Origin of the sequence: Glycomyces buryatensis, assembly GCF_004912275.1 — a bacterium.
GTDB classification, from domain to species: Bacteria; Actinomycetota; Actinomycetes; order Mycobacteriales; family Micromonosporaceae; genus Glycomyces; species Glycomyces buryatensis.
This window is the reverse complement of sequence record NZ_STGY01000046.1, coordinates 1-55596: the sequence shown is the minus strand read 5'-3', so window position 1 is coordinate 55596 and position 55596 is coordinate 1. Positions and strand designations below refer to the sequence as shown.

Here is a 55596-nt window from a genome sequence, read left to right as displayed (position 1 = left end):
ACTTCTGCGTCTGGTCGGGCGACCCGCTCGACATATACTCCAAGGTGGACACCGCGTACATCGACGGTGAGGTCGTCGGTTCCTAAGCGGCGCAGGTGAAACGGGGCGGGCCGGGAATCTCGCGACTCCCGGCCCTATCTCCTGTATCCTATAGGATTTTAGGCGGCCCGTCCGACCTCAGGGCGGGGCATGCGGGCCGGCGCGGCCAGGTGGCGGCCGATCAGACTGCGGCGGGCGGAGGTGACGCCCCCGGTGAGCTTCGACAGCCTCGAGGGACGGTCCTCGACGACCGGCGCATCGGGCAGGGCCGAGCGTGCTTCGATGTTGCTGAGCTGGAGTGCCATGATCGCAAGCGGTTCCATGACGGACTTCCTTCCGGGCGGTGGTGCGTGAGAGCGGGCCGCGCCGGTGCGGCGTGAGGCCGGTTCCCCGTGCCTCGCCGCCTACTGTGCAGGCCTCGTGTGCCGAACTCATTACACCGAGGGAAACCGCCGAGCACCGGCGGTAAAAACCCCGGTGCCGCAGGTGAAGCCGCTCACAAGCGCCACTGCGGACTCGGACCGTCCTAGGACTTCGGACCGATCACGGCCGTGGCAGGCTGCCCGCATGAGACTGGACGAGTACCGCATCGCCATCACCGGCGCCGGCCGCGACTTCGGACGCAGCCTGGCGATCGAGTTGGCCGCGCAAGGGGCCGAGGTGTTCCTCGCCGCCCGCAGCCTCGCAGCCGCCGGGCGGGTCGCGGCGGAGATCGCCGAACGCGGCGGCCGGGCCCACGCCTTCACCTGCGACCTGCTCGACCCGTCCTCGATCGCGGCCTTCGCGGAGGCGGTCTCGGCCCGCACCGAACGCATCGACGTTCTGGTCAACAATGGCGCGCCCTACCTCCAGGCCCCGGATTTCGAGTCGGCCGACGACGAGTGGATCTCGGGCGTCATCGGCGCCGGGGCGACCGGAACGGTGCTGACGACCAAGCACTTCCTGCCGCTGCTGTCGGCCTCCGAGAAGCCCGACATCGTGACGATGGTGTCGGCCTGCGGCGAGGCCGGGCACCACCGCTCGGAGGCCCACGAGGCCTTCTACGCCGCCAAGAGCGCCCAGGCGGGCTTCACCGAGATCCTGTCGAAGCGGCTGCGCCCCAAGGGCATCCGGGTGATCTCGCTCTACCCGCCCGACTTCGAGAACCCCGACCGGCTCTCGGACGCTTGGGAAACGGCCCCGCGAGGCTCCGGCGACGCGCTGACGTCCCGATCACTGATCGACTGCATCGCCTTCGCCATCGGCCAGCCCAGGGACTGCTACATCAAGTCGTTCCACTTCGAGCAGGTCTGAGCTCACGACGACAGGTACGACGCCGCATCCCGGGGTTCTCGCACGGCCGGCCGTGCGAGAACCTCGAGATGACGTCTTCAAGCGACTACTTCGGGCGGCCGCCGAGGGCCATTCGCAGGCCGCCTCGGATCGTCGCGATCTTCGGACGGCCGCTGAGGAACAGGATCGTCAGTTCGATCGCGATGACGATGGCCGGGGCCGAGACGGCGCACCGGCCGCGCTCGGGCCCGCATGCTTCGCGCTGATCCATGGTTATCCGGTGTCCTAGGCGTGGTCGGATTCGTGGTCGTTCGCCATTGGTCTCGTTCCTCTCGAATTTCGGTTGGTCAGGCCTTGGCCGGCCGGGGTGCGCTCTGGCGCACCGGGTCCGGAGAGGGCGAGTCTTCCCGTGCCCGGCTCTTGAAGGAACGCAGGCGCAGGCTGTTGCCGACGACGAAGACGCTTGAGAACGCCATCGCCGCGCCGGCGAGCATCGGGTTCAGCAGCCCCAGGGCGGCCAGCGGGATCGCGGCCGTGTTGTAGGCGAAGGCCCAGAACAGGTTCGTCTTGATGGTGCCGAGTGTCCTGCGGGACAGGCGGATCGCGTCGGCCGCGCTCCGCAGGTCGCCTCGCACCAGCGTGATGTCGGCGGCCTCGATCGCGACATCCGTGCCGGTGCCCATCGCCAGGCCGAGGTCGGCCTTAGCGAGCGCGGCGGCGTCGTTGACGCCGTCGCCGACCATCGCCACGGTCTTGCCCTCGGCCTGGAGCCTCGCGACGGTCTCGACCTTGTCGCTCGGCATGACCTCGGCGAAGACCTCCTCGATGCCGACGTCGGCGGCGATCCGCTCGGCCACGGCCCGGTTGTCTCCGGTGAGGAGCACCGGGGTCAGGCCCAGGGCCTTGAACTGGGCGATCGCCTCAATGCTGGTGGGCCCCACGGTGTCCGCGACGACCAGGACCCCGCGGGTCTCGCCGTCCCAGGCCACCGCGACGGCGGTCTTGCCCTCGCGCTCGGCCTCGGCCTTCGCCTCGGCCAGCGCGGCGGAGAGGGACAGCTCCCAGTCGGCGAGCAGCGACTCCCGCCCGACCAGGACGGCGTGGCCGTCCACGACGCCTTGCACGCCCTTGCCCTCCGCGTTCGCGAAGTCGTGCACCTCGGGCAGGTCGCCGACCTCGGCGGCGGCCCCCTTCGCGATGGCCTGTGCGATCGGGTGCTCCGAGGCGTCCTCCAGCGCACCGGCCAGGCGCAGCAGTTCGGCGCGGTCGGTGCCGTCCTCTGTGAGGGCGTCGACCAGGGCCATCTTGCCGGTGGTGACGGTGCCGGTCTTGTCGAGCACGATCGTGTCCACTCGACGGGTGGACTCCAGGATCTCGGGGCCCTTGATGAGCACGCCCATCTGCGCGCCACGACCGGTTCCGACCAGCAGCGCGGTGGGTGTGGCGAGTCCCAGGGCGCACGGGCAGGCGATGATGAGGACCGCGACGGCGGCCGTGAAGGCGGCGCTGGCTCCGAAGCCCGCGCCGAGCCAGAACCCCAAGGTGCCCACGGCGATCGCGATGACGATCGGCACGAAGATCCCGGAGACCTGGTCGGCCAGGCGCTGGACCTCGGCCTTGCCGGATTGGGCCTCCTCCACCAGCTTGGCCATCTGCGCCAGCTGCGTGCCTTCGCCGATCCTGGTGGCGCGCACGACCAGTCGACCGCCGACGTTGACCGTGGCGCCGGTGACCGCGTCGCCCTCGCCGACCTCGACCGGGACCGATTCGCCGGTGAGCATCGAGGCGTCCACGGCGGACGAACCGGAGACGATGAGACCGTCGGTCGCGATCTTCTCCCCGGGTCGGACCACGAACTCCTCGCCGACGGCGAGGTCGCCGATCGGGACGCGGACCTCCTTGCCCGCCCGCAGGACCGCGACTTCCTTGGCGCCCATGTCGAGCAGCGCGCGTAGGGCCGCTCCGGCCCGGCGCTTGGAGCGCTTCTCGAAGTAGCGTCCCGCGAGGATGAACATGGTCACGCCCGCGGCGACTTCGAGGTAGAGGTTCGAGGCGCCGTCGCTCGGGGCCACGGTCAGCTCGAAGGCGTGGGTCATGCCGGGCGTCCCGGCGGTGCCGAACAGCAGCGCGTACAGCGACCACAGGACGGCCGAGGCGGTTCCCACCGATATCAGGGTGTCCATCGTGGCCGCGCCGTGGCGCAGGTTCGTCCACGCGGCCTTGTGGAACGGCCAGGCCGCCCACGTCACGACGGGTGCGGCGAGGGTCAGGGAGATCCACTGCCAGTATTCGAACTGGAGGGCGGGGACCATCGCCATCGCGATGACCGGGACCGACAGGGCCACCGCCCCGATCAGGCGCTGGCGCAGCGAGGTCAGCTCGGCGTCCGGCCGCTCGTCCTGATCGGCGTCGGGTGCTTCGGCGGCGGGGCTCGGCAGCGCGGCGGTGTAGCCGGTCTGCTCGACCACGCCGATGAGGGTGGCCACGTCGGTGCCGTCGGGGGCGTCGATCTGCGCCTTCTCGGTGGCGTAGTTGACCGTGGCGGTGACGCCGTCGAGCTTGTTGAGCTTCTTTTCGATGCGCATGGCGCAGGAGGCGCAGGTCATGCCGCCGATCTCGAGCTCGATGCGGTCGAGGGGCGCGCTCTGCCGGATCGCGGGTGTCGCCATTGCCTTCCTTCTTCCTGTCGGGGTGGGTGGATCAGTGGCCGTGGCCGTGGCCGTCGGATTCGTGGCCGCCGTCGGTCTCGTCTGCGCTCTCCTCCGTGTCCTCGTCCTGGTTCTCGGGGGCGGTCTCGGGGGCCGCTGCGGCCGTGTCGACGACGAATGCGGCGGTGCGGACCTGCCCGTCGACCTGGAAGTCCAGGTAGAGCAGGTAGCGGCCCTCGGTGGGTGCCTCGGCCGCGAAGACGATCTCGGGACCGGACTCCTGGCCGGCGGAGGGTTCGTCGCCTTCGGGATGGACGTGCAGGTACGCCAGGTCGCCTTCGCGGAGTGCCACGAGGTGGCCGAAGGCGCCGAGGTAGGGCTCGATCTCGGTGACCGGTTCCCCGTCGCGGGTGACCGCGAAGGTCAGCGTCGAGGTGGAACCGGCACTGAGGTCGCCGTCGAGCGCGACTTCGAAGCCGTCGACCTCGGCGGTGGGCGAGGGCTCCGCCGCCTGGACGGCGAAGTCACCGGAGACGTCGACGGTGCTCGTCAGCGTGACGTCCAGGTCCTCGTCCGCGGCCGGGGCGAAGTCGGCGTAGACCCGGTAGGTCCCGGCCGCCTCCCACGTCCACGGCAGCGACCAGGTGCCGTCCTCGTCCCTGACCGGGTGGACGTGGCGGAACTCGGCGCCGTCGGTGCGCACCACGATGAGGTGGAGTTCCTTGTCGTGGGAGACGGCGTATTCGGTGAGCGGTTCCCCGCCGGGAGCGTTGATCTCGAACTCGAGTTCCCCGTCTGTGCCGACTTCGTCCGGCGCGGTGAGCTCGACGAGCTGGTAGCCGTCCTGCTCGGCGACGAGTCCCCGGATCGAGTCCGCCGCGTGGGCGGTGTCGGTTCCTCCGTGGTCCATCTCTTCATCCTCTGTGGATTCGTTCCAGGCTTCGACGGCGCTCTCGGGCACCGTGAGATTCGCGGCGGCAAACGCGCCGGCGAAGGCCAGCGCCAGTCCGCCGCCGTAGAGCCCGAGCCGGGCGGGCGTCTTCATGCGATCCGCTCCGCCTCGTAGCCGGCCTCGTCGACCGCCGCCAGGACCGCGGAGTCGTCCACCGTCTCATCGGCGGTGACGACGAGGCGGCCGGTCGCGGCACTGACGTCGATCTGCTTGATGGGGCCGATCTTGCCGACCTCTTCGCGGACCGAGGTCTCGCAGTGTCCGCAGCTCATGCCGGTGACCTGATACTCCTGAGTAGACATGACGACTTCCTCCGTTCGGTTCCGATACCCCCATCGGGTATTGGCATGCTCATATTTATACCCCACAGGGGTATGCCCGTCAAGGCCGGTCCCGCAGCGGATTCAGGAGCGGGCCATGAAGACCGGGAAGAGCATCGTGATCGCCGGGCCCGGCGCGGCCGTCCGATCCGGTTCAGATGGCGAGCGCCACCGCATCGACCGCTGAGACGCCAGCGAATGCGGGTGCGAGGGGCCGGCGGTGCGAGCCGGGCGGTCTACCCGTGGTCTGGCAGGTTCACCGCAGCGGCAGCGTCCATGTCGTCGCGGACGGTTCGGGCCTCGTCGCGGAGGCGTCGGTCGGCCTGGGAATCGCCCTCGGCGGAGGCGCATTCGGCGAGGAGGTGCAGTGACACGGCCTCGCCGCTGCGGTACCCCGTCTCCCGGTGGATCAGCAGGGCCCGGCCCGCCCGTTCCGCGGCACCGAGCCGGCCCGCCTCCAGGTCGATCTCGGCGAGCAGGTTGAGCGCCCGGCCTTCCAGGAACCGGTAGCCGGCCCGCCGGGTGGTCCGGAGCGCCGCCTTCGCCGCGTCCTCAGCGCGGGCGGCGTCGCCGCCGCGCAGCAGGGCCGTCGCCCGGCCCACCATTCCCTCGACCCGGTGGAACACGGTGGCGTCGTGCTCGGTCATGGCGAGCACGCGATCGTAGAGGGCGATCGCCTCCTCGTGATCGCCCGCCTGGTCGCGGGCCGCCGCCAGCGTGACCATGTCGGCCGCTCGGTTGCGGTGGTCGGCGTCGTCCGTTCGCTCGACCCCGCGCTTCGCGTGCGCCAGGGCCTCGCCGGTCCGGCCCGAGGCCAGCAGGAATCTCGCGGTCACCCCAGGCAGGTCCCCGGACTTGTCGATGCTGACGCTGGCGCGCTCCAGCTCGACCGCCTGGTTCAGGTGGGCGGCGGCGATGTCGAGGCGCCCGCGGTGGACCTGGATTTCGACCAGGTGCGTCAGCACGACCACGCGGACCGGATCATTGCCCGCCTCCGTCGCGAGTTTCAGCGCCTGTTCGAGGTAGTCGATGCCCGTGTCGAGTTCGCCCATGAGGGAGTGGAAGAGCCCCAGCCAGTGCAGGTTCGTGGATTCGGCGCGCCGCTCGCCGATCGCCCGGTACGCGTGCAGCGCGGCGTAGGCGTGCTCCAGTCCCTCGCGCATCCGGCCCTGGTGGTAGCAGGCGATCGCCAGGTTGCCCTCGGCCGAGGCCGCGCCGGCGGGCCAGTCGGCCCGGCGCGCGAAGCCGGCGGCGTCGCGCAGGTGGTCGATGGCCTCCTCGAGCCGGTTGCAGCGCATCAGCGCGCAGCCCAGTGCGATCGAGGCCGAGGCCAGGCCGAGCGGATCGCCGGAGTCGGTCGCTGCGGCCAGGGCGGCCCTGGTCATGCGCGCGCCGTCGTCGCCGAGCATGTGGAGCCACACGTACCCGCGCAGCGCGTCGGCCAGGAGCCAGGTGAACCGCGGCCGTCCGTGCGTGGCGGCGTGCTCGTTGGCCGCGATGAGGTTCTCCCACTCGGCCTCCAGCCAGAGCGCGGCCTCCGCGGCCGTCGGTTCGAACCGCTCGCCCGCTCCTTCCGGGAGGGGGAGGCCGACCATCGCGGGGTAGAGCGCCGAGCGGCAGCCGTCGGCTCCGCGCAGGTACCAGTCGAGCAGCCGGTCCAGGGCGGCGTCGCGATCGGGTTGCGGCGCTTCGGCTTCGAGGAGTTCGGCGGCGTAGAGGCGGATGAGGTCGTGGAAGCGGTGGCGGCCGGGGCGGCCGAACTCGATCAGGTGCGCCTCCACCAGGGAGCGGAGCGCCCGTCCGGCCTCCGCTGCGGTGCCGCCGTGGAGGCGGACGACGGCGGCGGCGGTGAAGTCGGGTCCCGGGACGACGGCCAGCAGCCGGAACAGTCTGGCCGCGTCGGGCTCGAGGGAGCGGTAGGACCAGGAGAAGACCGCCCGCAGGTCCACCGACGCCTCGTCGACCGCGAGGGCATCGAGCCGGGAGGTCGCCAGTTCGCCGGCGATGGCGCGCAGGGGCAGGTCGGGCCGCGTCGCCGCCTTGGCGCCGGTGATCGCGAGGGCCAGCGGCAGGCCGACGCAGGCGGCGAGGATCCGCTCCACCGGCTCGGGTTCGGCCGCGAGCCGCTGCGGCCCGAGCCGCCGTTCGAGCAGCGCGACCGCCTCGTCCCGGTCGAAGCCGCCGATCTCGATGATCTCGGCCCCGTGCGAGGCGGCGAGGGCGACGAGTCGGCGGCGGCTGATCACCACCGTATGAACCTGGGCGCCGTCCGGCAGCAGCGGCCGCACCTGCGCGGCATCGCGGACATTGTCGAGGATCAGCAGCCGCCGCTCGCGGCCGATGAGGGTGCGGTAGAGGCCGAGCTGGGCCGCGGTGTCGGCGGGAATCCGCTTCGGTTCCACTCCCAGCGAGCCGAGCAGCTGCCGGACGGCCTCGGCCGGCTCCATCGCGGCCGCGCCCGGGGCGAAACCGTGCAGGTCCACATAGAGCCTGCCGCCGGGAAACCGGTCGGCGGACCGGTGCCCCCAGTGGAGGGCCAGCACCGTCTTGCCGACCCCGCCCGCACCGGTCAGGACGACGAGCGGGCTCGAGGCCGAATCGGCCGATTCGTCCAGCTTCGACAGCCAGTTGCCCCTGCCGGTGAACCCGGCCGTGCTGGAGGGGAGCGTCACCGGTGCGATGGCCCGAGGCGCCTCCACAACCTGGTCCGGCGCCCCGGTCAGCAGTGCCAGACCGGCCTCGTCCAGTTCCAGCGCCTCGATCAGCAGCCGCAACGTCCGCGCCTGCGGCCGTACCTTTCCCGCCTCGATATCGCGAATGGTGCGCGTCCCGACACCTGACTTGGAGGCGAGTTCTTCCTGCGACATCATCGCCCGCAACCGAAGTGGCCGGAGGTTGATGCGGGAGTCGAACACTCGGTCGGGCATGGCGCAATGATAGGTCGACCCGACGAGCGGAACGGACCGACGACGGAGGCCCGGCACCGCAGCGCCTGCCGGTGCGGACCTGGTGTTCGTATGGTGGGTCGCGTGGGACTCGAACCCACAACCTACGGATTAAAAGTCCGCAGCTCTGCCAATTGAGCTAGCGACCCGCCCGGAAGCATACCGTCCCTGTACCCCACCCGCCCAAAAGGGGCCACAGCATGCGGCGATCATGACACCCCGGTCCGACGGGAATCCCGGCCGGATTCGCGCGAGCGCCGAGAATTCACCCGAAGGGGTGGGGCGGTGGTGGGCAAGACCACCGCACGTCGAGGAATCCGGGCGCCGAAATCGCCGCGGACGGAAGCCGCCTGGAGCGGTGGCCGTCAGAAACAGTGGCCGTCGGGCCGTTGCCGGCTCGAGGACGTTATGACCGGGCCCCGTCAGTAGCCGGAGGTGGTGGGGCTTCCGGCTTTCGGGGCCCGGTCTTGGACGGCGCGGCGGTGGTTTGCGGAGGTGGCCACCGCCGCGCCTTTTCGATTCGCGTCGCACGTGGCCCCACGGTGGGATGGGACCCGCTCCCGCTGCATCGAACACACGTACTATAAACCATCAGCGCGCCGCTGTGAACCCCGGCTTCCGAGCAGGTAGACTCGCCTGCTGTGCTCATATTGCTGCCTCCGTCAGAAGGGAAGGCCGTCCAAGGCGACGGGCCTCCCCTCGACCTCGGGCGACTCTCCTCCCCGGCGCTGAACCCCGTCCGGGAACTCCTCGTCGACCGTCTCGTCAAGCTCTGCGCCGACGAGGACACCGCGGCGGAAACGCTGAAACTCACCGCGCGCCAACGGGACTGGGTCGAGCTCGACCGCCAGCTGCGGACCGCGCCGACGCTGGCGGCATGGGAGCTGTACACCGGGGTGCTCTACGACCGGCTCGGCCTGGGCGACCTGCCCGACGGCGAGCAGGTCCTCATCGCCTCGCCGCTGTGGGGCCTGCTGCGCCCCTCCGACCGCGTCCCGCCGTACCGCATCCCCATGTCCGCGCAGCTTCCCGGCGTCGAGCGGCTGCCGAAGCTGTGGCGCCCGGCCGTGACCGAAGTCCTGTCCTCCCGTGACGACCTCGTCATCGACCTGCGCTCGGGTGCCTACACCCAGGTGTGGGGCCCGAAGAACCGCGGCGTCTCCGTCCGCGTGTTCAAAGAGGACGCCGACGGCAAGCGCAGCGTCGTCACCCACATGGCCAAGGCGACCCGCGGCGATATCGCCCGCGCACTGCTGTCGGGCGGCATCCAGCCGCAGACCCCGGCCGACCTGAACGACTTCCTCGCCTCGCAGGGCTGGAAGGTCGAGCTCACCGAGCCGGCCACGCGGTCCAAGCCGTGGCTGCTCGACGTCATCAACTCCTAAGCGGCACAGAGCAAAGCGAACGGCCCGGGTGCGGTGCACCCGGGCCGTTCGCGTCCGATCAGTGATTGCTGTTGTACCCGGCGGACTTCGCACGCTCGAAGGAGCGGCGAACCTCCTCCTCGGCCTCGGCCCGGCCGGTCCAAGTGGCGCCCTCAACGCTCTTGCCCGGCTCCAGGTCCTTGTAGACCGTGAAGAAGTGCTGGATTTCCAGGCGGTCGAACTCGGGGACGTCCGCAATGTCCTTGAAGCGGTCCTTGCGGGGGTCTTCGGCGGGGACGCAGAGGACCTTGTCGTCCACGCCCTTCTCGTCGCGCATACGGAACATGCCGATCGCCCTCGCACGGATCACACAGCCGGGGAATGTGGGTTCCACCAGCACCAATGCGTCCAGCGGGTCGCCGTCCTGGCCCAGCGTGTCGTCGATGAAACCGTAGTCGGCCGGGTAGACCGTCGCGGTGAACAGAGTCCGATCCAGGCGGATCCGTCCGGTCTCGTGGTCGATTTCGTACTTGTTGGCGCTCCCTTTCGGGATCTCAACGGTCACGTCGAACTCCATCGGCCGACCCTCCTCCAGGCTCAAATGCAGTGCTATTGATGGCCTAGTCTCTGTGCATGGCCCTGAGCGACAACGCCGACCCCAAAGCCGCGAGTACTGCGCCACATGCCCGGCCCGTCGCGAAGGCCCCGAAACGGGCCACCTCACGCACAGCATGGATCATCGCCGTCGTCGCCACGGTAGCCGTAATCTCGCTCCTGACGTGGCAGATCACCACGCTGACCGGCCCGCAGCGCGGCTCCTTCACCGCCGCCGAGGCCGCCCCGCCCGCCGCGCCGGCATCGGTCCTGACCTCCTACGACACCGAGGCGCCGCTCCCCGACCTCGATGCGGTCCTGCCCGATCTGCTCGCCGACCCGCGCTTCGGCGACAACATGTCGGCCGTCATCGCCGACGCCGCGACCGGCGATGTCGTCTACGAGCAGAACGCCGCCACGCCCCTGACCCCGGCCTCCTCCATGAAGCTGGTGACCGCGGTCGCCGCCTTCCAGACCCTCGGTGCGGGCTACCGGATCGAGACGTCCGTGGTCGAGGGACCGGACGAGGACACGGTCGTGCTGGTCGCCGGCGGCGACGTCGCCATGACCGTCGACGGCGAGGGCTACTACGGCGAGGGCGCGAGCCTGACCGAACTGGCTGACGCGGTCCTGGAAGCGCGCGGCGGCGACGCCCCGAGCACCGTCATCCTCGACGCGAGTCTCTTCTCCGACAGCGTCAACGCCGCCGACGTGCCCATGGCCGACCTGGCCATCTACACCGCCCCGGCGGCCCCGATCATGATCGACGGCGGCCGGATCGACAACACCCAGCACTACACGCAGCACCACGCCGACCCGGCCATAGAGGCCGCGAAGACGTTCGCCGGCCTGCTCGGCGCCGACAAGACGGTGACCGGGACCGCCCCTGAGGGCGCCTCCGAACTCGCGACCGTCCACTCCGAGCCGCTGGCGAACCTGGTGGACTCGTTGATCCTCACCTCCGACAATGAACTCGCCGACGCGGTGGCGTTCCAGACCGCGCTGGCCGTCGAAGGCGAGATGACGTGGGCGGCGATCGGCACCGCGCACCTGGCGATGCTGGAGGAGCTGGGCGTGGACACGACCGGGCTGGTCCTCAATGACGGCTCCGGCATGTCCCCGTCGAACCGCTTGACCGCAGGCGCGTTCACCGAGATGCTGGTCGCGGCGGCGCAGGCGCAGGCGAGCACCGTGTTCGAGTCGCTGCCGGTGGCCGGCTACTCCGGGTCGCTCGCCGACCGCTTCGCCACCGCCGAGGACGGGATGGGCGCGGTCCGGGGCAAGACCGGGACGCTGCCGAGCAACCGGGTCGCCTCCCTGACCGGTTCGCTGACGACCGAGGACGGCCGCCTGCTCATGTACTCGCTCATCAGCAACGGCTGGTCGAACCTGGACGATGTCGAGAACGCCATGGACGAGGTGACCGCGGTCATCGCCCAGTGCGGCTGCTGAGTCCGGAATTTCCATCGGTCGACCGATAGAAAGGCCCCGGTCGCGCAAGCGGCCGGGGCCTTCTCAATGCACTCGACCGGCTATCGCCAGGTCTCGTTGAGCTTCAGGCATCCCGATTCCGGCACGGTGGCCGTCCGGTTGGAGCCCGACTCCCAGGTGATGGACCCGCCTGATCTGACGATCACGTACTTGTACTCGAAGCTGGTCCCGGCCGGGACTGACACGGTGCCGGTCCAGGTCGGATACGAGACGCCCGACAGGTGGCCGGCGGCGATCGGCGTCCAGTTCCCGAGCTCGGCGATCGAACCGACGAGGTAGACCTCGTCGCCGCCCGAGGTGCCGGTGACGCTGGTGGCGACCTCGACGCAGTCGGAGGTCGTCCCGCCGCCGTCGCCGCCGCCCGAGGTGTTCCCGGTGTAGATCGCCAGCGCGGCCTTGGCCCCGACGGTCGCGGTGAAGGACCCGCCCGAGACGGTCACGGTGTCGCCGGAGATGACGTCGACGTAGTCGCCGTCGGCCAGGCCGGTGGTGAAGGTCCGGGTGATGGAGCCGGAGGTGGCGTTCATGACGAAGTGTCCGGCGCTGCCGCGGCCGAAGGCGAGGGCGTCGCCGCTCTGCCAGACGTTCTTCAGTGCGGCGTCGCCGACGGCGGCGCGGAATCCGGCCATGCCCTCCATGTACGGCGAGCGGTGGAGGCAGGTGAAGGCGTCCGAGCCGCAGTTGACGTCCGCGACGGTGCCGTCCGAGTTGAGCGGCGGGGCCTCATGGGAGGAGGAGAACTCGTAGCCGGTGTAGGAGGCGGGGGTGCCGTAGGTGTGGGCGAGCATGAACGCTTCGGCTAGGAGGTAGTCCTGGCCGTAGGCGTAGGTCATGGTGTTGCCGCCGCGCTCGGTGTCGTGGTTGGTGACGAAGACGCCGCCTTCGCTGACGTAGCCCCAGTCGGTGCCGATGTCGGTGAGGTACTGGGCTTCGGAGCCGCCGTTGATGTGGTTCTTGAGCTGGTAGGAGTAGTCGAAGACCTGGACGTCGCCGATGCCGGTGTATTCGTTCTCGGTGATCGGTTCGCCGGAGGCGCCGATGACCTCTTGGACGATGTAGGGGTCGCCGTCGACGCGGTCGATGATCTGGCCGAGTTCGGTGGCGGCGATGTGCTTGGCGGCGTCGATGCGGAATCCGGCGACGCCGAGGCTCGTCAGGTCGTTGAGGTAACCGGCGATCTGGCCCTGGACGTAGTCCGAGCCGGTGTCGAGGTCGTTGAGGCCCACCAGGTGGCATTCCTGGACCTCAGTGCGGTCGGTGTAGTTCGAGATCTCGCAGTAGTTGTCGCCGGTGTTGTGGAAGTCGGCCTCGCTGTATCCGGCGTCGGGGTAATTGAACTGGGTGTATTCGCTGCCTGCCGAGCCGGTGCGGGCCTGCGAGGAGGATCCGGCGGCCATGTGGTTGATGACGGCGTCGACGACTACGCCGATGCCGTTGGCGTTGCAGGTGGAGACCATGGCGGCGAACTCGGCGCGGGTGCCGAGGCGGGAGTCGAGCTTGTAGCTGACGGGCTGGTAGTGGATGTACCAGGCGTCTTCTTCTCCGGCGGTGGTGTCGGAGCCGAGGATGTGCTCCTGGGGTGGGGAGGTCTGGACGTAGGTGTAGCCGGAGCCTGCGAGGTCGCCGGCGCATTCGGCGGCGATTGAGTTCCAGTTCCACTCGAACATGTTGAGGATGGAGTCGCCGCCGTCGAGGGCCGCCGCGGCGGCGGTTTCGGCGTCGGAGCTCTCGGCGGCGCCCGCGGTGGGCAGGGCGGTGAAGGCGAGTGCGGACGCGGTGAGGACCGCGAGTCCGGCGGCCCAGGCGAGGGCCCGCCGGCGGGGTTTGAGCTGAGGCATCTTTGCTCCCTTTGAAATTCCTGCCTGCAAATCTGCAAAATATTGCGGACTGGAAAAGAACGTAACATCCACCCGCACTCATTTTCAAGATCTTGAATGCCTGAATTTGTCCGACTCCGCCTGATTTCCCGGCGAAACGCCGAACGCACCGGCCTCGGCGGGCCGGACCGGCTCTGCACCAGCCCATATCGCCCCGAGGGTCCGACCTTGCGCGCAGATGGTGGCGAGCCGCGTGCGCTGCGGATAGGCTTGGGCGATGGCGCCGCCCGTAGCGAATCAAATGCTGCCGTCCGTCGACTGGCGGACGGCCGCCTCGTGCTCGCGCGCGTTCACCGGCGGCGGCCCCAGGCTCAGTCGCGCCGGCGCGATCGACGTCGTCGCCGATCTGCATCTCCACGCGCGCACCGCGATCGACCTCGTCACCGACTACACCGGACTCACCCCCGCCGTCCAGGCCCGCGTCGAAGTGGTCGACCGCGCCCGCTGGAGCGACATCAATATCGCCGGATTCCGCCGCCTCCTGTCCGACCTCGGCGCCGTCCAACCCGAGACCGAGTCCGCCAGCGCCGCCGCGAAGGTCACCGGCGTCCAGGCCGGGGCGGTCCTGGCGTTCCTGTCCTCCCGCGTCCTCGGCCAGTTCGAGACCTTCTCCACCGACCACGGGCGGCTGCTGTTCGTCGCCCCCAACGTCGTCGAGGTCGAACGGCGCCTTCGGCTTCCGACCCGCGAGTTCCGGCTCTGGATCGCCGTCCACGAGGCCGCGCACCTGACGCAGTTCACCGCCGTCCCCTGGATGTCCGGCCACTTCCACGGCCTCATCCGCACCTTCTTCGACGCCGCCGAACCCGAGCAGTCCTCCACCGCGCAGTTCGGCCGGGCCGTGCGGCGCGCCGTCGCCGCCTCCTCGAACGATCCCGCGGGCTCTCCCGAAGGCGAGCTCCCCGGCGTCGACATCCTGGCCGCCGTCACCAGTCCGCAGCAGCGCGAGGCCATCTCGAAGATCCAGGCGCTCATGACCCTCCTGGAGGGACACGCCGAATCCGTCATGGACGGCGTCGGCCGCACCTCGATCGACCACGTCGGTCTCCTGCGCCGCCGCTTCGACCGGCGCCGCGCCAACCCCAGCCCGATCCAGCGCTTCCTGCGCCAACTGCTCGGCCTCGATGCCAAGCTCCGGCAGTACGCGGCCGGACGGCGCTTCGTCGACCAGGTCGTCGCCGCCCACGGCGTGAGCGGCTTCAACCGAGTCTGGGAAGACCCGTCCCACCTTCCCACCGAGGCCGAGATCGACCACCCCGAGCGCTGGAGCGCCCGAGTCTTGCATGAGCCCAGCCCGCATGAGCCCAGCTTGGAAGGGCGCGGGCCGGAAGTGCACAAGCTCGGCGGCACCGGTGCCTAAACTGCCCGGCTCGGTGGCGCGCCTGCGCGCCGCCGTCACCGGCGCTCTCGCTGATCTCCCCCGCGGCTCGCTCGTCCTCGTCGCCTGCTCGGGCGGGCCCGACTCCCTCGCCCTGGCCGACACGCTCGAGTTCTGCGCCCCCCGCATGGGGTTGAAGGCCGGCTTGGTCACCGTCGACCACGGGCTCCAGGAGGGATCGGCCGAACGCGCCGCCGAGGTGACCGCCTGGGCCGAGGAGGCCGGACTGGTCCCCGCCGAGGCCGTCACCGTCACCGTCGCCGGCTCCGGCGGCCCCGAAGCCGCCGCCCGCGAGGCCCGCTACGCCGCGCTCGACCGGGCCGCCGAACAGTACGGAGCGGCCGCGGTCCTATTGGGGCACACCAGGGACGACCAGGCCGAGACCGTCCTGCTGGCCCTCACCCGCGGCGCGGGCCCCCGCGGCATCGCCGGCATGCGGCCGGTGCGCGGCCGGTACCGGCGGCCGCTGCTGGACGTCTCCCGGGACGACGCGCACGCCGCCTGCGCCGAGCGCGGCCTCAAACCCTGGGCCGATCCGCACAATTCGGACCCCCGCTTCCGCCGCTCCGCGCTCCGGCAGGCGATGGGGGTGCTCACCGAGACCCTCGGCGGCGACATCGTGGCGAACCTGGCCCGCACCGCCTCGCTCGTCGGCGCCGACACCGACCACCTCGACGCGATCGCGGATGCGGCGCTGGCCGACTGCGCCGAGGGGCCCGCACTGTCCATCGCAGCGCTCGAGGCGCTGTCAGAACCGGTCCGCAGGAGGGTGCTGCGGGCGTGGATTTTTCAGCTGGGAGTGAACGGCGCCGATTTGAACCACCATCATGTGGAGGCGCTCGACGCGCTCGTCGTCGCCTGGCACGGACAGGGCCCGACGTCCCTGCCCGGCGGCGTGAAGGTATGCAGAAAGGACGGCCGGCTCAGCGCCGACCGTCCGGGGTAATAGGCGCGTCAGCGCTGGTAGACCTGGGGTTTGAGCACGCCGATGAATGGCAGCTCCCGGTAGCGCTCCGCGTAGTCCAGGCCGTAGCCGACCACGAACTCGTTGGGGATGTCGAAGCCGAGGTACTTGATCGGGATGTCGACGCGCTGCACGCCGGGCTTGCGCAGCATCGAGACCACCGACACCGACTCCGGATTCAGCCCGTCGAGGTACTTGAGCAGCCACGACAGGGTCAGACCCGAGTCGATGATGTCCTCGACCACGACAATGTGCTTCCCGGAGACGTCCGAGTCGATGTCCTTGAGAATCCGCACCGTCCCAGAGGAACTGGTGGCGTTCCCGTATGAGGACAGCGCCATGAACTCCATCTTCACCGGGACGCTCAGCGCCCGGGCGAAGTCGGCCATGAACATGACCGCACCCTTGAATACGCCGACGAGCAGCAGCTCATCGGTGTCGGCGAAATCGCTCGACACCCGGTCGGCCAATTCGGCGACCTTCGAGCGGAGCTCGTCCTCGGTGATGATGGTCCGCTCGATCTGATCGGCGTACCACGAATCGGGATCGAACACCGCGGCCTGCGCTGCTGCGGAAGGCACTGATGCTGGGCTGGCTAGCTCCGACGTCATGTAACAAGGGTGCCACCTGCCCCGGGCCGCCGTCGGCTTGGGTGGGCGAAGTCAACCCGCCCGTGGTAGTAATTACGGATCACAGCGGGGCGAATCGGGGGCGGAAACCGAGTCCCACCAATGCCTGTGACCTCAGTGCGCACAGGCCCTCTGAGGGGACGTCGCAGGCTCGCACCGTGTACTTTCGAGTAGTTGACCGGACTCGGTCAAAGACGCGACATCGCGACGAACGCAGGAGGAAACGAGTGGTCGACGCCGGGAAGCCCACACCTGAGCGGAAGCGGTTTTTCCGGAGGCCGTTGATCTGGATCTTGCTCATCGCACTGATCGCGGTCATCATCGGGGCCTTCTTCTCGGGCGGCTCCGACTACACGGAGTCCACCACCTCCGAGGTGCTCGACGAGATCAGCGCCGGGAACGTCGAGAAGGCCAACGTCCTCGACAAGGAACAGCTGATCCAGCTCGACCTGACCAACGGCGACCAGGTCGAGGCGTACGTCCCGGCCGACATGGTCGGCACCGTCGGCGCCAGCCTCGAAGAGGGCAACATCCCCTTCAACACCGAGGTCAATGAGACCTCCGTGTTCGTCTCCTTCCTGCTGAGCATGCTGCCGATCGTCCTCATCGTGCTGCTCTTGCTGTTCTTCATGTCACAGATGCAGGGCGGCGGCTCCCGCGTCCTGAACTTCGGCAAGTCCAAGGCCAAGATGGTCTCCAAGGACACCCCGAAGACCACCTTCGACGACGTCGCCGGCTCCGACGAGGCCGTCGAAGAACTCAAGGAGATCAAGGACTTCCTCGAAGACCCCAAGAAGTACCAGGAGCTCGGCGCCAAGATCCCCAAGGGCGTCCTCCTGTTCGGCCCTCCCGGCACCGGTAAGACCCTGCTCGCCCGCGCCGTCGCCGGCGAGGCCGGCGTGCCGTTCTACTCCATCTCCGGCTCCGACTTCGTCGAGATGTTCGTCGGCGTCGGCGCCAGCCGCGTCCGCGACCTGTTCACCCAGGCCAAGGAGAACGCCCCCGCCATCGTCTTCGTCGACGAGATCGACGCCGTCGGCCGCCACCGCGGCGCCGGCATGGGCGGCGGCCACGACGAGCGCGAGCAGACCCTCAACCAGCTCCTGGTCGAGATGGACGGCTTCGACACCCGCGGCGGCGTCATCCTCATCGCCGCGACCAACCGCCCCGACATCCTCGACCCGGCCCTGCTGCGCCCCGGCCGCTTCGACCGCCAGATCCCCGTCGACGCCCCCGACAAGGAAGGGCGCCAGGCGATCCTGTCCGTGCACGCCAAGGGCAAGCCGTTCGTCCCCGACGTCGAGTTCGAGACGATCGCCCGCCGCACCCCCGGCTTCTCCGGCGCCGACCTCGAGAACGTCATCAACGAGGCCGCGCTGCTGACCGCCCGGCACAACGAGAAGGCCATCTCGAACTACGCCCTCGAAGAGGCCATCGACCGCGTCATCGCCGGCCCCGAACGCAAGGGCCGCGTCATGGGCGACGAAGAGAAGAAGATGACCGCCTACCACGAGTCCGGACACGCGCTGGTCGCCCACGCGCTGCCGCACGCCGCGCCGGTCCACAAGCTCACGATCCTCCCGCGCGGGCGCTCGCTCGGCCACACGCTGGTGCTGCCGGTCGAGGACAAGTACTCCCAGACGCGCTCGGAGATGATCGACACCCTCGCCTACGCGCTCGGCGGGCGCGCGGCCGAGGAACTGGTCTACCACGACCCGACCACGGGCGCCTCCAACGACATCGAGAAGGCCACCAAGGTGGCCCGCGCGATGGTCACCGAATACGGCATGTCCGCCAAGCTCGGCGCCGTCAAGTACGGCTCGGCCGACTCGGAGCCGTTCCTGGGCAAGGAGTACGGGCACGCCCGCGACTACTCCGACGAGATCGCCTCCAACATCGACGCCGAGGTGCGCGCGCTCATCGAGACCGCCCACGACGAGGCCTACACGATTCTCACCGAGTACCGCGACGTGCTCGACCAGATGGTCGTGGAGCTGCTCGAGAAGGAGACGCTCGACACCGAGGACCTGGCGCGGATCGCCACGCGCGTCGTCAAGCGCCCGCCCATGGCGCCGTTCAACGGCACCTCGAGCCGCCAGCTCGGCCAGCCGCCGGTCCCCACCGCCAACGGCTCCAAGCCGGCCGGCGAGGTCGAGACTGACCCCGAGCCGGGCGCGCTCCGGCTCGAGGAGCCGAGCTAGTTTCCGCAGTACACGTTTTTAACGGCCTCGCCGGTTTCGACCGGCGGGGCCGTTCCCGTACATACGGTGATCAATCCCACTGAGAAGCAGAGGAATTCCCAGGAACGGGCGCTTGATCCCGATTAGGTGTCGGGACGGGCTCGTAAGCTTGGGCAATGGCAGAACTCGACAACCTGGCCGCACGACTCATCGACGGCCGCATCAACGGCAGCCCCGTCGAGGACTCGGTGGACCTGCCCCGGATCGAGGCCGCGGTGCGCGAGATCCTGGAGGCCATCGGGGAGGACCCCGACCGGCCCGGGCTCATCGAGACACCGCGCCGCGTCGCGCGCGCCTACGCCGAGCTCTTCGCCGGACTGCGCGTCGACCCCTCGCACGTGCTGAAGACCTCCTTCGACGAGGACCACAACGAGCTGATCCTGGTACGCGAGATCGAGGTCCAGTCCTTCTGCGAGCATCACCTGCTGCCGTTCACCGGCATCGCCCACGTCGGCTACATCCCGGGCATCTCGGGGCAGGTCGCCGGGCTCTCGAAGCTGGCGCGCCTGGTCGAGGTGTACTCGCGGCGCCCGCAGGTGCAGGAGCGGCTCACCAGCCAGATCGCCGACCAGCTGGACCAGTCGCTGGAGGCGCGGGGCGTGATCGTGGTGGTCGAATGCGAGCACATGTGCATGTCGATGCGCGGCATCCGCAAACAGGGCGCGAAGACGGTGACGTCGGCGGTGCGGGGCATCCTCCAGTCCGACGCCCGCACCCGCGCCGAGGCGATGTCGCTGCTGCGCGGCACGACCGGCTGAGCGACGCGACGGGCTGAACGACACTACCGGCTCAGCGACACGACCGGTTCAAAGGACATACGAAAGCGAAGGCCTGATGCCTGCGCATCGGGCCTTCGCTCTTCGGGTTGCTGCGAGTCCCAGTTCGATCCAAGTCCGGGCCTCCACGAGCGAGGTGCTAGAGGACCTGGCCGGTGGCGGACTGGATGTTGCCTTCGGTACCACCGGTGGTGCCCTGCTCGGTCTGGACGTTGTCCAGGAAGCCGTCGCCGTCGGTGTCGGTCATCACGGTGTCGGAGTAGCCGTCGGCGTCCGAGTCGATGCTGACCTCGTCGACGTAGCCGTTGCCGTCGGTGTCGGAGATGATGGTGTCGGCGTAGCCGTCGCCGGTGGTGTCGGAGGCGACCGTGTCGATGAGGCCATCGGCGTCGGTGTCGGCCGAGACCTGGTCGATGAAGCCGTCGCCGTCGGTGTCGGACTCGACGGTGTCGATCATGCCGTCGCCGTCGGTGTCGTAGACCGCGGACTCGAAGTTGCCGTCGCCGTCGAGGTCGACCGCGATCTCGTCGGAGATGCCGTCGCCGTCGACGTCCGTCGCGATCGCGTCGGCCTCGCCGTCGTAGTCCGAGTCGACGTAGGTCACGCCGTCGGCCTCGATGGTGTTGTCCTCGATGCCGTCGCCGTCCATGTCGAAGGTCTCGGTGACCTCGGTGTAGGACCCGTCAGCGGAGTAGTCCTCCGTGACGGCCTCTTCCTCGGTGTACTCGTCGGTCGTGACGTCTTCTTCGACCGCAGTCTCGTCGTACTCGCTCATTGTTCTTCCGTCCTCGTTCGTGAGAAGTGTTCCGGCCTTGTGAGTAGAACTTTATGGCAGGCGCTGGGACCGTAAATCCCCAGAGTGTGCCAACGCCTGGGCTTTCTTCTGTTCACTTCGGCCCCTCGATGTCCGGTATTAGCCGCATATGAACGAAGGCCGGATGCCATGGCATCCGGCCTTCCATAGGTTGTGCGCGATTCGGAACGGGGAGTGCCCGTCGCCTGAGGGGAGACGGTTCTAGGCGGTGGTCCCGGACGACTCGACGGGGGCTTCGCTGTCGATGACGCCGTCGTCGTCGGAGTCGACGTAGGCGGTGTCCATGACGCCGTCGCCGTCGGTGTCGGCCTCGGCGGTGTCGAAGGTGCCGTCGCCATCGGTGTCGGCGGCGGTCACATCGACGACGCCGTCGCCGTCGGTGTCGGCCTCGATCGTGTCGATGTGGGTGTCGCCGTCGGCGTCGAACGCGGACGACTCGAAGGTGCCGTCACCGTCGATGTCGAAGGAGGCCTCGTCGACGTAGCCGTCGGTGTTGGTGTCGGTGCCGATCGTGTCGATGACGCCGTCGCCGTCGGTGTCGGCCTCGACGGTCTCGGCGTAGTTGTCACCGTCGGTGTCGTAGGTGAACGTGTCGTCGACGCCGTCGCCGTCCATGTCGAAGGACTCGGCAGCCTCGGTGTCCGCTGCGTAGCTCTCGTCCTCAGCGGCGAAGTCGTCTTCGACGGCGGGGTCTTCGGCGGTCGGGTCTTCGTAAGCGTCCATTGTGCTTCCTACCTCGTTCGTGAGCAGTGTTCGGTGCTTGAATTGGAAACTCTAGATCAGGTGCCGGGGCGGTGAGTCCCCAGAGTGTGCCAACCGCCTATCCTTTCTTCAGTTGATTTCCCACAGGAACCCAGGCCGTTTACGGTCTGGAGGATCCGGGGCGATTGCCTCCTCTCTGCCCCATCCAGCGAAACTGGGTGAACTTGGCGCCGGTCGGCTATCGGTTCGCGAGCATGGCTTCGATCGCGTTTCACCTTGCGTGTGAGTCGCGCCCGAAAAGTGTCGTACCGGTGGTCTAATGTCGCTGGTGTGAAGCAAGTCGTGGTGGTAAAGCTGGTCCCGGACGCAGGGGAGCGTGCGGCCCTGCTCGAGACGCTGCGGATATGCAATACGGAGGCGAACCGGATCGCTGCTGTCGCGTTCGCCCACCGCGATAAGGACACCGGGCAGGTGGAGCGGGAGTACGCACTGCGTGGCCGGGTCTACGCTGAGGCCAAGGCTACCGGGATCGGGTCGCAACTAGCCCAGCACGCGGTCAAGAAAGTCCGCGACGCCTACAGTGTCGTGTACGCCCAGGTGAAGGTAGGACTGCTACGCGGTAACCAGGCTGTGAAGGCACTCGGGAAACCGGTCGTGTTCGATCCAGGTTCGGCGCAATCGTTCGACGACCGGTGCCTGTCCTGGGACCTGGAAGCGCGGACGGTGTCGATCCGCACGGTCGCGGGTCGGCGCAAGAGGATCGCCTTCGCCTGCTCAAAACGGGACCTCGAAGCCCTGCGCGCGCACCGCAAGGGGGAGTCGGATCTGTTCGAGCGTGATGGCGAGCTGTTCCTGGCCGCGACGGTCGACATTCCCGAGGCCGAGCAGTTCGAGCCGGTCGACTTCATCGGCGTGGATCGGGGCATCGTCAACCTCGCCACGACCTCGGACGGTGTGAACTATCAGGGGAAGGGCCTGGAGCGGTATCGCAGGCGTCAGGCGCGGATCCGGGCCGAATTGCAGGCCAAGGCGACGAAGGCCGCGAAGAAGAAGCTGAAGCAGCAGGCGAGGAAAGAAGCACGCCATGCTGCCCACGTGAATCACAAGATAGCGAAAGAGATCGTGTCGGCGGCCGAACGCACCGACCGCGGGATCGCCCTGGAAGACCTTGAGGGCATCCGCGAGCGGGTACGGCTCACCCGGTCCCAGCGCGGCAGGATCTCGAACTGGCCGTTCTACCAACTGGCGCAGTACATCGCCTACAAGGCGAAGCGGGCCGGAGTGCCGGTCGTCGTGGTCGACGCCCGGCATACGAGCCAGAAGTGCCCGCTGTGCCATCACACCGAACGGGCCAACCGAAGAAACCGAGATGATTTTGAATGTCGTGGGTGCGGTCTCGCTGGACCGGCCGATGTCATAGCCTCCGTCAACGTGCGTGCACGTGGGCGGATGGCTTGGGCTGTTAGTCAAGGATCCCGAGCAGCCGCCTAGCGGCTACGATTTACCCGCCACGTCGCAGCCGGCGACGGAGGATGAGGTACAAGCCTCCCGGCTTCAGCCGGAGGCCACTTGACTCCCGCACGCCCTCCAAGGTGAGCGGGTATGTCTGAATATGCGGGAGTGTGCTGTGGGCCTTGCCGACGACGCCTTCGAGGTGCCAGATCCCCCGCCGGTGCTGGTGCCGGTCCCGGCCAAACGGGTGCTCGATATCCACTCGGCGCGGGTGGTGTGCGGGGTGCCCGGCGTGGGCTGGCGATTCGATCTGCGAGCGGACGACCCGATCACGCGGGACGGCATGATGCTGGTGCCCTTGATAACCGAGGCGGACTACTACCGCGCGGTCGACGGGGACGGCGACGCGTTCGCTTCACTGGTGCCGGCCGACGACGTGTGGGTGCAGCAGCGGGAGCCGAACCCCGACCCGATCATCCCGCCGCCGGGCTACCTGATCGACCGGTTGACGGACCCGGACAAGCCGCCGATCCGCGGGCCGGTCCCGGCCTCGGACTCGCCGGTGCTGATCGGGCGGCGGGTCTGGTACTGGACGAACGAGGGGTATCGAGACGACTTCCGTTGCGTCTCAGAGCCGTTCGAGATCGATGGGGACTTCTGCGTGCGAGTGGTGGAGGAAGCGGCCTGGTACCGCTGGTCCAGGACGGGACACCTCCCGAAGCCGCACGACGCCTTCATTCATCACCTGTGGACTCAGTGACAAGTTGGGGCATCAGCCTTCAAATCGGACCGGTGGGGTCCCCCCCACTATCAACTATGGCGCCAGGGTGTGACAGTCGGAGGGGCCGGCCGCATTTGCGGCGATTGCCGACAAATCGCCGTTGGGCAGTCCCCCGATTCAATCGTGGCCCGCGGGTATGACAGTGCTTCCGGGTGTGACGGTCAGCTTTGCCAGAGCCTCGTCATCATGGCCTCGACGGCGATCCTGGGGCGGACGTTTCGCTCGATCGCCGTGCGGCACTCCAGGATCGCGTCGATCCTTCGCAGCAGGGATTCGGCGCTGAGCTTCGTCGCGGCCGCTCTGGCCGTGTCGGCCATGTCCGGGTGGATCGGCTCGACCCTCGCGCTGAAGCCCACCGCCAGCGCGTCGCGGTAGAACGCCGCCAGGTCGACCAGCGCCCGGTCCAGTGAGTCCCGTTGGGCCCTGGTGTCGCGGGTCTTCTGGCGCTTCTCCAGCTCCTTCAGCGCGGCGGCCGAGCCCCTCGCCGCCTTGGTGGCGCCCTTTCCGGTGCCGCCCTTGCCGAGTGCGGTCTCCAGTGCTTCCTTCTCGGCGGCCGACCGGTCCGTGTAGGTCCCGGAGGCTTCGGCCTCGGCGGCCTCGATGAGTTCGACGGCGGCGGCGAAGCACGCCCCGAGTCCGGTGAGGCGCCTGGGGATCTGGAGGACGTCGTGGCGTTTGGCGCGGGCCTCGGCGTCGGTGGCGAGGCGGCGGGCGCGGCCCACGTGACCCTGCGCGGCGGCGGCGTAGAGCTCGGCTTCACGCCGTGGGAGTCCGTCGCGGCGCACCAGCAGGTCGGCGATGGCGGCGACCGGTGGCTGGCGCAGCACCAGGACGCGGCAGCGGGAGCGGATCGTCACGGAGATCTCGGCGGGGTTGGTCGAGGGCGCGCACAGCAGGAACGCGGTCCGCGCCGGCGGTTCCTCGACGGCTTTGAGGAGCGCGTTCGCGGCGGCCTCGGTGAGCCGGTCGGCGTCTTCGATGATGAGGATCTGCCAGCGCCCGGAGGTGGGGGTGCGTCCGGCTTCGAGGATGAGGGACCTGACCTGGTCGACGCCGAGGGAGAGTCCTTCGGGGATGACGCGGGTGATGTCGGGGTGGGTGCCGCCCAGGACGGTGCGGCAGGCATGGCATTCGCCGCAGCCGCCGGTGTCGCATTGGAGGGCGGCGGCGAAGGCGACGGCGGCGGTGGAGCGGCCGGATCCCGGCGGGCCGGTGAAGAGCCACGCGTGGGTCATGCCGCGTCCGATCGCGGCTGCGGCGAGGACGCGCTGGGTTTCGTCTTGGCCGACGAGCTCGTCGAAGACGCCGGCCTCCGCCTGGACGCTCATGGCCTTCCGGCCTCTTCGGCGACGTTGTTCCACTGGCTGTTGTCGGTGTCGAGGCCGGGCCAGGCGGTTTCGGTGCGGGTGGCCTCGGTGCGGATGTCGAGGCGCTCGGCGACGGCTTCGCGGACGGTGTGGGCGATCTCGTCGACGGTGGGGCCGGCCGGAATGACCAGGTAGCGCTTGGGTTCGGCCTCGGCGAGGTCGAGGAAGGTCTGGCGGACCTTCTGGTGGAATTCGAGCTGTTCCTGTTCGAGCCGGTCGCCTTCGCCGCCGGCCTTGGCGCGGTGCAGTCCGTCCTCGGGCTCGACGTCGAGCAGGACGGTCAGGTCGGGTTTGAGTCCGCCGGTGGCCCAGGCGGAGACCCACGCGATCTCGCCCTTGCCGAGGCTGCGCCCGGATCCCTGGTAGGCGATGGAGGAGTCGATGTAGCGGTCGGTGACGACGACGGCGCCGCGTTCGAGGGCGGGCCGGATGATCTTGTCGACGTGCTGGGCCCGGTCGGCGGCGTAGAGCAGGGCTTCGGCGCGCGGGTCGGGGGCGGAGTCGCCGCCGGTGTCGAGCAGGAGCGTGCGGATGCGCATGCCGATGTCGGTGGCGCCGGGTTCGCGGGTGAGGACGGCCTCGTAGCCGCGGAGTTTGAGCCAGGCGGCGAGCTTGACGGCCTGGGTGGACTTGCCGGCGCCTTCGCCGCCTTCGAAGGCGACGAAGTAGCCCTTGGAGTCGGTGGGGACGGCGGCCGAGAGCGGCCGTCCGCGCAGGGAGGACCAGAGGTCGGCGAGGACGGGGACGCCGGGCTTGTCGTCCATGTTGCGGAAGGCGGTGATGCCGAGCCAGACGACGAGGGCGGCGGCGGCGAACAGCAGGATGCGGCTCATGGAGATGTTGATGACGGCGACGCCGAGGTCGAGCTGGCGGGCGGCCTGCCAGCCGACGAGCGGGGCGGCGATGGTCATCGAGACCATGAGGATGACGCGCGCCGAGACGGCGATGAAGCCGAAGATGCGGCCGCGGATCTCGTCGCCGACCTCCTTCTGCAGCAGCGTGATCCCGGCGAGGAAGGCCATGCCGGCGCCGAGGCCGATGATGACCGCGCCGAGCAGGGCGACCCACAGCCACGGGGCGACCGCGTCGAGGGCGAGGCCGGCGCCCGCCAGGACGATGCTCATGCCGAACCAGCGCAGCCGGGAGAGTTCGCCGATGAGGCGGGGCCCGGCGGCGATGCCGGCGCCGAGTCCGAGGAAGAGGAACACCGCGAGGATGTAGAAGGCCGCGTCGCCGGCGCCGAGGGTGCCGGCGTAGACGGTGCCGGATCCGATGAGGATGCCCGCGCCGCTGAAGGCGCCGAGCATGCCGTAGATGAGGCCCTTGACCCGCTCGGTGGTGCGCACGTAGCGCCAGCCTTCGAGGAATTCGGACCAGACGCTGGCGCCCTTGACGCGCGGGGCGCCGGAGCGGCCGGAGATCTCGGGGATGAAGAAGTAGACGGTGATGGCCAGGGTGAGGAACATGGCCGCGTCGATGTAGAGGGCGATGACCATGGGCTGGGCCCAGATGCCGACGTCGGACCAGATGGCGGAGCCGCGTTCGAGGGCGGCGAGGATGCCGAAGGCCAGGGGCGGGGCGATGCCGTAGGTGGTGGCGAGGCTGAGCTGGTTGGCGGTCTCGTACTTCTCGGGCGGCAGCAGGTTGGGGACCGCCGCCTCCTTCGTCGGGGTCCAGACCAGGACGGTGATCTCGATGCAGATCTGGGCGATGGCCAGCCAGGTGACGGTCAGCGGGACCGAGCCGGTCGCGATGTAGACGGTGGGGACCGAGGCGATGAGCGCGAAGCGGACGAGGTCGCACACGGCCATGGTCTTGCGGCGGTCGAACCGGTCGGCGAAGACGCCGGCGATGGGCCCGAACACCAGCGACGGGAACAGCCGCAGGATGATGGTGCCGGAGAACGCGAAGCCCTTGGCGGCCATGTCGTCGAACAGGGACTGGGCGAAGCCGGCGGTGGCGAACAGGGAGAGCCAGTCGCCGAAGGAGGCCAGGCCGAGGACGGCCCACAGCCGCCTGAACGGGCGGATCCGCAGGACTGCCTGGAGATCGGCCGTCGGGTTCGCCATGCTGCTCCTCAAGAGTCCAAGGGCGTTCCGGTGCGACTGCGGGTCAGTCGCTGCGCCGCTGGGATTGTTCACGACCGCACCGGGTCGACACTCATTGAAGAGTAGTCGGCCCGGTGCGGCCGTGCGGCCCGGTGCGGGCGGTTGTGAGTCGCTACGAAACCCGGCGGGCGAGGTAGTCGCAGACCACTCGTTTCGCCTCTTCGATGGCGGAGGCGTCGCCTTCGCTGTCGCGGCGGAAGGCCAGGCGAACCAGGGCCTGCCCGGTCTCGACGGCGACGGTGACGGTCTTGCGCAGCTCGTCGTCTCCGGCGTGGCCGAAGCGCTGTTCGAGACCGCCGATGATCTGCGCGGCGATCACGTCGCCGCCGGTGGTGACGGTGTCGGCTTGACCCGGGTCGATGGCGTCGGCCAGGTGGAGGACGCGGAATCCGGGTGCGGTGCGATACATGTGGACGTACTCGGTGATGGCGCTCTCGACGCCGGCACGCCAGTGTTCGGGCGGCTCGGCGTCGAAACGGGCGCCGAGACGTTCGAAGTACAGGTCGATGTACCGCTGGCTGAGTGCCTCGGCAAGTGAGCGCTTATCGCCGAAGAACTGGTAGACGCTGCCGATGGCGACGTCGGCGCGTTGGGCGATGGCGGTGGTGGACAGGCGGTCGTATCCGACTTCCTCGATCAGGTCGGCGGCGGCGTCGAGCATCCGGCGGACGCGTGCGGCAGAGCGCTCCTGAACGGGCAGGCGACGCAGCGAGTGCTGCGCGCCGAACTTGGACACCGGTGACATCGTTGGCTGCCTCGCGGCGGGCACGGTGGCCGTGCTCATAGTGTTGTCTCCCCCCTCGTGATGACAAGTCACCCCATCATGGACGACTTGCCCGGATTCGAGGGACATTCCGGGCCGTGTCGCGAAGGATTTTCCGGCTTGTCCCCAGAGTCACCCGAACGCGGTACCTCCCTGCGGGTCCTGCCGATCGCGTCACTTCGCCCCCGTAGTTCCTTGTCGGTTATCGGCTTGACACGGGAGTATTGCGAGTGTTTTGCGTGTTGTGACAGGGGCGTGCCGTGCAGGCGGCCGCATTTGTCGCAGGACCGAGGAGAGGACGAGCATTTGAACAGCAGGCGGACCCCCGTGTTCCGGGCCCGATGTCGGGAACAGGCCATCCGACGCGTCGCGATGGTCTCGGTCCACACCTCACCGCTCGCCCAGCCCGGTACCGGTGACGCCGGCGGCATGAACGTGTACGTCCTCAACACCGCCCGCGAACTCGCGCGCGCCGGTGTCGAAGTCGAGATATTCACCCGCGCCACCAGTTCCGACGAGGCCCCCACCGTCGAGGCGGAACCGGGCGTCCTGGTCCACCACGTCCCCGCCGGCCCCTTCGAGGGACTGTCCAAGAACGATCTGCCGACTCAGCTGTGCGCCTTCACCGGCGGGCTCCTGCGCGCCGAGGCCCACCGCCGGCCCGGCCACTACGACCTCATCCACGCCCACTACTGGCTCTCCGGCCAGGCCGGCTGGGTCGCCGCCGAACGGTGGGGCGTGCCGCTGGTGCAGACCTTCCACACCCTCGCGAAGGTCAAGAACGCCGGGCTCGCCGAGGGCGACTCGCCCGAGCCGTACACCCGCGTCATCGGCGAGGAGCAGGTCGTCTCCGAGGCCGACCTCCTCATCGCCAACACCGCCGCCGAGGCCGCCGAACTGCAGGGCCACTACGGGGCCCCGGAGGGCCGCATCGCCGTCGTCCACCCGGGCGTCGATCTGGGCGTGTTCCGGCCCGGAGACCGAACGGCCGCAAGGGAGGCGCTGAACCTGCCGCAGGGCGCGCTGGTCGTGGCGTTCGTCGGCCGCATCCAGCCGGCCAAGGCCCCCGACGTGCTGCTGCGCGGCCTCGCCCGGCTGCGGGAACAGGACCCCGAACTGTCCGAGAAGATCGTCCCGGTCTTCGTGGGCGGGCCCTCCAACACCGACCCGTACTGGCTGCCGCGCCTGGCCTGGGAACTGGGCCTGGGCGACACGGTCCAATGGCGCAGCCCCCGCTCGGGCGAGGCGCTCGCGCAGGTCTACCGCGCCGCCGACGTCGTCGCCGTCCCCAGCCACAACGAGTCCTTCGGCCTGGTCGCGCTCGAGGCCCAGGCCACGGGCACCCCGGTCGTCGCCGCGAAGGTCGGCGGCCTCCCCACCGCCGTCGCCGAGGGCCGCTCGGGACTCCTGGTCGACTCCCACTCGGCCGACGACTGGGCCGACGCCCTGCGAAAGATCCTGGGGGACACGAGCCTCAGAGCCGACCTCGCGGGCAACGCCCGCACCCACGCGGCCCTGTTCTCCTGGAGGGAAACCGCCACGGGCATCCGCTCCTCCTACCGAAGAGCCGCCGAATCCCACGCGACCGGCCGCCTCCAAAGCGCCTGCTGAATAGGCTGGGACCGTGATCGCGAACCTCACCACCGCCCTCGACGAACTCGGCCTCGAATACCGGGCCGACGGACCCAGGGCGGTGAACCTCGCCCTGCCCGGCCGCCGCAAGCTCGCGACCCCGTGCAGTCTCATCTGGGAAGACCACGCCCTCCGGGTCGAGGCCTTCGTCTCCCGCCGCCCCGAAGAGAACACGGAGGCGGTGTGGGCGGAGTTGCTGCGCCGCAACGGCAAGCTCTACGCCATCGCCTTCACCATCGACGAGTCCGGCGACATCCACCTGGTCGGGCGGCTCCCCCACGCCTCCGTCAACCCCACCGAACTCGACCGCGTCCTCGGCTCGGTCCTCGAAGCCGCCGACGACACCTTCAATGTCATCCTCGAACTCGGCTTCGCCACGTCCATCAAGGAGGAATGGCGCTGGCGCCTCGCCCGGGGCGAGTCCACCCGGAACCTCGAAGCCTTCGAACACCTCAAACCCGAGGACTGACGAGCCGGGGACGCCCGGCGCCGGTCAGTCGACGGTGCGGCGTCCCAGGGCGTGGATCAGGCCGGCCAGCCCGAGATACACCAGGGCGGCGAGGCCGTAGTTGATCAGGGCCTGGATCCTCGCATTGTCGGCGGAGAACATGTCGTGGAACAGCCACGCGAACCAGTCCGCAATGTTGCCGACAAAGGTCACCAGCGGGTTCGACTGGTTGGCGTTCAGCAGGATCAAGACCAGGAACAGGGCGATGATCGCCGCGATGACCATGCAGATGCCCGCCAGGATCTGCACGGCCAGCGGGTAGTAGCGGGTGCGGTGCAGAACCATGGTCGTCTCCTCAGGTCGTATACGGCGAATCGATCGGACCGCCGCTCACTCGATCGCGGCCGATCGTCCATTGTCTGCGGTTTGAGGTATACCCACCGACGCGGCGGCTAACCGCGTGAGACCGTCTGAGACCGTGCCAATCGGACGGACCCGGGATTTCGGGCAGGAAGGTACTGCGGCCGTTCATGACCGGAACGCCTTGGGCCCAACCGCGATGCGGTTGGGCCCAAGGCGTTCGAAAGCGAATCTACTCGCTGAAGAGCCGTTCCACGTCGTCGGTCACGGCAGCCCCTCTGAGCCAGATCAACAGCTGGGACTGGTCCTGGCAACCGGTAATCTTCCGTCGCAACCGGTCAGACACTTCGAAGCCACGCGACGAGAGCACCTCCAGAATCGCGCGCGCTTCACCTTGTGCTTTGCCTTTAGCGATGAGTTCCTGTGCGTACGGGTGCTCGTAACGGATGTCTTCGATCTTCATGAGGTCACTCCAGATCTCGTAGGAATCAGTCCCGAACAACCCGACCCCGACAATGTCAGCATACAGTTTGGCCAGGTCTTCGGGAACGGTGTTGATCTCGCGCCAGAGCTGTTCCAGGTCCCCTCTGCTCGCCTTCTCACGGAGCGCGAACAGGAGCATGAACCCCATGTCATCGCCCGGTTCGAGTTCTTCGAGGCAGATGACGATCGGCCGCATGACGCAGCGCCCGAACCCGAACTCAATCGGCTTGCGGGCCCACGCGGCGGTCTTGGCCGACACGGTGACCACGATCAGGACGGCCGGGCAGTCGTGTTCGAGCTCCATCGCGGCGACGAAGTACGGCCAGTCTCGCTTCTTCCTTCGTTCCGTCGCGTGCTGCATCTCGAACACCGCGGCGAGCTGCGGGGACTCGTCGCGGTAGAACACCTGGACCCCGTCGGATAGCCGCTCGATCGGAACGAGGAGATTCGCCGCCTCGCCGGAATGCCGGACGGCGTCGTGAGCGGGCACTTCCTCCCCGGTCGCCTGCGCGATCAGGTTCGACAGTAGGCCGGGGACCTTCTTGGACAGTTCGATGATGGCTTCGTGCCGTTTACCGGGGGGCATGGCGGTCTCTACCTTTCAGCGGGAACGGGAAGAGCGCTTCGTCGCTGAAGTGCTGTGCCAGGTCTTCAGCGTTGGCGGCTTGTCCGAGCCAGTCGTCAGCTTGGCGCTCGCTCTCGGTGGTGAGAATCCTCGTTCGCACCCGATCGGAGGGTTCGAAGCCCTTCACCGTGAGGACCCGCAGCACACAGCGCGCCATGCTACGAAGCTTGTCCGCCTCGTAGACCTTGAAACGCGTCCAGCGAAGGTCCTGTGTATCCCGAACGTATCCGGCGGATTCGGTGAGCCTTCGCCATTCGGTCAGGTCTCCCCGTTTCCCGATATCGACCAGTCCGGCGAACTGCTGGGCCTGCTCGAACGGCAGGGACGCAAGGCCTTCTGCCGCGCGCTCCAAGTCGGTGGTGCTCGCGCGATCCGACAGCGCGAATAGCAGGCCGAGTCCGACGTCGTCGCCTGATTCGATCTCGCCGAGACAGACGGCGACCGGTCGCATGGCCACACCGCCGACTCCCCAGTCGATGGGCTGTCGCGCCCATTCCGCGAGGTCTGGCGATTCGGCGATCGCGACCATGATCGTCGGACAGCCGTAGGACGCGCGGACCCAGGGCACCAGGTACGGCCAGAACCAGGTCCGGTGGTCCTCAAGCCGGTCGTGCACCATCCGGAGTATCACCGCGAGGACCGGTTCTCCTTCCTTGCGGAGCAGCAGGAGTGAGTCCACCCCCCGGGTGTAGAAGGTGTACTCCCAGATCTCCTCTACCTGGACCTCGTCGTGTTCGGGCAGTTGCTGCCCGGTCGCCTGCTCGATGAGGGCCTGCGGCAGGCCCGGAACTTGCTCGATCAGTTCGATCGCGGGATCGCATCGCGTGCGGATGCCCATTCGAACTTCCCTTCTGTTGACGGCCGCCTCGTTGCGGCCGGGTCTCGGCGGGGTCAGGAGGTGGTGGTGCAGGTCCGGGAGGACAGGGTGACGCGGTGGACGGCCCGCAGGAAAGCAGCCTTGATGCGGCCTATGCGCGACGCCGCGCGAGGCGCGTTGTGGGCTGCGGCGAGGGGTTCGGAGTCGGCCAGGAAAGCGGCCCAGGCGTCTTCGCGGAGCTTCGAGAATGGGTCGACCGGATACGGGCGGGGCCGGGAGCGGGGCGGACGGGGCGGCGCTGCCGCTGCGGGCGGTGCGGGGAGCGGGTCCGGGAACTCGTTCCGACGGTGGCGGCCGGTACGCAGGTCCGGGCAGTAGCCGTCGGACCGGCGCCAAGGCCAGGGACCGGGGTCGAAGGCGTCGTAGGGGCCGGTGCGGAAGACGTGGCGGGAACGGTTCCCCGGAAAGGGTGTCGAGCGGTTTTCGGGCAGCATCGGCTGCGGTACCGTCATGGAGGACACGGAAAGTTCCTTTCTGCTGTTGGCGCCGCCCGGTGGACATAGTTGGTAGCTGTAGGCCACCGGGCGGCATTTTCATGCCCATGTGTATGAAATTGAGCTCCTGACCGTTTTATGCTGACGGCCAGGAGCCATGATGTCAACCCCCTGTAATCGCGTGTCGCCGGGACCTAAGTAGACCTGCCCCGGACCAGCACCTCGCGATGCCGGTAGTGCTCAAGGGCCGCAACAACAATCAAGCCCGATCGACTGAATGACCGCACCCAATCCAGGTGTTCGGCCTCACAGACCACCAGTCGGGCATGAGGACTCTCCAGACCGATCACCGTCCCGATCCGGTTGGGCTCCAACGCCGTGAACGACGCCTGCACCGAATCGAGCCAGGTGAGCCAGACCAGCTCGATCCGACGACCCTCCACAGTGATCTCACCGAGCTTCGCGCGCGCGGCGGTGGTGAACGCACTCATGCCGACCCCCGCTCGCGCTGGCTGGCCACCCAGATCTCTCGGGCCTCGTCCTTGACGAGGTTGCGCAGGTTCCGGTTCCATTCGGCCCGGTACAGGTGGAGCCGCTGGATCGGTTTGTCGAGCTCGGTGGCGTAGCCGAGTTCAAGGACCGGTTCGGGCCAGGTGCGGCGCAGCCAGACGGTGGCGCTCTCCCTATCGCCGAGGCAAAGGACTTCGATGGTGCGGTGTTCGAGCTTGAACTGCCCGATCACTTTGCGAAGGTCGCGAATCTCCACAGTCTCACCACCCCGGAGAAGTCGGAGCGTTGTCGTACGCTGGGTTTTGTCATGAGGAAGTTCTCCTTCCTTGTGGTGGAAGCGGCCTGCCGGAATCCGGGTCCAATCGAAGACCGGCAGGCCGCCCTTTAGGAATCGCCCCCACCGACAACCCCTGTGTGCCAACCACCGAGACGGCCGACACACTCAGATTGTGTATTAATGTGAGATCAGAGTCAAGACCGACTCACCCGATCGAGTTATTGATTTTGGTATGACGTCCATCTACCATGAATTGACTGTTCATGCACATCATGTCGAGGAGCGGTGATCATGGCCCCATCGAAGCGACCTACGTGGCGAGCCCGTTGGCTCGGAAGGAAACTCCGCGAGCTGCGCGAGAACAAGGATCTGCCGGTCAAGGATGTCTGCGATTACATGGGCGTGCGACAGCCGACCGTGAACCGCTACGAGACCGGGCAGTACCCGGTCAAGCCCCACGACCTCGAAACCCTGCTCGACCTCTACGGAGTCGACGACATCGACGAGCGGGTGCAACTGCTCCGGCTCGCACAGTCGGTCACCCAGCGGGGATGGTGGGATGCCTATGTCAGCTCGGAATTCGCGGACTTCCTCTGGGCCGAAAGCCAAGCGGAGACCATCAAGGCATTCGCGCTCGACACCTGGCCGGGCCTGATCCAGTCCCCGGAGTTCGCCAAGGCCCTCATCTCCCAAGGGCCCCAAAGCGACAACACTGAGGAGGCAACGAAGCTCCTGAAAGCCCGAGTGATGCGCGGGGCCACTCTCCGCAAGGCCGACGCGCCGGAGGCGAAGTTCCTCATCCACGAATCGATCCTCAGCCAAAACGAGGCCGGACGCGAGGTCACCGCCGCGCAGCTTCGGTACGTGCTGGAGCTGGCGAACCTGCCGAACGTGTCAGTGCGGATCTTCCCCGCCGAGTCCTGGGCCCACACCGTCGCGACCATCGGCACCAGCTTCCGAATCCTGGAAATGCGCGAGGCTTGGCCGATGTTGATGCAGGTAGTCACCCCGATCGGCGGGGTGGTCGATGAAGGTGAGGATGTAGAGTCGTTCGCAGATGCCTACGACGCCCTCTGGAACGAGCACAGCCTCGGCGACGAGGACACGATCGACCGCTTGAGGGCGGTGTTGAAGGAAGTGGAGTAATGACTCGGATGACCGATCAGCAGCCAACCGGGTGGGATCGCGCGAAGTTCCGCAAAAGCAGCAGGAGCGACAGCACCTCGGACGGAAACTGCGTCGCAGCGGCGGTTGAAGGATCGGCAGTAGCGGTCGGCGACACCAAGCTCCCGACCTCCGACGGCAGCTTCAAACACCTTCTCGTCACCCGCGAAGACTGGACCGGCCTGGTCACCGCCATCAAGGCCTGACCCAAGCCCCCGAACCCCGCGAACCCAAGGCGCGCTTCCCAACCCGGAAGCGCGCCTTACCGTTTGCCCATCTGCCGACCACTACGAGACGAACACGCATTCCCACTCTCACCACTACGCCTGGTGATCGACCGATGTCGATCGAAATTGTGTATGGCTGTATGGTTTCTGAGGTATGGTTGCAAGTATGAAAACTACGGTCGTGATCGCAGACGCCCTGCTAGAAGAGGCCCGCCAGCGCGCCCGCGCCGAAGGCACCACCCTCCGCACTCTCATCGAGGAAGGCCTTCGCTTGGCCTTGGCCAAGCCGCAGGGTGGCAAATCCGGGTATGTCATGGCCGATCACTCGGTTGGAGGCGACGGCCTGCACCCCGACGTCCAAGGTCTCTCCTGGGCCGAGATCCGGGAACTGTCCTACGGCGACCGCCTGTGATCGCCGTCGACACGAACATCCTGGTCTACGCCCACCGGGCCGACAGCGAATTCCACTCGACCGCCGCACCGCTCATCCGCGAACTCGCCGAGGGCAACCGGATGTGGGCGATTCCGTGGCCGTGCCTCCATGAGTTCTTCGGGATCGTGACGCGCCCCCGCATCTACAACCCGCCCTCTACCACCACCGAGGCACTCGACCAGATCGACTCCTGGCTGAGTTCACCAGCGCTGGCATTGTTCAGCGAAACCGGCACCTACTGGCCGCGGCTGCGACCGCTCCTCGAACTCGGCAAAGTCACCGGCGCGATGGTTCATGACGCGCGTATCGCCGCGCTATGCCTGGAGAACGGCGTGGACGAGCTGTGGACGATGGACCGCGACTTCTCCCGCTTCCCCGGCCTCAAGACCCGCAACCCCCTTCAAGCCGAAAAGGAGTAGAGCACGATGATCGAACGCACCGAACGGCAAGCCACCAGGTGGCAACGAGAGCGGTTCCGCAAGAGCACCCGGAGCGACAGCTCAGGCAACGGGAACTGCGTCGCGGCGGCGGTTGACGGATCGGCAGTCGCGGTCGGCGACACCAAACTCCCGACCCCCGACGGCAGCTTCAAACACCTGCTCGTCACCCGCGAAGACTGGACCGGCCTGGTCACCGCCATCAAGGCCTGACCCAAGCCTCCCGAACCCCGCAAGCCCAAGGCGCGCTTCCCAACCAGGAAGCGCGCCTCTTCTACTGTTCGCGGCGGAACGCGTAGTAGGTCATATTTCGAGGCTCGGTCAGAGCCGCCATGAACTCCGCAGGCTGAGCCGGCGTCACAATGACTCCCAGCCGGTACGACAGGATGCCTTCGGTGAAGTACTTGCGCGCCAATGATTCCCAGCGCTCATCGAGCACTTCCAAGGTCACACCTTCATCACCACGGAGAAAGACCGCCGCCTTGACCATGCGCTTCTCCGTGAGCGCATAGAACCCCATGGCCCTCGGCGGCGGCGCGTCGCTCATCAGACGCTGACGACCCGCAGAGCGAACGGGGCAAAATCGTTCTCAGGGTCTTCCGTCCGGACCCCGGCCCGCTCAAGGATCGCGGCGACCTCGTCGGTCTTCGCGGCCTGCTCCGCACCGGAATCCCAGATGATCGGGTCATCAAACCGCTGCGCCAGCATGGCCTCGACCCTCGCATTGTGGATCTCGGCTCCCAGATTCCACTCCAGGTAAACCCCGCGTCCCGCATCGTCCTGCGAATCGATCCGAACCTCAACTCCGGGCTCTGCGCCGAACCCCCCATGCGCGATCTCCCTGAACGCATGAACGCCCACTTCCCGCAACCGGTCGATGACCACACGGGCGGTCGCCTCCAGATCCTCTCGCGAGGCATCCTCTATGGGCATTGCGATCTACTCCTCATTGTCCTCCCACTGCTGCCATTCGATTGCAGTCGGGCGGCGTCCGGGAGCTTCGAAATACCCCTTGAGGACGGCCGTCACCGAATCCAGTGGCACTTCCGAGTCGCGTGGGAAGAACCTCGTCATACCGAACTCCGTGTAGAACACCGCGTGTTCGGAGGTCGCGTCGCCCTGGCTGTACAGGTCCTCGACCGATGAGCTGAACTGCACCGCGCCGAGACCTCGAACCGCGTCAGCTCCGACGCACAGCGCCGACACGAACTCCTCGTCCTGGTAGAAGATCCTGGCGAAATCGCAGGCCAGGTTGCCGGCCGAGGCCATCGCCTCGATCGCGGCGATCAACTCCGCGGAGGTCTCGGGCACGATCGGATGGTCCCGGTGAACCGGCTTGTAGAAGACTTCGAATCCCATGGGGACCTCCGAACAGGGAGTTGACCTTTGGCCCTGGGCGCAGGGTAGTGAACCTGAACCACCTTCGGGCTTCGCCGCTCCGCGGGGCTTCTCACCGGTGGGCGGTGCCTTCTGTGAGAGGGCGACCTCGGACACACCTGTTCGTTGACGGGTCGCATCTCCGAATGGGGGCACGGCAGGATAGGGGCATGACTTACACGCTCGTGCTGCTTCGCCACGGCGAAAGCGAATGGAACGCCAAGAACCTCTTCACCGGCTGGGTCGACGTCAAGCTGTCGGCCTCCGGTGAGGACGAGGCCCGCCGCGGCGGCCGCCTGCTGGACGAGGCCGGACTGCTCCCGGACGTCGTGCACACCTCGCTGCTGCGCCGCGCCATCAACACCTCCGAGCTGGCGCTGGCCGAGGCCGGCCGGTCCTGGATCCCGGTCAAGCGCTCCTGGCGTCTCAACGAGCGCCACTACGGTGCGCTGCAGGGCAAGAACAAGGCCGAGACGCTCGCCGAGTTCGGCGAGGAGCAGTTCACGACCTGGCGCCGCTCGTACGACGTGCCGCCGCCCGCCATCGAGCCCGGCTCGGAGTTCTCCCAGGACGGCGACCCGCGCTACGCCGATCTCGCCCCCGAGGTCCGCCCGGGCACCGAGTGCCTCAAGGACGTCCTCGAACGGATGCTCCCGTACTGGTACGACGGCATCGTCCCCGACCTGAAGGCCGGGCGGACCGTGCTGGTCGCCGCGCACGGCAACTCGCTGCGGGCCCTGGTCAAGCACCTCGACGGGATGACGGACGAGGCGATCGTCAAGCTGAACATCCCCACGGGCATGCCGCTGCGCTACGAGCTGGACGAAGAAACGCTCAAGCCGATCGTGACCGGTGGCGAGTACCTCGACCCCGAGGCCGCCGCCGAGGCCGCCGCGGCCGTCGCCGCCCAGGGCAAAAAGTAGCCCCACTGGCGTATTGCCGAGTACCGATCGAATAATGCCGCGGTTCACCTGTCCTACTCTCCACGGACGTGGAGGTCTTCCGTAGCCCCACCAGTACATTTCCGTCGCAGGTGAACGGAGAGTGATCACCAGACACCCCCTAGTCCGGCCCGGCGTTCGACGCCGGGCCGTTTCACGCTTAGGCTGGGAATGTGGCGAACAACGATTCGACTCCTCAACGCCGAGGCCTGCGCAAGGGCGCGGCACGGGTCATCACGGGCGTGGCGGCCGGCGTGGCCCTCGCGGCCGCGGCGTCCGCGTTCGCGCGGGGAAACAACCGCAGGGCGCGCACCGCGCCCAAGATCGGAGCGAATGTGCCCAGCGACCGGCGGCCTTGGGAGGCCGCGATCGACCTGTTGCGCACCGGCGTGTGCCTGGTGGACGACGACAACCGGGTCCTGTACGCCAATGACGCGGCCCGCTCCCTGGGGCTGGTGAACGAGGACGAGATCACGTCGCTGACGCTGCGGGCCCTGCTCGCGCAGGCCAGGCGCTCGGGACGCTTCCGCCTCGCCGAGCTCGAGGTGGCGAACAATCCGAGCATGGGCGAGCCGAGCGCGGTGAGCGCCCGCATCACCCCGTTGGCCGACGGGATGGCCGTGGCGGAGTTCCAGGACATCTCCGAGCTGCACCGCGTCGAACGGGTGCGGCGCGACTTCGTCGCGAACATCAGCCACGAACTGAAGACCCCGGTCGGGGCCATGCAGATCCTGGCCGAGGCGCTCAAGGACGCGGCCGAGGACCCGGACGCGTCGGCGAGGTTCGCCGACCGCATCCAGACCGAGTCGGCACGCATGAACCACCTGGTCACCGACCTTTTGGAGCTGTCGCGGCTGCAAGGGGCCGAGAAGCTGCCGGACCCGGAGCCGGTGTCGGTCGACCGGATCATCAACGAGGCGTTCGACCAGACCCGGATCACCGCCGAGAAGAAGGGCATCGAGCTCAAATCAATGGGCGTCACCGGCGCCGAGGTGCTCGGCAACGACACGCAGCTGGTGACGGCGGTGAAGAACCTCGTGGGCAACGCCATCGCGTATTCACCTGAGGGCACCTCCGTCGAAGTGACCGTGTCGGTGTGCCGGCCCGAGGGATCGGTGGCGAAGTCCGAGACGATCTGCATCGCCGTGAGGGACCAGGGCATCGGCATCGCCGCCGATGAGCTGGACCGGATCTTCGAACGGTTCTACCGGATCGACGCGGCGCGCTCGCGTGCGACGGGCGGAACCGGCCTGGGACTGGCGATCGTCAAGCACACCGCCGTGAATCACGGGGGCCGAGTCGAAGTGTCCAGTATGCCGGAAGCCGGGTCAGTGTTTACCTTGATGTTGCCTGCACGTTCCCTTCCGTCCGACACCGCGGCACCGGACTCGGATGAAATCGGAACAACTGAAGACGTTGTTTGCTAGGGAAGGTTGACCCGTGACCCGCGTACTCGTAGTCGAAGACGAGGAATCGTTCTCCGACGCCCTGTCCTACATGCTCCGCAAGGAGGGCTTCGAGGTGTCGGTGGCCGCCGACGGCGACGCGGCCATCAAGGAGTACGAGCGCGCCGGAGCGGACGTGGTCCTGCTGGACTTGATGCTTCCGGAGAAGTCGGGCACCGAGGTGTGCCGTGAGCTGCGGGCGAACTCGAACGTCCCGATCATCATGGTCACCGCCCGCGACTCCGAGGTCGACAAGGTGGTGGGTCTGGAGCTGGGGGCCGACGACTACATCACCAAGCCCTACTCCTCGCGCGAGCTCGTCGCCCGCATACGTGCGGTGCTGCGCCGCTCGGCCGAGCCCGACGACCCGATCGTGACGGTCCTGGAGGCCGGACCGGTGCGCATGGACGTCGACCGCCACACCGTCACCGTTGAGGGCACCGACATCCAGTTGCCGCTCAAGGAGTTCGAGCTGCTGGAGATGCTGCTGCGCAATGCCGGGCGGGTGCTCACCCGGGGCCAGCTCATAGACCGCGTCTGGGGCGCGAACTATGTCGGCGACACCAAGACCCTCGACGTGCACGTCAAGCGCCTCCGCTCCAAGATCGAACCGGAACCGGGCAAACCCCGCCACCTGGTCACCGTGCGCGGTCTGGGCTACAAGTTCGACCCCCACGCCTGAACTGTCACACCCCGGCGGCACCATTGAATCGGGGGTCCTCGCCGCGCCCGAATTGCAGGCAAGCGCCGGGTATGCGCGAACGGCTTTCCGTCAACTACCCCGGACTGAACTCCGGGGCTTGTCGCTCGTGTCCGCCGCTGGCTGCGGCGTGTCGGCGACATTAGGCGTACTGACAAAAGCCCAAGTCTTGCGTGCGCGGTCACGAACGTTGACCGCGGCTACCTGGTCGGCGGGCCCAGCGAGTCCGCAACCGACACAAGCGAAATGGTCTCTAGTAGGCCGGTTGGCCTTGGTCGTGTGCCCGCAGCGCGGACATCTGCGCGAGGTGTTCCGGGCGTCGACCACGACGACCGGTACTCCGGCGCGTTTCGCCTTGTAGGCGATGAAGGTCTGGAGTTGGTGGAAGGACCACGCGTTGAGCTCGCCTCGCTGGGCGGCTGTGAGCCGTACCCGGTCGCGGATACCGGCAAGATCTTCCATGCCGATGCCGCGACCGGTGCGTTCAGCCGACGTAACGAGCTGCTTCGCGATCCGATGGTTCTGGTCTTTGACCGCCCGCGCCTCCCGGCGCGCACGGGCCTTGAGCTTCTTCTTCGCCGACTTCGTGGCCTTCGCCTGCAACTCCGCCCGGACCTTCGCCATGCGCTTGCGGTACCGCCTCAGCCCCGCCCCGGCGTGGTTGTAGCCATCCGAGGTGGTGGCGATGTTGACGATGCCCATGTCCACGCCGAGGAAATCGACCGGGTCGGCATTCGCCTCGGCGTCGGGCACGTCGACCGCCGCGATCAGGAACCAGGAGCCGTCGCGGCAGACCAGGTCGGATTCACCACGGCGATAGCGCTCCAGGGTCTTCAACTGGTCGGGGTGACCGGTGAAGGCGATGTTCCGTTTGCGGCCCTGGACAGTCCAGATCGAAACCGTGCGCGCATCCATCTGCCAGGACAAGCACCGGTCGTCGAACGCCTGCGCCGCATCGGGCCGGAAAGTGACCGGCTTCGCCGTCGCCTTCGCCGCGCGTTTGCCTTGCAGCCGACCAGCCTTGATCAAACCTGCGATGGTGGCATAGGCGTGGCAGGTCTTCTTGATGACCAACTGCGCGACCTGCGAACCGAGACCGCGCTCGGCTTTGAGCGATGTATAGGTGTGTTGGCGCAGGGCGTACTCGCGCGGCACCCCGTGAGCGAAAGCGGTCTGAGAGGTCCAGTTCGCGGCGTCGTTGACCGCACGCAGCGTCGCGGCCAGCGCCGCCGCCTGTTCCGGCGTCGGCAGCAGTTTCATCTGCACAACCTGGATACCCACGACGACAACGGTAGATCACGTGTGCGACAAGAACGCCCGTTCCTGACCCGAACGAGTGATATGAACACCGTCACGCTCGGCTCGAAGTCCCGCGCAGCGGGACTTCGAGCAGGCAATCGCCCCGAGTTCCTCCCAGGGCTGAAGCCCTGGGCTTCCCTCGGGATAACCGCTGAAGTTCACCTTGTGCACTAGTCCGCGGGCAGGGCTCGGTATACGCTTTCTGCCGTGACTTACGTTCCCTCCGCGAACCGCTACGAATCCATGGTCTACCGGCGTTCGGGGCGCAGCGGCTTGAAGCTGCCCGCGCTCTCGCTGGGCCTGTGGCACAACTTCGGCGACGCCCGCCACCTGGAGGGCCAGCGCGACATCCTGCGCCGCGCCTTCGACCTGGGCGTGACGCACTTCGACCTGGCCAACAACTACGGGCCGCCGCCCGGCTCGGCCGAGGAGAACTTCGGCCGGCACCTGGCAGCCGGCCTGCGGCCGTACCGCGACGAGCTCGTCATCTCCAGCAAGGCCGGTTACCACATGTGGGACGGACCGTACGGCGACTTCGGCTCCCGCAAGTACCTGATCTCCTCGCTCGACCAGTCGCTGACTCGCATGGGCCTGGACTACGTCGACGTGTTCTACCACCACCGGCCCGATCCCGATACGCCCCTTGAGGAGACGATGGGCGCGCTCGATGCGATCGTGCGCTCGGGCAAGGCGCTGTACGTCGGCATCTCGAACTACAGGGCCGAGCAGGTCGCCGCCGCGGCGGCGATCCTGGCCGACCTCGGGACGCCGCTGCTGATCAACCAGCCGTCCTACTCGATGTTCAATCGCTGGACCGAGCGCGACGGGCTCCTCGACGCGCTCGAAGCGGCCGGCGCCGGCTGCATCGCGTTCAGTCCCCTGGCGCAGGGCCTCCTGACCGACCGGTATCTGAAGGGCATCCCCGAGGGTTCGCGGATGCGCACCAGCCAGTTCCTCAACGAGGACGCGCTCGACGAGGTCAAGCTGGAGCGCGTCGCCGCCCTCAATGCGATCGCCGGCAAGCGCGGGCAGTCGTTGGCGCAGATGGCGCTCGCCTGGGCGCTGCGCGACGACCGCATGACCAGCCTCATCATCGGCGCCAGCAGCGTGGGGCAGCTGGAGGACAATGTGGCGGCGCTCGACAATCTCGACTTCACCGGCGAGGAGCTGGCCGCGATCGACGAGTACGCGATCGGCTAGGCGAGGACAGTCACTGGGCCCGCGGGATCGGTTCCCGCGGGCGTTTTCGCTAGTTGACCTCGATCTTCTTGTGTCCCTCAGACGTGGTCTTCGGGAGGGTCATGCACAGCACGCCGTCCTTGAATTCGGCCGAGCCCTTGTCCGCGTCGATCGCGTGCGGCAGGCGCAGCGCGTACTCGAAGTCGCCGATGCGCCGCGACGACCGCCGCGCCGTCCCCCCTTCGACGTGGTCGAACTTCTTGCTCGTGCCGCTCACCGTGAGGTCCTGGCCCTCGATGTCGACCGTTATGTCCTGCTTCTCGACCCCGGGCAGGTCGATGTCGACGTGGTAGACCTCGTCGTTCTCCGTCACGTCGGCCGTGGGCGCCCAGGACCCCTCGCCCGCGTCGAGCGGCGAGAAGTACGGGCCCATCATGCGGTTCATGTAGGCGGTGAAGTCGTCGATGAGGCTCATCGGATCGGCCCCGATCGCGTTCCTCCGTGCGGGCAGCTGGTTCATGGCGGTCTCCTTTCTACGCGGCGCATGCCTCGGGCGGCAGGCGCATCCGGGCAGGGTTCCCGGCGGCGACATTCTGAAAACCCTCCGCCGGGAGGCGACAATCGCGCGGATCGGTGAGAGGCTGGAGAGTGGCCCGAATCTTCCTTTGAGGGGAGCGCATCATGGCGCCGATGAGCAACACGATCGAGATCGACCGGCCTCCGCAGGAGGTGTTCGCCTTCGCCGCCGACCCGACGCACTTCCCCGAGTGGCAGCGCGACGTGGTCCGCGTCGACATGCTCGACGAGGAGGAGTTCGCCACGGTCCGCCGCGTCATAGGTGCGGAACGCAGCATGCTCCAGCGGATCACCGCGAACGAGCCGCCCCGGTACTGGGCGGCCGAGGGCGTCGACGGAGCCATCCGGCCCCACGCCACGATCACCGTGGAACCGCTCGACGACGGGACCCGGTCGAAGGTGACGTTCACGCTCGACTTCGAGAGCGTCGGCATCGGCGCGGCCATCCTCCCGATGGTGCGCCGCGCGGCCGAGAAGGGCGCGCCGACGAGTCACCGGAACCTCAAGACGCTCTTGGAGAGCGCTCCGTAGAACCGGTCCGGGTTCGCCGACCGGTACCTCGGTACGACGCGTACCCGGACGATTTCCACCCCGAGTCGGAAGCCCGATCGGGCGCAATTCACTACGCTTCGGACATGACCGCTTCGAGGACGACGCTGCGTCCACCCCAGAACCAGTTCGATCCCCGCGTACGCCCCTGGTGGCGAACCCAACTGGCCCTCACCACCGCCGTGCCGGTGGTCCCCTTGGCCGTCCTCGGGGCCTTGATCGCCCCCGCCCGGCCGCCGTTCTCGCCGTGATCGGCCTGGCCTCCATCGCGACGCTGCCGGTCTGGTGGCATCGCGTGCACCGCTGGGAAGTCACCGACACCGCCGTGTACACCCTCACCGGATACTTCTGGCGCACTTGGCGGATCGCCCCGATGTCACGTATTCAGACCGTCGACACCACGCAGGGCCCGCTCCAACACTCCTTCGGTCTGTCCACTGTGGTCGTCACGACCGCGTCTTCCGCGGGCGCGGTGACACTCGAAGGGCTCGACCAGGAAACGGCCTCGGCGCTGGCCGAGCGGCTGACCCAGTTGACCGACGCCACCCCCGGGGATGCGACATGACCGAGGAACCGACGGACCACGCTCCCGCCGCGACCGAGGCGACCGAGGCGACCGCCGTGGCGGAGGAACCCTGGCTGCGGCTGCATCGCAATGGACTCAAGGTGGCGGCGATCCTCATGCTCGGCGTCGTTGTGGCAGGAGGTGTCCCGACCGCGGTCGGCATCGCCTCGGGGACGTCCTGGCCGATCGCACTGGCGTGGGTCGTGCCCTGCGCCGCCGTGGTCGTGGCCGTCGTGGTCGCCTTCGAGGCGATCCGACTGCGGGTGACCCGCTACCGCGTCACCGACGCGCGGGTCGAAATGATCTCGGGAATCTGGTTCAAACGGCGCCGTTCCCTTGCCAGGGAGCGCATTCGCTCGGTCGATCTGTCCTCCAATCCGCTGGAGCGGATGTTCGGGGTCGCCAATGTCAAGGTCGGCACCGGGGAGACCGGCTCGGGTTCGGGCTCCGCCAATGAGCGGACGCTTTCGCTGGCCCCGGTCGGACGGGCCGAAGCCGACCGGCTGCGTGCCGAGCTGCTGCGGCGAAGCGCCGTCGAGGTCGGCGCCGACGGCGAGCAGCGGCTCGCCACTTGGAAACCGGGTTGGCTGAAGTACGCGCCGCTGTCGTTCCTGACCCCGGTGCTGGCGGGCGCGGCCGTCGGAGCGGTCTTCCAGGTGGCGGACTGGTTCGGCAATGGCGGGCTGCCCGTCGAGGTCACCGGGAACCTGGTCGAGGAGTACGGCGCCTGGCCGGTGCTCGGCGGGGGTCTGGCCGGGCTCCTGCTGTTCGGCGCGGTCGCCAGTCTCATCTTGCAGGGCGAGGCCTGGTGGAACCACCGGCTCGACCGCGAAGTGGGTGGGACGCTGCGGGTGCGGCGCGGCCTGATGATCTCGCGGTCACTGAGCTTGGAGGAGCAGCGCATTCGCGGGGTGGAGCTCGTCGAACCGCTGGGGGTGCGGACGGCGGGCGCGGGGCGGCTCGACGTCGTCGCGATCGGGTTGAAGACCGATCAGGAGGGCAGCGACCTGAGCACGCTCGTCCCCGCCGCGCCGATGGCGACGACGAGGGCCGCCGCGGAGGCGGTGATCGGGCCGATCGATTGCGAGCTGCGCGGCCATCCCCGGGCCGCCCTGCATCGGCGCCTGCGCTGGGCCGCGGCGACCGTGATCGTCCTTGTGGCCGCGGCGGTGACCGTCAATCTGGTGTGGTCGCTCCCGGCGCTGCTCGGCGCGGGCGTCGCGCTCGCGGTCGTCCTGGGTTGCGCCTTCGCGGTGTGGGCGGCGTTCGACGCGTATGCGTCGCTCGGACACGGCCATAGTCGCGGCCACCTGGTCTCGCGGCGCGGCAGTGTCCGGCGCGCGACGGTGCACCTGGACCGCTCGGGAATCATCGGCTGGCGCCTCACCCAGTCGGTGTTCCAGAAGCGGATGGGCCTGATGACCTTGGACGCCACCACCGCCGCGGGCAAGGGACACTACCCGGTGATCGACGCCGACCAGCACGAGATCCTGGACTTCGCGGACGAGTCCGTACCGGACCTGTTGCGCCCGTTCCTCATCCGAAACGAGTGAACAGGTCCGGCGACCCACTGCCGCGAAGGGCGATGCCCCCTGAATGCGCTGGCGGCAGTCTTAACAGCCCAGCCGCTCGGGCCCGAAGGCCACGTCGTCGTACCAGAGCGTGTCGGCGTCCTCGCCGTAGCTCTCCCAGCCCAGCCGCAGGTCGGAGAGGGTCGGACTCCATCCACTGTTCGACAGCCACTGCTGGTCGACATCGGGGGTCGGTTCGCCGTCGACGACCAGGCCCTCCACCAGCTCCCCGTCGACCCAGGTCGACAGATTGCCTCCGGTCACCTGGAACTCGACACACGTCCACGTGTCGACCGGCAGCTCCTGGCTGAGCGCGACACCGGCCGGGCTCTGGGCCGGCAGGGTGGCGTCGTCGGATTCGCGGTTCCATTGCAGGGCACTGTTCTGGCCCCCGAAGCGCAGGTCGGTGTCGTTGTCATTGGTGTCCTGCATGGCGATCATGGTGGTGTGCGTAGCGGGCTGCGGGGTGTCGTGGTTGAGGTAGACGCGGAACCACTGCGCGTCGGCGGGCAGGGCCCGGCCGACGAAGATGTGGTTGCAGTAGGTGGCGCCGCCGTCGATGCGGATGGAGTTGGTGCCGCTGTTCACCACCTCTGTGTCCACTGTGGCAGTACCGGTGCCGGTGCAGTTCTCGGCGCCGACGGTCCATTCGCCGCCGGGGGTGGTGCCGGTCTGGTCCTCGAAGCCGTCGCAGGTCGCGCCCTCGGGGCATTCGACCTGCACGGGTTCGGTTTCGGGGTCGGTCTGTGCCGGGGCGGTGGTCGACGCGAGTGCCGGGATCGAGACGACCGAGAGGGACGCCGTCGCGAGTGCCGCGGCGATGCCCAGGGGATATCTGATGCGCATGTGGCCTCCTCAAGCCAAGAATTACATCGAACTTTATCGATGTGGGAGCACTCCCAGGAGCGTACCAAAGATCCGACATGTATCGAAATATTGCGATACAGCACCGCCGAAGGAGGACTTCGACGCCTTCACGGTGCCCTTCGCCCGCATCGGGGCCGAGTAAGGCGACTAGTACTCGGGAAGGATCCGGGTCCGGACCGAATCCTTCCCGGGAGGGACGTATGGACGGCCTGGCCTCAATAGAGTGATGGCATGCTCGAAATCAAGGACCTCCACAAGCGGTTCGGCGATGTCGTCGCCCTCGACGGGGTATCGCTGTCGGCCAAGCCCGGTGAAGTGGTCGGGTTCGTGGGCGCCAACGGCGCCGGCAAGACCACCACCATGCGCATCGCGATGGGCGTGCTCGCCTCCGACAGCGGCGAGATCGTCTACAACGGGACGCCGCTCGGCTCCAAGCAGCGCCAGCGGTTCGGTTACATGCCTTCGGAACGGGGGCTGTATCCCAAGATGAAGGTCGGCGAGCAGATCGCCTACTTCGGTGAACTCCACGGCTTGGACAAGGCCGCCGCGAAGCGGTCCACCGCCGACCTGCTCGAACAGTTGAACCTGACCGATCGCATCGGCGACAATGTCCAGGACCTGTCGCTGGGCAACCAGCAGCGCGTCCAGCTGGCCGTCTCGCTGGTCCACGACCCCGAGGCGCTCATCCTGGACGAGCCGTTCTCCGGGCTCGACCCGATCGCGGTCGACGTCATGGGCACCGCCCTCAAGGACCGCGCCGCCGCCGGCGCGCCCGTCATCTTCTCCAGCCACCAGCTCGACCTCATTGAGCGGCTGTGCGACTCGGTCGTCATCATCGGCGCCGGGAAGATCATCGCCGCGGGCGGCGTCGAGGACCTCAAGGCCCGCGAGGTCAAGGAGCTGCGCATCCGCGTCGAGACCATCGAGGACCTCACCGATGCCCTACCCGGCACTGTGACCCGCGACGGCGACGACTACCTCGTGGAGGACGGCGACTCCCAGGAGGCGCTGCGCATCGCGGCCGCAGCCGGACGCGTCACCCACTTCGCCTACGACCAGCCCACCATCGCCGAGATCTTCCGAGAGGCCGTGACCCGATGAGCGCCCAGACTCCCGAGACGCCTCGCCTGCGGGGCCTGATGCTGGTGGCGGGCCGCGAGATCCGCGTGCGCGGCCTGGCCAAGGCCAACCTCATCAGCATGGCGATCACCGTCCTCATCGTGGGCGTGCTCGCCGCGCTGCCGGCGATACTCTCCGGCGGCGACGACACCACCGCCATCGGCATCGCCGGTTCCGAGTCGACGGCGATGCAGCAGCAGCTGGAGGCTATCGGCGACTACGACGTGACCGTCTACGGCTCCGCGGCCGAGGCCGAACGGGCCGTGCAGGACGAGGACGTCGACGCGGCGGTCGCCGACGGCAAGCTCTACTCCCAGGACGGCGTCGGCAACGAGGAGCAGACGGTCCTCGAATCGGTCTGGCAGAGTGCCGCCGTCGAAACGAGTCTCACCGAGGCCGGACTCGACGCCGCCCAGATCCAGGACGCGCTGAGTGTCGCCCCGCTGGAGTCGGTCACCTTCGAACAGGCGGGCGGCGCGGAGAACGACCCGACAGCCTATTTCACCGGCCTGATCATCTCGATCCTCATCTTCTTCATGCTCATGATGCCGGTGCAGTACATCGCGATGGGCGTGGTCGAGGAGAAGTCGAGCCGGATCGTGGAGATCCTGCTGACCAGCCTCAAGCCTTGGCAGCTGCTGGGCGGCAAGGTGATCGGGCTCGGCGTCATCTCGGCGGTGAACCTGATCGCGATCGTCGCCGTCGGCCTCGGCGTCTCGGCCGCGACCGGCATGCTGCCCGAGCTCCCGCCGGGGACGACCTCGGCGGCGCTGTCGACGCTCGGCTGGTGGGTGCTCGCCTTCGCGCTCTATGGGACGCTCGCCGGGGGTATCGGTTCGCTGGTGTCGCGTCAGGAGGACGCCGGTTCGGTGCTGGCGCCGCTGACCACGACGCTGACGATCGCCTATGTGGGCTCGATCTTCATCCTGAACGCGCCGGGCAGCCTGTTCGCGGAGATCCTGTCGATCGTCCCGCCGTTCTCGGCGATCGCGATGCCGACGCGGATCGCGATCCAGGAGGTCCCGGCCTGGCAGGTCGTGCTCGCGGTGGGGCTGCTCGCGGTGGCCGCAGCCGGCGCTCTGGCACTGGGCGCGACGCTCTACAAGCGCTCGGTCCTGCACACCGGCTCGCGCCTGAAACTCATGGAAGCACTTCGCAAGGCGGCGTAACGCAGACACGCCAAAGCAGGTAGTCCCGGGGGACCCCTTGGATTAAAAATAGCTCGATGAACCTGAAGGGGACCTGAACCGCCGACTTGCGCGGTTCAGGTCCCCTTCAGGTTCGCCCTGCTCTACTCGGAGAGGACGGAGGTGATGCTCTATTCGGTTGAGAGAGGTGATTCCCTCTTCGACTGAGAACAGATTGGTCTTGCTCTGCTCGGAGAAGTCGGTTGCGATGCCCTATTCGGTGAGGAACAGGAAGTAGCAGATGAAGACCACCAGCAGGCCGTACATGAGCGGGTGGACTTCCCTCCAGCGGCGCTGCGCGATCATCACGACCGGGTAGAAGATCAGGCCGAGCGCGATGCCGTTGGAGATCGAGTAGGTCAGCGGCATGGCGATGACGGTGATGAACGCCGGGATGGCGTACTCCATCTTGTCCCACGCAATGCCGCCGAGCTGCTTGGCCATCAGGACGCCGACGATGATGAGCGCCGGAGCGGTCACCTCGGAGTTGTTGGCGACGACGCCGAACACCGGGAAGGCCACCAGCGACAACAGGAACCAGGCACCCGTAGTCACCGCCGTCAGCCCGGTGCGGCCGCCGACCGAGACACCGGCCGTCGACTCGACATACGAGGTGGTGGTGGAGGTACCGAGGATCGCGCCGCCCATCGTGGCGACCGAGTCGGAGGCGAGCGCGCGGCCAGCTCGGGGCAGCTTGCCATCCTTGAGCATCCCGGCCTGGCCGGCGACCGCAAAAAGGGTGCCGGCGGTGTCGAAGAAGTCCACGAACAGCATCGTCAGGACGACCATGATCATCCCGGTGGTGAAGCTGTCGAAGCCGGTGAAGGCCGCGCCGAAGGCATCGAGGTTCGGGGAGCTGACCTCGGAGAGGTCCCAGGAGATGACGCCGGTGGCCAGGCCCAGACCGAGAGTGAGGATCATGCCGTAGAAGACCCCGCCCTTCCAGCCCAGGGCGATGAACACGGAGGTGACGATAAGACCGAACAGCGTCAGCAGCGCCGGGCCTTCGGTGAAGTCGCCGAGGGTGACGAAGGTGGCGGGGTCAGCCTGGACGAGACCGCCGCCCTGGAGGCCGACGAAGGCGATGAACATGCCGATGCCGGCGCCCGTCGCGAGCTTCATCTGCGTCGGGATCGAGTTGATGATGTACTCACGCACGCCGGTGATGGCGAGGACGAAGAAGATGACGCCGGAGACGAGGGTGCCGGACAGGGCCGTCTGCCATGGGATGCCCATGCCGACGACGACGCTGAAGGCGAAGAACGCGTTCAGCCCCATGCCGGGAGCGAGGGCGATCGGGTACCGAGCCCACAGGCCCATGACCAGACAGCCGAGGGCTGCGGCGAGCGCGGTCGCGGTGAAGATCGCGCCCGGGTCGGGGGCGGTTCCGGCCGCGAAGGCGGCGAAGGGGTCGCCGTTGCCGAGCGCCTCGCCGATGCCGAAGCTGAGAATGCCGGGGTTGACGGCCAGGATGTAGGCCATCGCCAGGAATGTCGTGGTACCGGCGAGGATCTCGCGCTTCCAGTTGGTCTTGTTCTCGGACAAGTGGAAGAACCGGTCGAACGCGCCGGGCGCGGGGCGGTCTTTCGTTTCAGTTGCCATTACGTGGGCATCTCCTGTTGAAGGTGCATTGGATGCCGGGCAGCTGGCACCTCGGGGACAGGTTATACGGGATTCGGCGCTGAACCTGCCGGTAATGTATCGCGCCCGAGCCGATTTGGCGAGATGCCCTCACGCGTGAATGTGGCGAAGGTGAAACCGATGGGGGGACGCAAAGACGCCCCGGAACCAAGGGGGGCGGTTCCGGGGCGTCGAAGGTCGGGCCCCCGATGGCAGGATTTCGGGGGCCCGACATAGAACCGCACCGTCAAGCAGCGGGCGGTAGTTTCGGCGCCTCATCTCTGAGACACCAGCTAAACGCGGGGGCACTCCGCGAGGTTGCATAACGGTTCGGTAACGCCCCCACCGGTTTGCGACCTACCAGTCTTGGGCCGCACGGCGACGGCGCATGAGCAGGACCATCGCGGTGCCGCCGACGGCGAGCACGGCGGCCGAGACCAGAGCGACGGTCAGGGGCGTACCGGTGGTCGGCAGCGTCTCCTCGCCGGCCGGGCTGGTCGATTCGGTGGCCTCACCGGTCGGGGACTCCTCGCCCTCGCTGGGAGCGGGGCTGGACTCCTCGGGCATCGTGGGCGAGTCCTCGTCGATCGGGACCTCGGCAGTGGCCGCACAGGCGTGCGTCAAGTTGAACTGAGCGCCGTCGTCGGCATCGTTCACGTCGGCGCTCGCGTCGACGAGGGTCCACCCGGCCGGGGCGAGGATGTAGGCCTTGTTGTCGCCCTGGCCGTCGACGACGCCGCCGTCGGTCTCGGTGCTGAGTTCGTGCGTCATGCCGAGCTCGTCCTCATAGGTCGCGTACACGGCCTCGAAGTTGCCGTCGGCCCCTGAGGCGGCAGGAAGCACGAATACCCAGCCGTCCTCCCAGGCAGCCTTGTCATCCGGGACCTGGTCGCAGCTCTGCTCCCAGTCCGCGGCCAGGGTCGGCACGTTGCCGGGGTTGATCGGGATGTTGACGACCTCGGCCCAGGCCGGGCCGGCGAGGGCGAGGGCGCCGGTCAGACCGGCGGCGGACGCCAGTCCCAGAGCGCCTGCGAGTTTGAAGGATCGCTTGAGTTCCACGTATGAGTTCTCCGTGTTCGATCGTGAAGATGGGGAAGACCGAATGTGCCGGATTCGAGATGGGCATTGATTTCACGCGGCACGGCATCGCCGAGTTGCAGCACCACACGAAAAACCTACGCGACCGCGCGGCGGCCACCGCGCACCGGGAGGGCTCGAAACGCACCCGAACCGGGGGACGTACTGCGCAAACTTCGCTTGTACCCCTTGGCGTCACACCGAGTTGGGGCCAGGCGGGTGCGGGGAGTCGGGCCGAGCCCGTGGTGCCGATGGGCCCCCTGGGTCGGGGGGATGAAATCATATAGGAATGACGGATGCGTTGAAACTTGCATACGATGGCGCCCCCACCGCCTGGCACGAGGGCCTGCCGATCGGCAACGGCCGCATCGGGGCAATGCTCGTGGGCGACCGGATCGCCCTCAATGAGGACGGATTCTGGTCCGGTACCGGCGATTGGGCCGTTCCCGAAGGCGCCCACGGGATCGCCGCCCAGGCGGCCGAGGCGGTCAGGCGCGGCGACCACTACGAGGCGGACCAGCTGATGACGCGCATGCAGGGCGACGAAACGCAGGCGTACCAGCCCGCGGGCACGCTCGTCATCGAGCACTCCGAGCACGCCGAGCCCGAGCGGCGCGAGCTCGACCTGCGCGACGGCATCGCAACCGTCGACAAGGGACGGATCCGCTCCGAGTCCCTGGTCTCCCACCGCTTCGGCGTGCTCGTCATGCGGTGGAGCGCCTCAGAGCCGTTCGACCTGTCGCTCTCCTTCAACTGGCCGCACCAGAACGGCTCCAGCGCGGCCGACTACGACGAGCTGTCCTTCACCGGGCACGCGCCGGTCAGCGTCACCGGCGGCGAACCGGACTACTCGACCACGGACGGGGTCAGGGGCCTGGCCCTCAACGCCCAGTTGCGATGCGACGGCGAACTCGCCCCGCACCAGGCCGGACACCGCTTCACCGGCTGCCGGGAGGTCCTGGTCTTCCTGGCGCTGCGCAGCGGCACCGACACCTCCGCCGAATTGGAGACCGTGCGGCGCGAGGCCCATCACGCGGCCGCCAACGGCTGGAAGGCGATCCGCGAGGACCACGTCGCGGCCCACCGCGAGGTCATGGACCGCGTCAGCCTCGATCTCGGCACCGCCGCCGGTCATCCACAGGCCCCTGTGGACGAACGGTTGCGGCGCCGCGCCTCGGGCGAGACCGACGAGTCGCTTCCGGTGCTGGCCTTCCAGTTCGGTCGCTACCTCCTGGCCGCCTCCTCGCGACCCGGCACCCAGGCCGCGAACCTTCAGGGCATCTGGAACGACCAGATCTGCCCGCAGTGGAACTGCGACTACACCACCAATATCAATGTCGAGATGAACTACTGGCCGGCCGAGACGTGCTCACTGCCCGAGTTTCACCGCCCCCTCTTCGACCTCGTGGAGGACCTCTCGCGCACCGGAGTCGACACCGCGAAGCGGCTCTACGACGCGGGTGGCTGGTGCTGCCACCACAACACTGACTTCTGGCGACTCACCACCCCGGTGGGCGATCGCGCCTGCTGGCAGTCCTGGCCGATGGCGGGCCTGTGGCTGGCGATGCACCTGGCCGAGCACTGGCGCTTCACCCGCGACGAGGAGTTCCTGGGCGACCGCTTCCCGATCGCACTGGGGGCCGCGAGGTTCGCGCTCGACCGGCTCAGCGAGGGAACGGACCGAAGCCTGGTCACCAGCCCGGCATCGAGCCCGGAGAACGAGTTCGTCACACCCGGAGGCAATTCGGCCATCGACGAGACCACCGGGATGGACACCGCGCTGGTGCGGGAGCTGTTCGAGTTCATCCTGGAGGCCGCCGACGTGGTCGCCGAGACCATTCACGGCGACGACCTGGCCGTCGTGAAGGCGATCAAGGAGTCCCTGCCGCGCCTGGCCCGGCCGAAGATCGGATCCGATGGCCGCGTGCTGGAGTGGGCCGCCGAGCGCGAGGAGGCCGAGGTCAACCACCGGCACGTCTCGCACCTGTACGGGGTCTACCCGGGTGCGTCGTTCGCCGATTCACCGGAACTGCTCGAGGCGGCGAAAAAGAGCCTTGAGGTGCGCGGCGACGCCGGGACCGGCTGGTCGCTGGCGTGGAAGACGGCCCTGTGGGCGAGGCTCGGCGACGGCGACCGGGCGCACCGGCTGCTGGGCGAGTTCCTGACTCCGGTCGGCCACCGGACGTCCGAAGTGGATTATTCGGATGGAGGCGTCTACAACTCGCTGTTGTGCGCCCACCCGCCGTTCCAGATCGACGGCAACTTCGGGACGACGGCGGCGATCGCCGAGATGCTGGTGCAGTCCCACCGGACCTACGAGGGCGCGGTGCGCATCGACCTCCTCCCCGCCCTGCCGAGCGCCTGGCCCGACGGCGAGGTGTCCGGGCTCCGCTGCCGGGGCGCCGTCACCGTGCGCCACCTGAGCTGGCGAGACGGCATGGTCGACGACCTGATGCTGGAGGCCACCGCCGATACGAGGGTGTTCCTCGCGATGCCCGACTCGAACCCCCGCGACGAGATCCGGCTGCGAGCCGGGGAGCAGTGGGCCCTCTGAGCAAAGGGGGCGGCCGGGACTCCTGGGGAGTCCCGGCCGTTTGGGTATTTCGGGTACTACGGGTATGAAGGTTTTCGCGCTCAGGTCAGCAGTCGGTCGCGGGCGCGGCCTGGAAGGCGGAGATGCCGCAGACGCTCCAGTTGAACGCGCCCGTCGTATCCGCATTGACCAGTGAAACCCCTCCAGCGGGCTCCACCGGTTCCGCTTCACCGGTGATCGAGTTATCGCAGTCGAAGTCCTCCGCGGTGGACGCCACGGCGACGCCGCAGACCTGCCACTTCGCAAAGTTCCTCAGGTCGAGATTCGCCACTGACGGCGAGCTGTAGCCGGCCGGAGCCTCTGGAATCGACTCGCCGAAGGTTTCGGCGGCGTCTTCGGAGTCCGTACCGAGCAGGCCTTCGCAGACCGGGTCCGACAGTGATCCTGTCGGCCCCGCTCCGCAGACCTCGGGCAGCAACGACGGCTGGCCGGTCTCCACATTGGCCAGCGTGAGCCAGTCGGGTGTGGAAGCCGAAGCCGTCCCGCCCGGGATCACCGAGGCGGCGGCTGCTGCCGCGGCGACCGCGACAATGTTCCTGTAACGCATGATCATTCGACCTCACTGCATTCTGAGCATGGAGCTCAGAATCAGTAGTCGCCCTGGTCGGCGCCCTTGTCGGGCATGTCGCCACCGTCGTGGATGTGGTCGGCGTTCAGGCACTGCTGGTTGAGCGACGGCGCGACGCCGACGTTCTGGCCGCAGATCTGCCAGTGCGCCGCGTCCGAGATGTCCAGGTTGCCCGCCGACACGTCGCCCGCGGTCACGCCGGAGTCCGCACCGTCACCGATGTGGTCGCGGTTGTCGCAGTTCTGGTCGAAGGACTGGACGAGGACGTTCTGGCCGCAGATCTGCCAGTGCGCCGCGTCCGAGGCGTCGACGTTGAGCGCCGACACGTCGCCCGCGGTCACGCCGGAGCCCTGGTCCTCACCGATGTGGTCACGGTTGTCGCAGTTCTGGTCGTACGACTGGGTCAGAATGTTCTGGCCGCAGATCTGCCAGTGGGCGGCGTCCGAAGCATCGATGTTGACCAGGCTCAGCGGTCCGGCGTCGACGCCGGAGGCGGCGGCCATCGCGGGCGAGGCCGCTCCGAGGACGGCGATTCCGGCGGCCGCAACGGCGGCGGCAGCGGTGTACTTGCGCATGATGCATTCCCTTTCTGAAATGGTGGGGCGGCCGAGATCCGGCCTGCCCCGACGCCACTAGTCGGCGGCGTTGGTCATGTGGTCGGCGTTCACGCACTGCTGGTCGAGTCACCGAGCGACGCCGAATCTGAGACAGAGTGGATGACTTGATGGGTGGGGCGGACCGGAGACCGGCCCGCCCCGGCACTGCTACTGAGCCGCGTTGGTCACGTGGTCGTAGTTGAGGCACTGCTGGTGGAGCGACGGCGCGACGCCGACGTTCTGGCCGCAGATCTGCCAGTGCGCGGCGTCCGAGATGTCGAGGTTGCCCAGCGACAGGTCGCCGGCGGTGACGCCCGACTGGGGACCTTCACCGATGTGGTCACGGTTGTCGCAGACCTGCCCGAAGGACTGGGTGAAGACGTT

At 68.1% G+C, this 55596-nt stretch carries 57 protein-coding genes, 1 tRNA gene and 1 pseudogene (1 of these 59 only partly in view); 27 read left to right on the top strand and 32 right to left on the bottom strand.

All coding sequences use genetic code 11. The features are described from left to right. A protein-coding gene (locus FAB82_RS12290) for an amidohydrolase (RefSeq protein WP_136534833.1) crosses the window boundary here: on the top strand, positions 1 to 86 show its 3' end. 1057 nt of this gene lie to the left of the window's left edge; only the last 86 of its 1143 coding nucleotides appear in the window; its start codon lies off the left edge, out of view; it ends in the stop codon at positions 84 to 86. Positions 87 to 158: 72 nt separating this feature from the next. On the opposite strand, the gene FAB82_RS12285 is transcribed toward FAB82_RS12290, so the two are convergent. Further along, on the bottom strand, positions 159 to 362 hold the full coding sequence (locus tag FAB82_RS12285; RefSeq protein ID WP_136534832.1) for a hypothetical protein: 204 nt from the start codon (positions 360 to 362) through the stop codon (positions 159 to 161). A gap of 244 nt (positions 363 to 606) precedes the next feature. On the opposite strand from FAB82_RS12285, the gene FAB82_RS12280 reads away from it, so the two are divergent. Then, entirely contained in the window at positions 607 to 1332 is a 726-nt protein-coding gene (locus FAB82_RS12280) for an SDR family oxidoreductase (RefSeq protein ID WP_136534831.1), read from the top strand. An 85-nt stretch (positions 1333 to 1417) separates the two neighbouring features. Here FAB82_RS12280 and FAB82_RS27085 read toward each other — a convergent pair whose 3' ends face one another. The 6 genes from FAB82_RS27085 to FAB82_RS12255 form a co-directional block, all read right to left on the bottom strand. Continuing rightward, positions 1418 to 1582: a hypothetical protein gene (locus FAB82_RS27085; RefSeq protein ID WP_168801567.1), complete on the bottom strand. Its 165-nt coding sequence runs from the start codon at positions 1580 to 1582 to the stop codon at positions 1418 to 1420. Positions 1583 to 1658: 76 nt separating this feature from the next. Beyond that, positions 1659 to 3980 (bottom strand): heavy metal translocating P-type ATPase, encoded by a 2322-nt coding sequence (locus FAB82_RS12275; RefSeq protein WP_136534830.1) that lies wholly within the window; start codon positions 3978 to 3980, stop codon positions 1659 to 1661. 31 nt (positions 3981 to 4011) lie between these two features. Then, entirely contained in the window at positions 4012 to 5004 is a 993-nt protein-coding gene (locus FAB82_RS12270) for a heavy-metal-associated domain-containing protein (RefSeq protein WP_136534829.1), read from the bottom strand. After that, positions 5001 to 5213 carry a heavy-metal-associated domain-containing protein gene (locus FAB82_RS12265; protein ID WP_136534828.1) on the bottom strand — a complete coding sequence of 71 codons (213 nt, stop codon included), beginning with the start codon at positions 5211 to 5213 and terminating at the stop codon, positions 5001 to 5003. The genes FAB82_RS12270 and FAB82_RS12265 overlap by 4 nt, the downstream gene beginning before the upstream one ends. A 254-nt stretch (positions 5214 to 5467) precedes the next feature. Beyond that, positions 5468 to 8158: an ATP-binding protein gene (locus tag FAB82_RS12260; RefSeq protein ID WP_136534827.1), complete on the bottom strand. Its 2691-nt coding sequence runs from the start codon at positions 8156 to 8158 to the stop codon at positions 5468 to 5470. Between the two features lie 91 nt (positions 8159 to 8249). Further along, positions 8250 to 8325 (bottom strand) — tRNA-Lys (locus FAB82_RS12255). A gap of 492 nt (positions 8326 to 8817) precedes the next feature. On the opposite strand from FAB82_RS12255, the gene FAB82_RS12250 reads away from it, so the two are divergent. Beyond that, a complete protein-coding gene (locus tag FAB82_RS12250; RefSeq protein WP_136534826.1) occupies positions 8818 to 9561 on the top strand; it encodes a YaaA family protein in 744 nt (247 codons plus the stop codon). 58 nt (positions 9562 to 9619) lie between these two features. Here FAB82_RS12250 and FAB82_RS12245 read toward each other — a convergent pair whose 3' ends face one another. Beyond that, on the bottom strand, positions 9620 to 10117 hold the full coding sequence (locus FAB82_RS12245) for an inorganic diphosphatase (protein WP_136534825.1): 498 nt from the start codon (positions 10115 to 10117) through the stop codon (positions 9620 to 9622). A gap of 56 nt (positions 10118 to 10173) precedes the next feature. Between FAB82_RS12245 and dacB the strand changes: the two genes are divergently transcribed. Next, the gene (gene dacB / locus FAB82_RS12240) at positions 10174 to 11586 is read left to right on the top strand and encodes a D-alanyl-D-alanine carboxypeptidase/D-alanyl-D-alanine endopeptidase (protein WP_136534824.1); all 1413 of its coding nucleotides are present in this window, start codon (positions 10174 to 10176) and stop codon (positions 11584 to 11586) included. An 80-nt stretch (positions 11587 to 11666) separates the two neighbouring features. On the opposite strand, the gene FAB82_RS12235 is transcribed toward dacB, so the two are convergent. Next, the gene (locus FAB82_RS12235; protein ID WP_136534823.1) at positions 11667 to 13463 is read right to left on the bottom strand and encodes a carbohydrate-binding module family 20 domain-containing protein; all 1797 of its coding nucleotides are present in this window, start codon (positions 13461 to 13463) and stop codon (positions 11667 to 11669) included. A gap of 256 nt (positions 13464 to 13719) precedes the next feature. Between FAB82_RS12235 and FAB82_RS12230 the strand changes: the two genes are divergently transcribed. Beyond that, positions 13720 to 14862 carry a zinc-dependent metalloprotease gene (locus tag FAB82_RS12230; protein ID WP_136534822.1) on the top strand — a complete coding sequence of 381 codons (1143 nt, stop codon included), beginning with the start codon at positions 13720 to 13722 and terminating at the stop codon, positions 14860 to 14862. Beyond that, positions 14855 to 15826, top strand: coding sequence for a tRNA lysidine(34) synthetase TilS (tilS, locus tag FAB82_RS12225; RefSeq protein ID WP_136534821.1), 972 nt, complete (start codon positions 14855 to 14857; stop codon positions 15824 to 15826). The genes FAB82_RS12230 and tilS overlap by 8 nt, the downstream gene beginning before the upstream one ends. 8 nt (positions 15827 to 15834) lie before the next feature. Here the strand turns inward: tilS and hpt are convergent, their stop codons facing one another. Next, the gene (gene hpt, locus FAB82_RS12220; protein WP_246039604.1) at positions 15835 to 16425 is read right to left on the bottom strand and encodes a hypoxanthine phosphoribosyltransferase; all 591 of its coding nucleotides are present in this window, start codon (positions 16423 to 16425) and stop codon (positions 15835 to 15837) included. A 275-nt stretch (positions 16426 to 16700) separates the two neighbouring features. Here hpt and ftsH point away from each other — a divergent pair, with 275 nt between their 5' ends. Both ftsH and folE read left to right on the top strand, forming a co-directional pair. Further along, complete coding sequence (ftsH, locus tag FAB82_RS12215) at positions 16701 to 18674, top strand: ATP-dependent zinc metalloprotease FtsH (RefSeq protein WP_342799452.1); 1974 nt, start codon at positions 16701 to 16703, stop codon at positions 18672 to 18674. A gap of 155 nt (positions 18675 to 18829) precedes the next feature. Beyond that, entirely contained in the window at positions 18830 to 19471 is a 642-nt protein-coding gene (gene folE / locus FAB82_RS12210) for a GTP cyclohydrolase I FolE (RefSeq protein ID WP_136534818.1), read from the top strand. Positions 19472 to 19628: 157 nt separating this feature from the next. On the opposite strand, the gene FAB82_RS27520 is transcribed toward folE, so the two are convergent. Both FAB82_RS27520 and FAB82_RS27515 read right to left on the bottom strand, forming a co-directional pair. Then, positions 19629 to 20264, bottom strand: coding sequence for a hypothetical protein (locus tag FAB82_RS27520; RefSeq protein ID WP_211116558.1), 636 nt, complete (start codon positions 20262 to 20264; stop codon positions 19629 to 19631). A gap of 240 nt (positions 20265 to 20504) precedes the next feature. Next, positions 20505 to 21026 (bottom strand): hypothetical protein, encoded by a 522-nt coding sequence (locus tag FAB82_RS27515; RefSeq protein WP_211116557.1) that lies wholly within the window; start codon positions 21024 to 21026, stop codon positions 20505 to 20507. Between the two features lie 309 nt (positions 21027 to 21335). On the opposite strand from FAB82_RS27515, the gene FAB82_RS12195 reads away from it, so the two are divergent. Further along, positions 21336 to 22496: an RNA-guided endonuclease InsQ/TnpB family protein gene (locus FAB82_RS12195; RefSeq protein ID WP_211116556.1), complete on the top strand. Its 1161-nt coding sequence runs from the start codon at positions 21336 to 21338 to the stop codon at positions 22494 to 22496. A 136-nt stretch (positions 22497 to 22632) separates the two neighbouring features. Continuing rightward, positions 22633 to 23217, top strand: a complete 585-nt coding sequence (locus tag FAB82_RS12190; protein WP_136534817.1) for a hypothetical protein — start codon at positions 22633 to 22635, stop codon at positions 23215 to 23217. 182 nt (positions 23218 to 23399) lie between these two features. Here FAB82_RS12190 and FAB82_RS12185 read toward each other — a convergent pair whose 3' ends face one another. The 3 genes from FAB82_RS12185 to FAB82_RS12175 all read right to left on the bottom strand — a co-directional run bounded on the left by FAB82_RS12185 (position 23400) and on the right by FAB82_RS12175 (position 27449). Then, positions 23400 to 24566, bottom strand: a complete 1167-nt coding sequence (locus FAB82_RS12185) for a DNA polymerase III subunit delta' (protein WP_136534816.1) — start codon at positions 24564 to 24566, stop codon at positions 23400 to 23402. Then, a complete protein-coding gene (tmk, locus tag FAB82_RS12180; RefSeq protein WP_211116555.1) occupies positions 24563 to 26674 on the bottom strand; it encodes a dTMP kinase in 2112 nt (703 codons plus the stop codon). Before tmk ends, FAB82_RS12185 begins: the two co-directional genes overlap by 4 nt. Positions 26675 to 26825: 151 nt before the next feature. After that, on the bottom strand, positions 26826 to 27449 hold the full coding sequence (locus FAB82_RS12175; RefSeq protein WP_211116554.1) for a TetR/AcrR family transcriptional regulator: 624 nt from the start codon (positions 27447 to 27449) through the stop codon (positions 26826 to 26828). Positions 27450 to 27848: 399 nt separating this feature from the next. On the opposite strand from FAB82_RS12175, the gene mshA reads away from it, so the two are divergent. Next, entirely contained in the window at positions 27849 to 29087 is a 1239-nt protein-coding gene (gene mshA, locus FAB82_RS12170; protein ID WP_136534847.1) for a D-inositol-3-phosphate glycosyltransferase, read from the top strand. Positions 29088 to 29100: 13 nt separating this feature from the next. After that, positions 29101 to 29577: a type III secretion system chaperone family protein gene (locus FAB82_RS12165; RefSeq protein WP_136534815.1), complete on the top strand. Its 477-nt coding sequence runs from the start codon at positions 29101 to 29103 to the stop codon at positions 29575 to 29577. A gap of 24 nt (positions 29578 to 29601) precedes the next feature. Here FAB82_RS12165 and FAB82_RS12160 read toward each other — a convergent pair whose 3' ends face one another. From FAB82_RS12160 to FAB82_RS12135, 6 genes are all read right to left on the bottom strand, one after another. Further along, entirely contained in the window at positions 29602 to 29901 is a 300-nt protein-coding gene (locus FAB82_RS12160; protein WP_136534814.1) for a hypothetical protein, read from the bottom strand. Between the two features lie 247 nt (positions 29902 to 30148). Next, positions 30149 to 30985: a hypothetical protein gene (locus tag FAB82_RS12155; RefSeq protein ID WP_136534813.1), complete on the bottom strand. Its 837-nt coding sequence runs from the start codon at positions 30983 to 30985 to the stop codon at positions 30149 to 30151. Next, a complete protein-coding gene (locus FAB82_RS12150; protein ID WP_136534812.1) occupies positions 30972 to 31862 on the bottom strand; it encodes a hypothetical protein in 891 nt (296 codons plus the stop codon). The genes FAB82_RS12155 and FAB82_RS12150 overlap by 14 nt, the downstream gene beginning before the upstream one ends. A 53-nt stretch (positions 31863 to 31915) precedes the next feature. Further along, positions 31916 to 32362 (bottom strand): hypothetical protein, encoded by a 447-nt coding sequence (locus FAB82_RS12145; protein ID WP_136534811.1) that lies wholly within the window; start codon positions 32360 to 32362, stop codon positions 31916 to 31918. Between the two features lie 167 nt (positions 32363 to 32529). Continuing rightward, positions 32530 to 32826 (bottom strand): hypothetical protein, encoded by a 297-nt coding sequence (locus FAB82_RS12140; RefSeq protein WP_136534810.1) that lies wholly within the window; start codon positions 32824 to 32826, stop codon positions 32530 to 32532. Continuing rightward, positions 32823 to 33101 (bottom strand): hypothetical protein, encoded by a 279-nt coding sequence (locus FAB82_RS12135; protein WP_136534809.1) that lies wholly within the window; start codon positions 33099 to 33101, stop codon positions 32823 to 32825. Before FAB82_RS12135 ends, FAB82_RS12140 begins: the two co-directional genes overlap by 4 nt. A gap of 312 nt (positions 33102 to 33413) precedes the next feature. Here FAB82_RS12135 and FAB82_RS12130 point away from each other — a divergent pair, with 312 nt between their 5' ends. The 5 genes from FAB82_RS12130 to FAB82_RS12110 all read left to right on the top strand — a co-directional run bounded on the left by FAB82_RS12130 (position 33414) and on the right by FAB82_RS12110 (position 35596). Beyond that, entirely contained in the window at positions 33414 to 34268 is an 855-nt protein-coding gene (locus FAB82_RS12130) for a helix-turn-helix domain-containing protein (protein ID WP_136534808.1), read from the top strand. A gap of 8 nt (positions 34269 to 34276) precedes the next feature. Further along, positions 34277 to 34492, top strand: a complete 216-nt coding sequence (locus FAB82_RS12125; RefSeq protein WP_136534807.1) for a DUF397 domain-containing protein — start codon at positions 34277 to 34279, stop codon at positions 34490 to 34492. Positions 34493 to 34679: 187 nt separating this feature from the next. Further along, positions 34680 to 34925 (top strand): hypothetical protein, encoded by a 246-nt coding sequence (locus FAB82_RS12120; protein ID WP_211116552.1) that lies wholly within the window; start codon positions 34680 to 34682, stop codon positions 34923 to 34925. After that, positions 34922 to 35365 carry a type II toxin-antitoxin system VapC family toxin gene (locus FAB82_RS12115; RefSeq protein ID WP_136534805.1) on the top strand — a complete coding sequence of 148 codons (444 nt, stop codon included), beginning with the start codon at positions 34922 to 34924 and terminating at the stop codon, positions 35363 to 35365. The genes FAB82_RS12120 and FAB82_RS12115 overlap by 4 nt, the downstream gene beginning before the upstream one ends. Positions 35366 to 35371: 6 nt before the next feature. Next, positions 35372 to 35596: a DUF397 domain-containing protein gene (locus FAB82_RS12110; protein WP_136534804.1), complete on the top strand. Its 225-nt coding sequence runs from the start codon at positions 35372 to 35374 to the stop codon at positions 35594 to 35596. A gap of 61 nt (positions 35597 to 35657) precedes the next feature. On the opposite strand, the gene FAB82_RS12105 is transcribed toward FAB82_RS12110, so the two are convergent. The 3 genes from FAB82_RS12105 to FAB82_RS12095 are packed head-to-tail and all read right to left on the bottom strand — an operon-like array spanning position 35658 to position 36742. Further along, entirely contained in the window at positions 35658 to 35930 is a 273-nt protein-coding gene (locus FAB82_RS12105) for a hypothetical protein (protein WP_136534803.1), read from the bottom strand. Next, positions 35930 to 36268 carry a hypothetical protein gene (locus tag FAB82_RS12100; protein WP_136534802.1) on the bottom strand — a complete coding sequence of 113 codons (339 nt, stop codon included), beginning with the start codon at positions 36266 to 36268 and terminating at the stop codon, positions 35930 to 35932. The genes FAB82_RS12105 and FAB82_RS12100 overlap by 1 nt, the downstream gene beginning before the upstream one ends. Positions 36269 to 36322: 54 nt before the next feature. Beyond that, a complete protein-coding gene (locus FAB82_RS12095; protein WP_136534801.1) occupies positions 36323 to 36742 on the bottom strand; it encodes an Imm1 family immunity protein in 420 nt (139 codons plus the stop codon). 188 nt (positions 36743 to 36930) lie between these two features. On the opposite strand from FAB82_RS12095, the gene FAB82_RS12090 reads away from it, so the two are divergent. The 3 genes from FAB82_RS12090 (at position 36931) to FAB82_RS12080 (ending at position 39828) form a co-directional block, all read left to right on the top strand. Beyond that, positions 36931 to 37683, top strand: a complete 753-nt coding sequence (locus tag FAB82_RS12090; protein ID WP_136534800.1) for a phosphoglyceromutase — start codon at positions 36931 to 36933, stop codon at positions 37681 to 37683. A 191-nt stretch (positions 37684 to 37874) separates the two neighbouring features. After that, the gene (locus tag FAB82_RS12085) at positions 37875 to 39128 is read left to right on the top strand and encodes a sensor histidine kinase (protein ID WP_211116551.1); all 1254 of its coding nucleotides are present in this window, start codon (positions 37875 to 37877) and stop codon (positions 39126 to 39128) included. A gap of 13 nt (positions 39129 to 39141) precedes the next feature. After that, on the top strand, positions 39142 to 39828 hold the full coding sequence (locus tag FAB82_RS12080) for a response regulator transcription factor (RefSeq protein ID WP_136534799.1): 687 nt from the start codon (positions 39142 to 39144) through the stop codon (positions 39826 to 39828). Positions 39829 to 39918: 90 nt separating this feature from the next. On the opposite strand, the gene FAB82_RS12075 is transcribed toward FAB82_RS12080, so the two are convergent. Next, positions 39919 to 41127, bottom strand: coding sequence for an RNA-guided endonuclease InsQ/TnpB family protein (locus FAB82_RS12075; protein WP_211116550.1), 1209 nt, complete (start codon positions 41125 to 41127; stop codon positions 39919 to 39921). A gap of 225 nt (positions 41128 to 41352) precedes the next feature. On the opposite strand from FAB82_RS12075, the gene mgrA reads away from it, so the two are divergent. Then, positions 41353 to 42345 (top strand): L-glyceraldehyde 3-phosphate reductase, encoded by a 993-nt coding sequence (gene mgrA / locus FAB82_RS12070; RefSeq protein WP_136534798.1) that lies wholly within the window; start codon positions 41353 to 41355, stop codon positions 42343 to 42345. Positions 42346 to 42394: 49 nt separating this feature from the next. Here the strand turns inward: mgrA and FAB82_RS12065 are convergent, their stop codons facing one another. Then, on the bottom strand, positions 42395 to 42844 hold the full coding sequence (locus FAB82_RS12065) for an Hsp20/alpha crystallin family protein (protein WP_168801566.1): 450 nt from the start codon (positions 42842 to 42844) through the stop codon (positions 42395 to 42397). Positions 42845 to 43014: 170 nt separating this feature from the next. Between FAB82_RS12065 and FAB82_RS12060 the strand changes: the two genes are divergently transcribed. The 3 genes and pseudogenes from FAB82_RS12060 (at position 43015) to FAB82_RS12050 (ending at position 45567) form a co-directional block, all read left to right on the top strand. After that, on the top strand, positions 43015 to 43431 hold the full coding sequence (locus tag FAB82_RS12060; RefSeq protein WP_168801565.1) for an SRPBCC family protein: 417 nt from the start codon (positions 43015 to 43017) through the stop codon (positions 43429 to 43431). Between the two features lie 104 nt (positions 43432 to 43535). After that, positions 43536 to 44014 (top strand): annotated as a pseudogene (locus FAB82_RS27985) (PH domain-containing protein). After that, the gene (locus FAB82_RS12050) at positions 44011 to 45567 is read left to right on the top strand and encodes a PH domain-containing protein (protein ID WP_136534795.1); all 1557 of its coding nucleotides are present in this window, start codon (positions 44011 to 44013) and stop codon (positions 45565 to 45567) included. Before FAB82_RS27985 ends, FAB82_RS12050 begins: the two are co-directional and overlap by 4 nt. A 60-nt stretch (positions 45568 to 45627) precedes the next feature. On the opposite strand, the gene FAB82_RS12045 is transcribed toward FAB82_RS12050, so the two are convergent. Further along, the gene (locus FAB82_RS12045) at positions 45628 to 46431 is read right to left on the bottom strand and encodes a hydrolase (RefSeq protein WP_136534794.1); all 804 of its coding nucleotides are present in this window, start codon (positions 46429 to 46431) and stop codon (positions 45628 to 45630) included. 252 nt (positions 46432 to 46683) lie between these two features. On the opposite strand from FAB82_RS12045, the gene FAB82_RS12040 reads away from it, so the two are divergent. Continuing rightward, positions 46684 to 47553, top strand: a complete 870-nt coding sequence (locus FAB82_RS12040; RefSeq protein ID WP_136534793.1) for an ABC transporter ATP-binding protein — start codon at positions 46684 to 46686, stop codon at positions 47551 to 47553. Next, the gene (locus tag FAB82_RS12035) at positions 47550 to 48740 is read left to right on the top strand and encodes an ABC transporter permease (RefSeq protein ID WP_136534792.1); all 1191 of its coding nucleotides are present in this window, start codon (positions 47550 to 47552) and stop codon (positions 48738 to 48740) included. The genes FAB82_RS12040 and FAB82_RS12035 overlap by 4 nt, the downstream gene beginning before the upstream one ends. Positions 48741 to 48971: 231 nt before the next feature. Here FAB82_RS12035 and FAB82_RS12030 read toward each other — a convergent pair whose 3' ends face one another. Together FAB82_RS12030 and FAB82_RS12025 are read right to left on the bottom strand one after the other, a co-directional pair. Continuing rightward, the gene (locus FAB82_RS12030) at positions 48972 to 50360 is read right to left on the bottom strand and encodes an NCS2 family permease (protein WP_136534791.1); all 1389 of its coding nucleotides are present in this window, start codon (positions 50358 to 50360) and stop codon (positions 48972 to 48974) included. Positions 50361 to 50735: 375 nt separating this feature from the next. Then, the gene (locus tag FAB82_RS12025) at positions 50736 to 51437 is read right to left on the bottom strand and encodes a hypothetical protein (protein ID WP_136534790.1); all 702 of its coding nucleotides are present in this window, start codon (positions 51435 to 51437) and stop codon (positions 50736 to 50738) included. 319 nt (positions 51438 to 51756) lie between these two features. Here FAB82_RS12025 and FAB82_RS12020 point away from each other — a divergent pair, with 319 nt between their 5' ends. Next, positions 51757 to 54009 carry a glycosyl hydrolase family 95 catalytic domain-containing protein gene (locus FAB82_RS12020; RefSeq protein WP_168801564.1) on the top strand — a complete coding sequence of 751 codons (2253 nt, stop codon included), beginning with the start codon at positions 51757 to 51759 and terminating at the stop codon, positions 54007 to 54009. Positions 54010 to 54094: 85 nt separating this feature from the next. Here the strand turns inward: FAB82_RS12020 and FAB82_RS12015 are convergent, their stop codons facing one another. From FAB82_RS12015 to FAB82_RS27080, 3 genes are all read right to left on the bottom strand, one after another. Continuing rightward, positions 54095 to 54595, bottom strand: a complete 501-nt coding sequence (locus FAB82_RS12015; protein WP_136534788.1) for a hypothetical protein — start codon at positions 54593 to 54595, stop codon at positions 54095 to 54097. 41 nt (positions 54596 to 54636) lie between these two features. Then, the gene (locus FAB82_RS12010; RefSeq protein WP_136534787.1) at positions 54637 to 55191 is read right to left on the bottom strand and encodes a hypothetical protein; all 555 of its coding nucleotides are present in this window, start codon (positions 55189 to 55191) and stop codon (positions 54637 to 54639) included. 189 nt (positions 55192 to 55380) lie between these two features. After that, positions 55381 to 55596 (bottom strand): hypothetical protein (locus tag FAB82_RS27080; protein WP_168801563.1); only part of this gene is annotated, 216 nt, incomplete at its 5' end.

Excerpts from the sequence above, each read along its gene's own strand:
- FAB82_RS12090 (WP_136534800.1), top strand. The coding sequence starts at position 36,931 with ATGACTTACACGCTCGTGCTGCTTCGCCACGGCGAAAGCGAATGGAAC.
- FAB82_RS12150 (WP_136534812.1), bottom strand. The coding sequence starts at position 31,862 with ATGGGCATCCGCACGCGATGCGATCCCGCGATCGAACTGATCGAGCAA.
- FAB82_RS12260 (WP_136534827.1), bottom strand. The coding sequence starts at position 8,158 with ATGCCCGACCGAGTGTTCGACTCCCGCATCAACCTCCGGCCACTTCGG.
- FAB82_RS12050 (WP_136534795.1), top strand. The coding sequence starts at position 44,011 with ATGACCGAGGAACCGACGGACCACGCTCCCGCCGCGACCGAGGCGACC.
- folE (WP_136534818.1), top strand. The coding sequence starts at position 18,830 with ATGGCAGAACTCGACAACCTGGCCGCACGACTCATCGACGGCCGCATC.
- FAB82_RS12235 (WP_136534823.1), bottom strand. The coding sequence starts at position 13,463 with ATGCCTCAGCTCAAACCCCGCCGGCGGGCCCTCGCCTGGGCCGCCGGA.
- FAB82_RS12230 (WP_136534822.1), top strand. The coding sequence starts at position 13,720 with ATGGCGCCGCCCGTAGCGAATCAAATGCTGCCGTCCGTCGACTGGCGG.
- tmk (WP_211116555.1), bottom strand. The coding sequence starts at position 26,674 with ATGGCGAACCCGACGGCCGATCTCCAGGCAGTCCTGCGGATCCGCCCG.
- FAB82_RS12265 (WP_136534828.1), bottom strand. The coding sequence starts at position 5,213 with ATGTCTACTCAGGAGTATCAGGTCACCGGCATGAGCTGCGGACACTGC.
- FAB82_RS12160 (WP_136534814.1), bottom strand. The coding sequence starts at position 29,901 with ATGGTTCTGCACCGCACCCGCTACTACCCGCTGGCCGTGCAGATCCTG.
- FAB82_RS12140 (WP_136534810.1), bottom strand. The coding sequence starts at position 32,826 with ATGAGTGCGTTCACCACCGCCGCGCGCGCGAAGCTCGGTGAGATCACT.
- dacB (WP_136534824.1), top strand. The coding sequence starts at position 10,174 with ATGGCCCTGAGCGACAACGCCGACCCCAAAGCCGCGAGTACTGCGCCA.
- FAB82_RS12040 (WP_136534793.1), top strand. The coding sequence starts at position 46,684 with ATGCTCGAAATCAAGGACCTCCACAAGCGGTTCGGCGATGTCGTCGCC.
- FAB82_RS27520 (WP_211116558.1), bottom strand. The coding sequence starts at position 20,264 with ATGAGCGAGTACGACGAGACTGCGGTCGAAGAAGACGTCACGACCGAC.
- FAB82_RS12155 (WP_136534813.1), bottom strand. The coding sequence starts at position 30,985 with ATGCCCCCCGGTAAACGGCACGAAGCCATCATCGAACTGTCCAAGAAG.
- FAB82_RS12285 (WP_136534832.1), bottom strand. The coding sequence starts at position 362 with ATGGAACCGCTTGCGATCATGGCACTCCAGCTCAGCAACATCGAAGCA.
- FAB82_RS12015 (WP_136534788.1), bottom strand. The coding sequence starts at position 54,595 with ATGCGTTACAGGAACATTGTCGCGGTCGCCGCGGCAGCAGCCGCCGCC.
- FAB82_RS12095 (WP_136534801.1), bottom strand. The coding sequence starts at position 36,742 with ATGGGATTCGAAGTCTTCTACAAGCCGGTTCACCGGGACCATCCGATC.
- mshA (WP_136534847.1), top strand. The coding sequence starts at position 27,849 with ATGGTCTCGGTCCACACCTCACCGCTCGCCCAGCCCGGTACCGGTGAC.
- FAB82_RS12125 (WP_136534807.1), top strand. The coding sequence starts at position 34,277 with ATGACCGATCAGCAGCCAACCGGGTGGGATCGCGCGAAGTTCCGCAAA.
- FAB82_RS12010 (WP_136534787.1), bottom strand. The coding sequence starts at position 55,191 with ATGCGCAAGTACACCGCTGCCGCCGCCGTTGCGGCCGCCGGAATCGCC.
- FAB82_RS12035 (WP_136534792.1), top strand. The coding sequence starts at position 47,550 with ATGAGCGCCCAGACTCCCGAGACGCCTCGCCTGCGGGGCCTGATGCTG.
- FAB82_RS12245 (WP_136534825.1), bottom strand. The coding sequence starts at position 10,117 with ATGGAGTTCGACGTGACCGTTGAGATCCCGAAAGGGAGCGCCAACAAG.
- FAB82_RS12185 (WP_136534816.1), bottom strand. The coding sequence starts at position 24,566 with ATGAGCGTCCAGGCGGAGGCCGGCGTCTTCGACGAGCTCGTCGGCCAA.
- FAB82_RS27085 (WP_168801567.1), bottom strand. The coding sequence starts at position 1,582 with ATGGATCAGCGCGAAGCATGCGGGCCCGAGCGCGGCCGGTGCGCCGTC.
- FAB82_RS12065 (WP_168801566.1), bottom strand. The coding sequence starts at position 42,844 with ATGAACCAGCTGCCCGCACGGAGGAACGCGATCGGGGCCGATCCGATG.
- FAB82_RS12280 (WP_136534831.1), top strand. The coding sequence starts at position 607 with ATGAGACTGGACGAGTACCGCATCGCCATCACCGGCGCCGGCCGCGAC.
- FAB82_RS12045 (WP_136534794.1), bottom strand. The coding sequence starts at position 46,431 with ATGCGCATCAGATATCCCCTGGGCATCGCCGCGGCACTCGCGACGGCG.
- FAB82_RS12060 (WP_168801565.1), top strand. The coding sequence starts at position 43,015 with ATGAGCAACACGATCGAGATCGACCGGCCTCCGCAGGAGGTGTTCGCC.
- FAB82_RS12275 (WP_136534830.1), bottom strand. The coding sequence starts at position 3,980 with ATGGCGACACCCGCGATCCGGCAGAGCGCGCCCCTCGACCGCATCGAG.
- FAB82_RS12105 (WP_136534803.1), bottom strand. The coding sequence starts at position 35,930 with ATGAGCGACGCGCCGCCGCCGAGGGCCATGGGGTTCTATGCGCTCACG.
- FAB82_RS12110 (WP_136534804.1), top strand. The coding sequence starts at position 35,372 with ATGATCGAACGCACCGAACGGCAAGCCACCAGGTGGCAACGAGAGCGG.
- FAB82_RS12030 (WP_136534791.1), bottom strand. The coding sequence starts at position 50,360 with ATGGCAACTGAAACGAAAGACCGCCCCGCGCCCGGCGCGTTCGACCGG.
- FAB82_RS27515 (WP_211116557.1), bottom strand. The coding sequence starts at position 21,026 with ATGGACGCTTACGAAGACCCGACCGCCGAAGACCCCGCCGTCGAAGAC.
- FAB82_RS12130 (WP_136534808.1), top strand. The coding sequence starts at position 33,414 with ATGGCCCCATCGAAGCGACCTACGTGGCGAGCCCGTTGGCTCGGAAGG.
- FAB82_RS12270 (WP_136534829.1), bottom strand. The coding sequence starts at position 5,004 with ATGAAGACGCCCGCCCGGCTCGGGCTCTACGGCGGCGGACTGGCGCTG.
- FAB82_RS12120 (WP_211116552.1), top strand. The coding sequence starts at position 34,680 with ATGAAAACTACGGTCGTGATCGCAGACGCCCTGCTAGAAGAGGCCCGC.